This window comes from Pseudomonas sp. BIGb0558 (assembly GCF_024807515.1).
Lineage (GTDB): Bacteria > Pseudomonadota > Gammaproteobacteria > Pseudomonadales > Pseudomonadaceae > Aquipseudomonas > Aquipseudomonas yamanorum_A.
Window position 1 is genome coordinate 57,672 of sequence record NZ_JANUEW010000022.1, and the last position, 46,430, is coordinate 104,101.

At 61.7% G+C, this 46,430-nt stretch carries 37 protein-coding genes (1 of these 37 only partly in view); 20 read left to right on the forward strand and 17 right to left on the reverse strand.

The features are described 5' to 3' along the window. On the forward strand, positions 1–952 hold the 3' portion of the coding sequence (locus M2400_RS22765; RefSeq protein ID WP_259198244.1) for a pyridoxal phosphate-dependent aminotransferase. Its footprint begins 134 nt before the window's first position; 952 of the gene's 1,086 nt are visible here — the last part of the coding sequence; its start codon lies off the left edge, out of view; it ends in the stop codon at positions 950–952. A gap of 137 nt (positions 953–1,089) precedes the next feature. Here the strand turns inward: M2400_RS22765 and M2400_RS22770 are convergent, their stop codons facing one another. The 3 genes from M2400_RS22770 to M2400_RS22780 all read right to left on the reverse strand — a co-directional run bounded on the left by M2400_RS22770 (position 1,090) and on the right by M2400_RS22780 (position 3,669). After that, a complete protein-coding gene (locus M2400_RS22770; protein ID WP_177116197.1) occupies positions 1,090–1,794 on the reverse strand; it encodes a hypothetical protein in 705 nt (234 codons plus the stop codon). A 156-nt stretch (positions 1,795–1,950) separates the two neighbouring features. After that, a complete protein-coding gene (locus M2400_RS22775) occupies positions 1,951–2,436 on the reverse strand; it encodes an N-acetyltransferase (protein WP_177040715.1) in 486 nt (161 codons plus the stop codon). Between the two features lie 39 nt (positions 2,437–2,475). Further along, positions 2,476–3,669, reverse strand: coding sequence for a pyridoxal phosphate-dependent aminotransferase (locus M2400_RS22780; RefSeq protein WP_259198247.1), 1,194 nt, complete (start codon positions 3,667–3,669; stop codon positions 2,476–2,478). 224 nt (positions 3,670–3,893) lie between these two features. On the opposite strand from M2400_RS22780, the gene M2400_RS22785 reads away from it, so the two are divergent. Continuing rightward, positions 3,894–5,918: a c-type cytochrome gene (locus M2400_RS22785; RefSeq protein WP_259198249.1), complete on the forward strand. Its 2,025-nt coding sequence runs from the start codon at positions 3,894–3,896 to the stop codon at positions 5,916–5,918. Positions 5,919–6,067: 149 nt separating this feature from the next. On the opposite strand, the gene M2400_RS22790 is transcribed toward M2400_RS22785, so the two are convergent. Beyond that, positions 6,068–8,086, reverse strand: a complete 2,019-nt coding sequence (locus M2400_RS22790) for a TonB-dependent receptor (protein ID WP_259198251.1) — start codon at positions 8,084–8,086, stop codon at positions 6,068–6,070. A gap of 310 nt (positions 8,087–8,396) precedes the next feature. On the opposite strand from M2400_RS22790, the gene M2400_RS22795 reads away from it, so the two are divergent. Next, positions 8,397–8,633, forward strand: a complete 237-nt coding sequence (locus M2400_RS22795; RefSeq protein WP_177133997.1) for a VF530 family DNA-binding protein — start codon at positions 8,397–8,399, stop codon at positions 8,631–8,633. A gap of 1 nt (position 8,634) precedes the next feature. After that, the gene (locus tag M2400_RS22800) at positions 8,635–9,264 is read left to right on the forward strand and encodes a Pr6Pr family membrane protein (protein WP_177040707.1); all 630 of its coding nucleotides are present in this window, start codon (positions 8,635–8,637) and stop codon (positions 9,262–9,264) included. Between the two features lie 96 nt (positions 9,265–9,360). On the opposite strand, the gene M2400_RS22805 is transcribed toward M2400_RS22800, so the two are convergent. Both M2400_RS22805 and M2400_RS22810 read right to left on the reverse strand, forming a co-directional pair. After that, complete coding sequence (locus M2400_RS22805; protein WP_259198257.1) at positions 9,361–10,131, reverse strand: siderophore-interacting protein; 771 nt, start codon at positions 10,129–10,131, stop codon at positions 9,361–9,363. After that, positions 10,128–10,700 (reverse strand): PadR family transcriptional regulator, encoded by a 573-nt coding sequence (locus tag M2400_RS22810; protein ID WP_259198259.1) that lies wholly within the window; start codon positions 10,698–10,700, stop codon positions 10,128–10,130. The genes M2400_RS22805 and M2400_RS22810 overlap by 4 nt, the downstream gene beginning before the upstream one ends. Before the next feature lie 447 nt (positions 10,701–11,147). Here M2400_RS22810 and M2400_RS22815 point away from each other — a divergent pair, with 447 nt between their 5' ends. The 8 genes from M2400_RS22815 (at position 11,148) to M2400_RS22850 (ending at position 18,896) form a co-directional block, all read left to right on the forward strand. Further along, positions 11,148–11,645 carry a CS1 type fimbrial major subunit gene (locus M2400_RS22815; RefSeq protein ID WP_259198261.1) on the forward strand — a complete coding sequence of 166 codons (498 nt, stop codon included), beginning with the start codon at positions 11,148–11,150 and terminating at the stop codon, positions 11,643–11,645. Positions 11,646–11,754: 109 nt separating this feature from the next. Then, complete coding sequence (locus tag M2400_RS22820) at positions 11,755–14,274, forward strand: TcfC E-set like domain-containing protein (RefSeq protein WP_259198263.1); 2,520 nt, start codon at positions 11,755–11,757, stop codon at positions 14,272–14,274. A 9-nt stretch (positions 14,275–14,283) separates the two neighbouring features. Next, positions 14,284–15,546, forward strand: coding sequence for a hypothetical protein (locus M2400_RS22825; RefSeq protein WP_259198265.1), 1,263 nt, complete (start codon positions 14,284–14,286; stop codon positions 15,544–15,546). 2 nt (positions 15,547–15,548) lie between these two features. Then, entirely contained in the window at positions 15,549–16,814 is a 1,266-nt protein-coding gene (locus tag M2400_RS22830) for a hypothetical protein (RefSeq protein WP_259198266.1), read from the forward strand. A 14-nt stretch (positions 16,815–16,828) separates the two neighbouring features. Continuing rightward, the gene (locus M2400_RS22835) at positions 16,829–17,431 is read left to right on the forward strand and encodes a hypothetical protein (RefSeq protein WP_259198269.1); all 603 of its coding nucleotides are present in this window, start codon (positions 16,829–16,831) and stop codon (positions 17,429–17,431) included. An 18-nt stretch (positions 17,432–17,449) separates the two neighbouring features. Then, positions 17,450–17,623 carry a hypothetical protein gene (locus M2400_RS22840; RefSeq protein WP_259198271.1) on the forward strand — a complete coding sequence of 58 codons (174 nt, stop codon included), beginning with the start codon at positions 17,450–17,452 and terminating at the stop codon, positions 17,621–17,623. 32 nt (positions 17,624–17,655) lie between these two features. Further along, complete coding sequence (locus M2400_RS22845; protein WP_259198273.1) at positions 17,656–18,396, forward strand: molecular chaperone; 741 nt, start codon at positions 17,656–17,658, stop codon at positions 18,394–18,396. Beyond that, positions 18,396–18,896 carry a fimbrial protein gene (locus M2400_RS22850; RefSeq protein ID WP_259198274.1) on the forward strand — a complete coding sequence of 167 codons (501 nt, stop codon included), beginning with the start codon at positions 18,396–18,398 and terminating at the stop codon, positions 18,894–18,896. The genes M2400_RS22845 and M2400_RS22850 overlap by 1 nt, the downstream gene beginning before the upstream one ends. A gap of 178 nt (positions 18,897–19,074) precedes the next feature. Here M2400_RS22850 and M2400_RS22855 read toward each other — a convergent pair whose 3' ends face one another. The 3 genes from M2400_RS22855 to M2400_RS22865 all read right to left on the reverse strand — a co-directional run bounded on the left by M2400_RS22855 (position 19,075) and on the right by M2400_RS22865 (position 28,214). Then, on the reverse strand, positions 19,075–24,174 hold the full coding sequence (locus M2400_RS22855) for an NEL-type E3 ubiquitin ligase domain-containing protein (protein WP_259198276.1): 5,100 nt from the start codon (positions 24,172–24,174) through the stop codon (positions 19,075–19,077). Positions 24,175–24,313: 139 nt separating this feature from the next. Beyond that, positions 24,314–27,424, reverse strand: coding sequence for a transglycosylase domain-containing protein (locus M2400_RS22860; RefSeq protein ID WP_259198278.1), 3,111 nt, complete (start codon positions 27,422–27,424; stop codon positions 24,314–24,316). A 331-nt stretch (positions 27,425–27,755) separates the two neighbouring features. After that, positions 27,756–28,214, reverse strand: coding sequence for an REP-associated tyrosine transposase (locus tag M2400_RS22865; protein WP_177116188.1), 459 nt, complete (start codon positions 28,212–28,214; stop codon positions 27,756–27,758). Between the two features lie 618 nt (positions 28,215–28,832). Between M2400_RS22865 and M2400_RS22870 the strand changes: the two genes are divergently transcribed. Next, the gene (locus tag M2400_RS22870; RefSeq protein WP_259198280.1) at positions 28,833–30,245 is read left to right on the forward strand and encodes an amino acid permease; all 1,413 of its coding nucleotides are present in this window, start codon (positions 28,833–28,835) and stop codon (positions 30,243–30,245) included. Positions 30,246–30,291: 46 nt separating this feature from the next. Here the strand turns inward: M2400_RS22870 and M2400_RS22875 are convergent, their stop codons facing one another. The 3 genes from M2400_RS22875 to M2400_RS22885 form a co-directional block, all read right to left on the reverse strand. Continuing rightward, the gene (locus tag M2400_RS22875; RefSeq protein WP_177079925.1) at positions 30,292–31,416 is read right to left on the reverse strand and encodes an OpgC family protein; all 1,125 of its coding nucleotides are present in this window, start codon (positions 31,414–31,416) and stop codon (positions 30,292–30,294) included. Between the two features lie 145 nt (positions 31,417–31,561). Beyond that, the gene (locus M2400_RS22880) at positions 31,562–31,858 is read right to left on the reverse strand and encodes a cupin domain-containing protein (protein ID WP_177133973.1); all 297 of its coding nucleotides are present in this window, start codon (positions 31,856–31,858) and stop codon (positions 31,562–31,564) included. 68 nt (positions 31,859–31,926) lie between these two features. Next, positions 31,927–33,546, reverse strand: coding sequence for an FMN-binding glutamate synthase family protein (locus M2400_RS22885; protein WP_177040673.1), 1,620 nt, complete (start codon positions 33,544–33,546; stop codon positions 31,927–31,929). Between the two features lie 201 nt (positions 33,547–33,747). Between M2400_RS22885 and M2400_RS22890 the strand changes: the two genes are divergently transcribed. Further along, positions 33,748–34,392: a hypothetical protein gene (locus M2400_RS22890; protein ID WP_259198284.1), complete on the forward strand. Its 645-nt coding sequence runs from the start codon at positions 33,748–33,750 to the stop codon at positions 34,390–34,392. On the opposite strand, the gene M2400_RS22895 is transcribed toward M2400_RS22890, so the two are convergent. Next, positions 34,340–35,104: a LuxR C-terminal-related transcriptional regulator gene (locus M2400_RS22895; RefSeq protein WP_177040669.1), complete on the reverse strand. Its 765-nt coding sequence runs from the start codon at positions 35,102–35,104 to the stop codon at positions 34,340–34,342. The genes M2400_RS22890 and M2400_RS22895 overlap by 53 nt on opposite strands. A 94-nt stretch (positions 35,105–35,198) precedes the next feature. Between M2400_RS22895 and M2400_RS22900 the strand changes: the two genes are divergently transcribed. From M2400_RS22900 to M2400_RS22910, 3 genes are all read left to right on the forward strand, one after another. Beyond that, on the forward strand, positions 35,199–36,020 hold the full coding sequence (locus tag M2400_RS22900; RefSeq protein ID WP_259198286.1) for a carbon-nitrogen hydrolase family protein: 822 nt from the start codon (positions 35,199–35,201) through the stop codon (positions 36,018–36,020). A 273-nt stretch (positions 36,021–36,293) separates the two neighbouring features. Next, positions 36,294–37,619 (forward strand): APC family permease, encoded by a 1,326-nt coding sequence (locus M2400_RS22905; RefSeq protein ID WP_177040665.1) that lies wholly within the window; start codon positions 36,294–36,296, stop codon positions 37,617–37,619. Positions 37,620–37,719: 100 nt separating this feature from the next. Next, positions 37,720–37,992, forward strand: a complete 273-nt coding sequence (locus tag M2400_RS22910; RefSeq protein ID WP_017480090.1) for a type B 50S ribosomal protein L31 — start codon at positions 37,720–37,722, stop codon at positions 37,990–37,992. Between the two features lie 25 nt (positions 37,993–38,017). On the opposite strand, the gene M2400_RS22915 is transcribed toward M2400_RS22910, so the two are convergent. The 4 genes from M2400_RS22915 to M2400_RS22930 all read right to left on the reverse strand — a co-directional run bounded on the left by M2400_RS22915 (position 38,018) and on the right by M2400_RS22930 (position 44,114). Beyond that, positions 38,018–39,424 carry an ATP-binding protein gene (locus M2400_RS22915; protein WP_259198289.1) on the reverse strand — a complete coding sequence of 469 codons (1,407 nt, stop codon included), beginning with the start codon at positions 39,422–39,424 and terminating at the stop codon, positions 38,018–38,020. A gap of 2 nt (positions 39,425–39,426) precedes the next feature. Further along, positions 39,427–41,229 carry a DAHL domain-containing protein gene (locus tag M2400_RS22920; RefSeq protein WP_177040660.1) on the reverse strand — a complete coding sequence of 601 codons (1,803 nt, stop codon included), beginning with the start codon at positions 41,227–41,229 and terminating at the stop codon, positions 39,427–39,429. Then, entirely contained in the window at positions 41,226–42,155 is a 930-nt protein-coding gene (locus M2400_RS22925) for a cytochrome-c peroxidase (protein WP_259198297.1), read from the reverse strand. The genes M2400_RS22920 and M2400_RS22925 overlap by 4 nt, the downstream gene beginning before the upstream one ends. Positions 42,156–42,239: 84 nt before the next feature. After that, on the reverse strand, positions 42,240–44,114 hold the full coding sequence (locus M2400_RS22930; RefSeq protein WP_177040658.1) for a bifunctional diguanylate cyclase/phosphodiesterase: 1,875 nt from the start codon (positions 44,112–44,114) through the stop codon (positions 42,240–42,242). Between the two features lie 258 nt (positions 44,115–44,372). Here M2400_RS22930 and M2400_RS22935 point away from each other — a divergent pair, with 258 nt between their 5' ends. The 3 genes from M2400_RS22935 to M2400_RS22945 all read left to right on the forward strand — a co-directional run. Further along, on the forward strand, positions 44,373–45,719 hold the full coding sequence (locus M2400_RS22935; RefSeq protein WP_177121094.1) for an HD domain-containing phosphohydrolase: 1,347 nt from the start codon (positions 44,373–44,375) through the stop codon (positions 45,717–45,719). A 47-nt stretch (positions 45,720–45,766) separates the two neighbouring features. Then, on the forward strand, positions 45,767–46,177 hold the full coding sequence (locus tag M2400_RS22940; RefSeq protein ID WP_177040654.1) for an NUDIX domain-containing protein: 411 nt from the start codon (positions 45,767–45,769) through the stop codon (positions 46,175–46,177). Positions 46,178–46,219: 42 nt separating this feature from the next. Then, on the forward strand, positions 46,220–46,430 hold a 211-nt coding region (locus M2400_RS22945), incomplete at its 3' end, for a hypothetical protein (protein WP_259227783.1).

Sequence of the window (46,430 nt, forward strand, 5' to 3'; positions counted from 1 at the left end):
CGGCCCATCGCCGGCCGCGCGGCAGGCCATGCAGCGCGGCATTGCCGTTTCGGGGCGCTATCCGTACCCGGACATGTACGCGCTGGCCGAACAATTTGCCCAGCAGCAGGGGATTTCCGACGAACAGGTGGCGGTGTTCGCCGGCTCCATGGCCGCGTTGCGTTACGCGGTGCTGGCGTTTACCAGCGAAACTCGCAGCCTGGTGATGGCCACGCCTTCCTACGAAGTGCCGCGCCAGGCCGCCGAGTCACGCAAGGCCAGGGTGCATGAAGTGGACCTTGCCGCCGACCATGCCCACGACCTTTCCGCGATGCTCGCCGTTGACCGCCAGCCCGGCCTGATCTACCTCTGCAACCCGAACAATCCCACCGGCACCCTCACGCCTGCGAAGGCCATTGAGCAGGCCCTGGCGAACAAACCCAAAGGCAGCATTTTGCTGGTGGACGAGGCCTATATCGACTTCAGCGATGCGCCCAGTTGCGTGGCCTGGGTCAAGGACCATGACGACTTGCTGGTGTTGCGTACGTTCTCGAAAATCTATGGCCTGGCCGGCGCGCGCCTGGGGCTGGCCATTGGTCATCCGGCGTTGCTGGAACAGTTGGCGGTGTTTGGCGGGGACAACGTGCCGGCCGCGGCCAGCTTGCTCGCCGGCCGCGCGAGCCTCGCGGATGCGCAACTGGTGCCTGCGCGCAAGGCGCTGAATACACGGTTGCGGGATGAGACGGTGGCCTGGCTGAAAAACCGGGGATTCACCTGCACGGTGTCTCACAGCAACTGCTTCATGATTGACGTGCGCCGTCCGGCGGAGCAGGTCATCGAGCGGCTGGGTGAACAGGGCGTGAAGATTGGGCGCGTGTGGAAAAACTGGCCGCAGTGGGTGCGGGTCACCGTGGGCAACGCTGAGGAGATGCAGCGGTTTCGCGAGGTGTTTGCGGCTCAGGTCGTAGGCTGAATTTGCGGGGGCGCAGGGTCAATGTGGGAGCTGGGCTTGCCCGCGATGCAGGCACCTCGCAGTGTCAGGTGCAACGAGGTGATGCTATCGCAGGCAAGCCAGCTCCCACACAAGCCCGCTCCCACATTCAGATCGAGTTACTGCTGGGCGATGCTGTACCCATCAAACGCGGTCTGCTGCTGCAGCGCGGTGATGATGCTTTTACGCGTCAGTGGCTGCTCGGCGCCCGAGTTATCCACAAAGGTTTCAACTTCCAGTTCCGCCTCGTCACCTTCACCCACAAAGCTGAAACCGAGGAACTCAAACGCCTCGCGATCGACATTCGGCTTGGAGCGCGGCGAACGCATCGGCAGGGTGACGCTGATGCCGTCCTTGCTGATGGCGAACACTTCCGCTTCCTTCTTCGGGCGGGAAGCCTTGCCTTTGCCGGCGCTCGGGTTGCTGATGGCCTGGTGGGTCTGGTTCAGCACCTTGAGGGCCAGGCCGTAGACCAGCTCCTGGAACTGCGGGTCGTCCTTGAAGCTGGACAGGATGCGGCTGATGGAGAACTTGGTGTTGAGGTCTTCGAGGGCGGCGTTGTCGGCGGCTTCGGCGTCCTTGAGCTGCTTGAGCTCGCCCATCAGGTCGTAGGCCTTGTCGTCGTCGAAAGCGTCATGGGCCTGGCGGATGGCCACGCGCAGTTCGCGGATCTGGTCGCTTTCCTTGGAGGTGTGGAACGCGTCCAGCACCATCTCGCTGATGGTCTTGGCCGCCGGCACGTGCTGTGAAAGATTGATGGCGTTTTCGTATTCAGCTTTGGATTGCAAGGCGACTACGGATTCTTCGGTACGGGAATCAGACATTGAAATTTCACTACTTCAGTAAACGGGGAGACGGGAAAAGCGTCGCGCATTTTCAGCGGGGAGGGGGATCAGGTCAAGGCAGCACAATGCCCTCATCGCGGCTGAATGACGCCAACGCCCGTCGCAGCTTGATCGCCCGCCGGCTTGTCCACCGATTTAACCGAGGCGCTTGCCCATTTCGAAGGCGCGCTTTTCATAGCCCAACTCTTCATACAGCCGCTGGGCCGGTTCGTTGAAGGCCCAGACGGTCAGGCGCAGATCCCCGGCGCCCTGGCGGATCGCCCAGCGTTCGGCGAGTGTCATCAGTTCGCGGCCAATGCCCTGGCCACGTTGTGCCTCCAGCACGCAGATCGAGCCGATCCGGGCGACGCGCAGCGGTTGCAGCAACGGGCTGGCCGTCTCGATGATCTGCGCGGTGATAAACCCGACCCCCGCACCCTGCCGCTCGGCCAGAAACACCGCCTGGACCCGGCTGGTGAGGCAGGGCCGCCAATGGGACTGGTCGCGCTCCACCTGGTCGGTGGCGTCACGGTAGATATCGGGCCGTTCCTGGTGGTGCAGGCGGTTCAGCGGCTGGCCGAGCACGCACAGGGTGTGCAGGTCGTCCAGGTGGGCCTGGCGATAGGTCAATCCTTGAGACATGGCAGTCCTTCGAACGGGGCAAAGGGCGTGTTATGCCTGTTATCGGCGAACACGTAAAGTGGCCCCAAGCCCTTCAACGAACCCGGCAATGCGTCGGCAAGCTTCCTTGAGCGTGTCATCGGCGACGGTAAACGACACCCTTACAAACCCTTCGGCGCTGGGGCCAAAGGCCTGGGCGTCCAGCACCGATACGCCGGTCTGGCGATACAGTTGCCAGGCAAAGTCCCGGCCCGTAAGCCCTGTACGGCGCACGTCCACGAGCATGAACATACCGGCCTGGGGGACTCGGCAGTCCAGCGCACTGATTGCACGCAACTCGTTCACCACCAGGTCACGCCGGCGCCGATACACCGTGCGGGCATTGCCGACCAGGGCTTCATCCAGTTCCAGTGCCTTGATGGCCGCCGCCTGGATAAACCCCGGCAAGCCATAAAGCATGCACAGCAGCAGGTTCTCCAGATGGCTGATCAACGTCGGCGGGCCGACCACCCAGCCTACCCGCCAGCCGGTCATGGCGTGGCTTTTCGACAGGCTGTTGAGCACCACCGTACGTTCGGCCATGCCGGGCAATGAGCTGATGCTCAGGTGTTGCTCGTCATAGACGAGCTGGCCGTACACCTCATCGCAAATCACCCACAGGTCATAGGCGCGTGCCACTTCGGCAACGGCTTCCAGCTCTTCGCGGCTGTAGACATTCCCGGTGGGGTTGCACGGTGTGGCGAGGGCGATGCCCCGGGTCTTGTCGGTAATGGCGGCTTGCAGCGCGGTGCGGGTCAGGCGAAAGCCGTTGGCAGCCGGTTGCTCGACGGTTGTGAGGCGTGCCCCCGAGGCATGGACACAGGCTTCGTAGGTCAGGTACATCGGCGCTGGCACCAGCACTTCATCGCCGTGGCTGAACAGGCACAGGCAGGCCGCAAACAGGCCATTCTGCGCGCCGGCTACCAGGGCAATATTGTCGGCGTGCACCGCAACCCCTTGCAGCAGGCTCTGCCTGGCGGCGATAGCCTCCCGCAGTTTCGGGCGACCGAGCACATGGGTGTAATGGGTGTCGCCAGCGCGCAGGGCATCGACAGCGGTTTCGCATATCGCGTTGTCTGTGGCGAAGTCCGGGTCGCCGACACTGAGCACAATCACGTCTTCGCCGCGATGCTGGGCTTCGGCGGCGGTGTAGTGAATATCCCAGGCACTGACGGACTCGCCGCCAATGCGCGCGACAAAGGGTGAATAACGCATCCTTGCTCTCCTCGCCGACATCGATGCCCGCGTTAATTAGCCAACGTGAGTTCCACTGTAGAACATCGCGCCTGATCCACATCAAGGGCCGCCCGCAAAAAATCCGCTACAACGAAGCTGGGGCTGACCATGCCCCGGTTATCCGCCTGATGACCCAATAAAAACGATTGCAGACCTGCGCCGAGGGGACCACCCCAGGCCCGGGTTATTAAAGGAATAGTGCGATGATTGTTCCCCTGTCACGTCTGGGCCTTGTGGGGGTGATGCTGTGTCTGTCTCTTCCCCTGCACGCCAACCAAGCCGACCCCACGCTGATCGAACAGGGCAAATACGTTGCCCAACTGGGCGACTGCATCGCCTGCCACACCGCCAAGCAAGGCGCGCCCATGGCGGGCGGGCTGGAGCTGAGCACGCCGATGGGCACGATTTATTCGAGCAACATCACCCCGGATCGCGACACCGGCATCGGCCAGTACACCTTCGAACAGTTCGACCGGGTAATGCGTGAAGGCGTGACGCCGGCGGGGCAGAACCTGTACCCGGCGATGCCGTATCCGTCCTACGCGAAGATGAGCGAAGACGACATGCGTGCCTTGTTCGCCTACCTGATGCAGGGCGTGGAGCCGGTGAGCAAACCCAACCTGGACGCCGAGATGGGCTTCCCGTTCAACCAGCGCTGGGGCCTGGCGTTGTGGAATTTTGCGTTCCTCGACACGCAAGCGTTCGTGCCTGACCCCGCAAAGGATGAAGTGCTCAACCGTGGCGCCTATCTGGTCCAGGGCCTTGGCCACTGCGGCTCCTGCCACACCCCGCGTGGCATCGCGTTCCAGGAAAAAGCCTTGAGCGATGCCGGCCGCAGCGGTCGGCATTACCTGGCCGGGGAGACCGTCGAACACTGGCGTGCCCTGAGCCTGCGCAACCTGTGGACGGTGGACGACACCGTGCAATTGCTCAAGACCGGGCAGAACCGCTTTGCCACGGTCTCCGGCAACATGGCCGATGTGATTCACCACAGTACCCAGCACTTCACCGATGCCGACTTGACGGCCATCGCGACCTATTTGAAATCCCTGCCGCCGGGCAAGGACGACCTGCCGATGCCCGCCGTGGCCCACGAACCCGTCGCGCCGCCGCAGGACCTGTTCACCAGCCGTGGCGGCCTGGGTTATATGCAGTTTTGCAGCGACTGCCACCGCAGCGACGGGGGCGGGGTGAAAGGCTTGTTCCCACGGCTGGCGGGCAACCCAGGCGTCGCTTCGAACAACCCGACCTCACTGCTGCACATCACCCTTACCGGCTGGGAAACCGCTGAGACGGCAACCCATCCACGGGTCTACACCATGCCGGGGTTTGCCCGGCTGGCGGATCAGGAGATCGCTGAAATCCTCAGCTTTGTGCGCAGCAGTTGGGGCAACGAAGGCACGCCCATCACGGCTGCCCAAGTGAAAAAAATGCGCGGCCAGCTCAACCCGGTCACCACTGATTCTTCAGCGTTTGAAACCCCGCGCCTGGCTGAATTGTTGGCGGCGCCGAATGCTGATCAGGTGGTACGCGGCATGCGCTTGCACCTGCAAACCAAGGAGCTGCTGCCCAATAACGTGGGCAACTCGCTGAACTGCACCAGTTGCCATCTCAACGCAGGCACCGTGGCAGATGGTTCGCCGTTTGTGGGCGTCTCGGCGTTTTTTCCCAGCTATGCGCCGCGTGCGGGCAAGGTGGTGAGCCTGGAAGAGCGGATCAACGGCTGCTTCCGGCGCTCGATGAACGGCAAGCCATTGCCCCCGGAATCGGCGGATATGCAGGCGATGGTGGCTTATTTCGACTGGATGAAAAACAACACTGAACCGGAAGACAAAGTGGCGGGGCGCGGAGTAGGCAAGGTCGACCCGGCGATCAAGCCGGACATGGAGAATGGCAAGCAGGTGTACGCCAGGCAATGCGCGGTGTGCCATGGCGACAATGGCCAGGGTTTGACGCGGGCGGATGGCGAGCTGGTGTACCCGCCGTTGTGGGGCGAGCAGTCGTTCAATATCGGGGCGGGGATGGCGCGGTTGTATACGGCGGCGGCGTTCGTCAAACGCAATATGCCGATCGGCTTCCACGAGAAATTCCCGTTGGGGCAGGGCGGTTTGTCGGATCAGGAGGCGGTGGATGTGGCGGCGTACTTCTCCCAACAACCTCGCCCGGATTTCCCGGACAAGGTTAAGGATTGGCCTAAGGGAGGTAAGCCGGTGGATGCGCGGTACTAGCTAAGCGTTAGCACCGCGACTGTAGCAACGGTGCTTATTGTGGCGAGGGAGCTTGCTCCCGCTGGGCTGCGCAGCGGCCCCAAAATAGTAGGAGCGCTACGCACTCCAGCGGGAGCAAGCTCCCTCGCCACAGAGGTTTCAATCAGCTTTTAGAAGGTGGTACGCAGACCCACCTGCACACTCCGCCCCGGTGCCGGGGCAATGTCCCGCAGGATCGAACTGGCATACCGCACGGTCTGGTTCGTCAGGTTCTCACCGTTCACAAACGCCAGCCACTGGCTGCCACCCACATTGAAGCGGTAGCCGGCGCTGGCACCCAAGGTGGTGTAGCCGTCGGTGCCGCTTTCGTTATCCGGCACCCGGCCCTGGCCCGCCGCATGCTCCACATCAATCCGCGCCTGCCAGCGATCCAGCTCCCACAACAAGCCGCTGTTCAAACGCAACGGCGCAATCCGTGGCAGCGCTTCACCCGTGTCCAGGTTGGTAGCGCGGGTGTAATCACCCGACAGCTCCAGTGCGAACTTGCCGTAGGCGCCTTCTCCCAGCTTGATGTGGTCCTGGGCTTCAAACCCTGTGAAACGCGCACGCACGCCGGAGTATTTGTACTCAGGGATGCCGCCGGCGTCTTCCTCGCCTTCGTCATTCAAGGTACGACCGCTGCCCAGCAGGCCGATGTAGTTGGAGAAGTGGCTGTAGAACACCCCGAAGCTGCCCTTGTGGGTGCCATTGTCAAAGCGCAGTGCCAGGTCGCTGGACACGGCTTTTTCCTTCGACAGGTTGGCGTCCCCCAGCTCGTAGGTGCCGGTGGCGACGTGGGCGCCGTTGGCATACAGCTCGTAGAACGTCGGGGCGCGTTCGGTGTAGCCGAGGGTGGCGGCCAGGGACCAGATCGGCGTCAGCGTATACACCGCGCCGGACGACAGGCTGCCGGCGGTGAAGTCGGCGGACTTGTTGGCATTGGCGAAGCGCTCGTTGCCTTTGCCGTCCGGGTCGACGTTGGTGTGTTCCAGGCGCCCGCCGAGGCTCAGCTTGAGGCGCTCGGTAGCCTGCATTTCTTCGAGGATAAACAGCGCGCCGGCATTGGTGTCGGTCTGCGGCACGAAGGCTTCTTCACCGAGGGCCGAGAATTCATTGCGGCTGACCTGCGCGCCCACCACGCCGTTGAACGGCCCGATTGGCAAGTGCCGGGCTTCAACCCGGGCTTCGTAGCCCTTGTTCTTGAAGGTGGTGCCGGTCTCGCCGCCTTCGATTTCCATGTGCTTGTAGTCGGTGTAGCCGGCGTCGAGTTTGACCGAGGTGAACGGGCCTTGCAGGTTGCGGATCTCGGACGCAAAGGCGTAGTGATCCTGCTTCATGCGGATGCGCACGTCCTGCTCGGCCGGGGAGCCGTAGTTGCTGTCGTAGTTGCTGTAGGACAGCCCGGCGTAACCGTCGTCCCAGGTGTAGGAACCGCCGACCGCGCCGCCGTCCTGACGCCCGTTGCTGTTGCCCAGGCGGCCGTTCTTGCCTTCGCCGTCTTCACTTTCCGGTGCGTGGCGGCTGCGGGCAAAACCGGGGATTTTCAGGTCGTTGAATTCCCGCGCGCTGGCGTCCAGGTGCAGGGCGAAGGTGCCATTGCCGGCTTCCAGTTTGCCTGCACTGCTGCGGGTGGTGTCGGCGCCGCCGTAGCGCAACTCACCGGCACCGTGGATGCCTTCGATGGCTTCGGTGGGGATGCGGTTGTCGAAGGTGTTGACCACGCCGCCGATGGCGCTGCCGCCATACAGCAGGGCGGCCGGGCCGCGCACGATTTCGATGCGGTCGACGTTGACCGGGTCCAGCGGCACGGCGTGGTCATAGGACAGCGACGAAGCGTCCAGCGCGCCGACGCCGTTGCGCAGGAGGCGAATGCGGTCGCCGTCCTGGCCACGAATGATCGGCCGGCTGGCACCCGGGCCGAAGTACGACGAAGACACGCCGGGCTGCTTGTTCAGGGTTTCACCCAGGCTGCCTTTTTGTTGCAGGGTCAGGTCATCGCCTTCCAGCACAGTGGTGGGCGAGGCGAGGGTTTCGCTGCCCAACGGGTTGCCGGTGATGACTTGGGGTTGCAGCTCCAGGGCGTTGGCCTGGGAGGTGATCAACAGGGCGGCGGCCAGCGGGGTGAGGCGCCAGAGAGAAGAGAGGGACATCGGTCGTTCCTTGGCAAACGGCAAAAAAGAGAAGGCTGAAGACGGTAAGGGATTCGATACCCTTTGATAGTTATCGTTACAATATAACATCACTTTTTTCCCTGCCAAGGGGAACTTTCCCGAAAACCCTGTAGGAGCCGGCTTGCCGGCGATGGCGTTCCCGTGAGCGCTGCAGGGCTCCAGACCGCCATCGCCGGCAAGCCGGCTCCTACAGGTTTATGCGTCTACAGTTAAAGCGGTGCTTCCACCGGCCCGGCCCGTCCGCTAAGGTGCGCGGCTTCGTTTTCTTCTTTTTTGCAAAAGGCCCGGCATGACCGCGACAAACAAAGACCCACTGCACGGCGTCACCCTGGAACAGGTCCTCACCGCACTGGTGGCGCATTACCAATGGGAAGGCCTGGCCGAGCGCATCAACATCCGCTGTTTTTCCAGTGACCCGAGCATCAAGTCGAGCCTGTCGTTCCTGCGCAAGACGCCGTGGGCACGGGAGAAGGTCGAAGGCTTGTACCTGAAGTTGATGCGCACCAAACGGCCGGTTGAGGACTGAGGTGAAACGTCACCTTATCGGCCTGGCAGCCCTCGGCGGTTGGGCTGGCCTGGCGCTGCAGCAGTACATCATTTTCTATTTCCGCTGGATTGATGGCGCCAGCCTGTTGCCAGGCCTGGTGAATTTTTTCAGCTTCTTCACCGTGCTCACCAACACCCTGGTGGCGGTGGTGTTGACCCATGCCTGGGTGCAACGCCAAACCGCGGCGAGCCGGTTTTTTCTCGGGCCCGTGGTGAGCAGTGGGATTGCCGTGAGTATCGTCGTGGTCAGCCTCGCCTACAGCCTGTTGCTGCGGCATATGTGGGCGCCTGCGGGCGTGCAGTTTGTGGCGGACGAGTTGCTGCACGACGTGATGCCGCTGGTGTTCGTGGTGTATTGGTGGTGCTGCGTGCCCAAGGGCAGCCTGCGGCTCAGGCACATCGGGCTGTGGGTGATTTACCCGCTGGTGTACTTCGCCTATGCGTTGTTGCGCGGGTATGTGTGGGGGCTGTATCAGTACCCGTTCATTGATGTGGACACGCTGGGTTATCCACAGGTGTTTATCAATGCCGGGGGGATTCTGGCGGGGTTCGTGCTGGTGGCGTTGGCCGTGGTGGGGCTGGATAAATTTCTAGCCAGACCACGCGGTTAATGTGGCGAGGGAGCTTGCTCCCGTTGGGGCGCGTAGCGGCCCTAAGCTTTTGGGGCTGCTGCGCAGCCCAACGGGAGCAAGCTCCCTCGCCACAGGTTATTCGTCGCTGCCGTCGGCGCGCCAGTAACCCACGGCCTTGAGCGCGTCTTCATTGATCTGGTGCGTGTCCAGCAGCACCCGCCGTACCTGGCGTGACAGCTTGGCTTCGGTGGCGACGAAGCTGTACAGCGAACCGCTCGGCAGGGTCAGGTTACGCACTGTTTCCACCAGGTCATCCTGGCCGCGTATTACCCAGATCACTTCCACATCGGCGGCACTGTTCAGTGTCTGCTGTTCCGCCGCATTCGCGATTTCAACCACGGCCAACACCATGCGCCCGGCCGGCAACTCGTCCAGACGACGGCCGATGGCGGGCAGTGCGGTTTCATCGCCGATCAGCAGGTAGCTGTCGAAGATATCCGGCACGATCAACGAGCCCCGTGGCCCGCCGATGTACAGGCGCTGGCCGACTTGAACCTGATCGGCCCAGGTGGACGCAGGGCCGTCGCCGTGCAGCACGAAGTCGATGTCCAGCTCGTTGTTCGCCAGGTCGATGCGACGCGGGGTGTAGTCGCGCATGGCGAGGTACTCGGCATCCTTGATACTGAACGTCGGGCTCTCCAGTGCCGCCACTTCGGCGGCGTTCTGCGGGAACAGCAGCTTGATGTGATCGTCGCTGCCCAGGCTCACAAACCCCGTCAACTCAGGGCCGCCCACAGTGATGCGGCGCATGCGCGGGGTGATATCGACCACCCTCAGCACCTCCAGGCGGCGGCGTTTGATCTCGTGCATGACGCGGTGGATTTCGAGTTTGTTGGGTTCAGTCATTGGGCTTGCTCCGGTACGGGTTGAACAGCCGGGCCGTCGACGATGGCCTGGGCCGTGGTGTTGAGCAGGGCGGCCACCCGGACGATTTCTTCCGGGCTCCAGCGTCCGTGGTGCAGTTGCAAGGCATGGCGCAGGTTGTGCACCGCCTCGTGAATTTCGGCGGGGCGGTCGTGGCCGCGCAGGGAGCGCTTGCTCACGTCGATACGCATGCGTACGCCTTCCAGGGCAATGGCTTGCTCACTTAAGGAAAGACGTCCGGCGTCGGTGATTGTGTAGCGTTTTTTTCCGCCCTCGGCGTCGCCGGTGATCAGTTCGCTTTCTTCAAGGAACGTCAGGGTCGGGTAGATCACGCCGGGGCTGGGGCTGTAGGCGCCGTCGAACAGGCCTTCGATCTGGCGGATCAGGTCGTAGCCGTGGCACGGCTGTTCGGCGATCAACGCCAGCAGCAGCAGTTTCAGGTCGCCGGGGGCGAAGACCCGTGGGCCGCGGCCGCCGCGTTCGCGGCCCGGGCGTTTTTCGAAGCCGTCGCGGCCGTCACCGTGCGGGCGGTGGGAATGAGGGTCTCTCATGGTCAATGCTCTCTCGTTTGGTTAGACATAACTTAAGATATATCTTTTGTGGCGGGCAAGCTCACCTGACGAGCGGTCGAAGGCAGGATGGCAAAAAATGGAACTAAGGCCGTCAAAGAATCACCAACTGATCTATACAGGGAGCAAGTAAGTAGAACCAAAGTGCTCATGTATTTATGTATTGTGCAAACTAGAGAGGCTTGTAGTATTTTGCTTACAGGTGATTCCATGACTAACAAAACTGTCATGTAGTCTAGTTCTTACGGTCAATGACGGGCTTTGTTCGTATTCCGGTTTTTTTCAACTGGCCAATTGTATTATTTGGCTACGTGTTTATCGGAGTTGCCCGACTTAATCTTTCCAAGTTCTTGTAGATACTGTTGTGGCGTTCAACCAGCCCCTCGGCTGTTCACGCACTCTCAAACTGAAATCTACAGGTACTTAGACATGTTCAAAACTTCGGTAATCGCCGCTTCCCTGGCCGTCTCGCTGCTGGGTGCCGGCAGTGTCTTTGCTGCGGGCGAAGCCACCAGCACCATCAACATCTCTGCAAACATCCCCACCAAGCAGTTCCATGCCCAGCCTCGCGATCCGAACTTCGGTGTGGCGGAAACCATGAACTACAACACCATCACGGGCAATTTGAACACCTTGCGCGCTGTCTACGATGTGAAAAACACCGATGGCCACATCGCGGCGTACATCGAAGGCGGCCCGGCATCGCTGTCCAATGGCAGCAGTGCAATCGCGCTGACCACCACCTTCAACGGCGTTACGCTGGACGGTACGTCGAAGCAAGTGGTCGATGATGCATCGTCGACTCCTGGCACCCAGGCCGACATGGTGATCACGCCTGCCAAACCCGCAGACACCCAAAACGGCCTGTTCACCACCAGCATGGTCGTGGTGTTCGACAGTGTTCCGCGGGTACCACCGGCGCCATAACGGGTAACTAAGAAAGCGCGTTGCTTCTTAGCCTTTTCCGATCGGCAGGGCACTTGCCGGTCGATCGGTCTTTATTGATCTGGTCGTTAGAAAGTTGAGTATTTCTTTCATGTTCCCGATGACTCCCATCGCGGCAGCGCTTGCCTTATTGATGTGCGCAAGTGCATGGGCCGCTCCCGGCGGTACAACACCCAGAAGTTTGTTGGCTCAAGCCAAAGGCTTGCCGGCAGACTTTGAAGAACACTTCTTTGACGTGCCCCTGGCAGTACGGGTGGAACTGGACCAACATTTTATTGGTGAGGCGATGGTTGTCCTGTCTCGAGACGATCGCCTGACCTTGCTGAATTTTACCGACCATCAGGAAAGTTCATTAAAACCCCACCAGCACGATACCTGGGACGCTTACCTCAAGCAGGGTGTGGCACTGGGTGCCTGTGAGCGCAACTGCCCGGAGGGCTTGCTGGCGGTGCACTACAACCTGGAAAACTCGCTGGTTTCTTTGCTCACTGAAAGCGCCGAGCGTGAAATTGAAGCTCGCCGCTACTACGACTTGCCCGCCGATGGCAGCCATGGCCTGATCGTGCGTAATCAGTTGAACCTCAACGGTGGCCAGGGCGAGGCGCTGGGCGGGCGTTATGGCCTGGAGGCCAGCAGCAGCCTGGGCAACTGGAGCCAGGCGCTGAACATGCAGTTCTCGCGCCTCGGCGGCCCCGACGAAAACAAGCTGTACCACTCTGTGTACGAGCTCTACACCCAGCGTGAGCTGGAGGGTAATTTTTTCCGCCTGGGCTACTTTACCCCCAGTTCCGAAGGCCTTACCCGCCAGATCCGTACGTTCGGTTCTGCTCCCGACACCACCATCGGCGTGATGTATGGCAGCTCCGACAGCCTGGCGGTCAACAACCCAAAGCCCAGTGTCTACCCTGTCTATGTCACCGCCAACCGCCAGGGTTCGGTGGAGATTTACCGCAACGGCCTGTTGATCAATACCCAGCAGGTGGCGGCGGGTTTGCAGAGCCTCGACACCCGCTCGTTGCCCGGCGGCATCTACGAGGTGGAAGTGCGTCTGCTGGAGGATGGCATCGTCACCAGCACCACCTCGGAGCTGGTGTACAAGCCCAACAATTGGCGCAACAACGATGAGCGTTGGCGCTACAACCTGTTTGCCGGGCGTGAAAGCGGTTTGCTCAGTAACTGGGAACGCCAGTCCGGCGACCAGCTGACCGCCGGTGCGTCGATCAATTACCTGGCCCATCCCCGGGTGATTCTCGGCTTGTCGGGGCGCCAGGTGCAGGACACGCTGCAACTGGGCACCTCCATCGACTGGAGCCTGGCCGAAACCGCCAGCCTGTACGCCAACATCTACCAGACCGAAACCTACGGCACCGGTGTCGACCTCAACGGACTCTACGCTTACCGTTCCGGCAGCATCGTGTTCAACCACACCCGCAGTTGGCTGGACACCCGCGACAGCTATGACACCCTGCCCGACGGCACCCGCATTCGTCATGCCCGAACCTTTACCGGGCAGACCAGCAACTCCTCGCTGTCCCTCAACCATCGCCTTGACGCCAAGAATTCCCTGAGTACCCGGGTGTCCCACAGCACGGGTAACACCGAGGGCGTCGGCGTGGACCTGGGGTGGAACCAGCGCACCTTTTTGTTTGGCAGCGATGCCAACTGGCGCCTGTCGCTGTTTGACCGCCCCGGCAGTTTCAGCAGTGGCAGCCAGCGCAATCGCGGTATCGACTTCAGCATGAGCCTGGCCCTCGGGGGGCCGGGGGAGCACTGGTCGGGCAGTATCGGCACCCGCACCGCCCGCGAGGGGGGGCGCGACAACAACGGTTCGCTGACCTACCGTCGCGACCTGCAAGGCCACTTCCTGCAAAGCGTATCCGCCACGGCCCTGGCCGATGTGTATGGCGCAGGGCTGTCGGGCATGGCCAGCTTCCAGACTGACGGCCTGTACGGCGATGGGTTTTTCCAGCGCTCCTCGTTCAACGGCAACCTCACCGGTGGCCTCAATCTGGACAACACCTTCGCCGTGGGCGGGCAAAAGATGGTCCTTACCAGCCAGCACCACGGGCGCGGCGCGGGGATGATCATTGATGTCGAGTCCGACGTCGACGATATCGTCCTCCACGCCGACGACCTCACCGGTGGCGACACCGTGCTCAAGCCGGGCCGCAACTTCATCCCGCTCACGGCCTACAAGAACAGCTCGGTAAGCTTCGATTTTCACGGCAACCACGGGCCGGCCGCGACCATCCAGCCGCCCCGCATTGCGTATCACATGAACAAGGGCGGGGTGGACTACCGCAAGGTCAACGTGATGCGCACCGTGACGGTGCTCGGTCGGCTGATCGACCCCCAGGGCCAGCCGCTCAAGGGCCACCACATCATCAACCACGCCAGCCGCGGGGTGAGCGAGGTGGACGGGTTTTTCTCCATGGAAATGAACGCCGGCTCGCCGACCCTGGAAGTGCGCCATGGCAACCAGTTGCTGTGCCAGTTCCGCCTGGACACGGCCAACGCCCGCAGTGAAAACAATGTGTTGATGATCGGGGACTTGCGTTGCACGCCGGACACGTTGGCCGAGACCTCCCCGAACACAGCGAGGGCGGGTTAAGTGATTGCCATGAACAAACCATGTGGTGAGGTGAACCTGGTATTTCTCTGTCTTATGGGCAGTGTACTGGGCGGCCTTGCACTGCCGGTCGCGGCGGCGGTAATGGAGATCCGCGCTGAGTTCAAGCCAGACCCTGCCAAGCCTCATCTGAATATTTTTGAAAACAAAACGCCCTCAACGGGTTATTGCTCCGTAAACATTCTTGCGTGCGAGTTGGCGGGAATGTTCAGTTTGGCGCCGTCGCTGGTATTCACGTCTTCTGCTGCCATTGCTGCTTTTCACCCGTCACCCCGGCAGGGAGCAATGTTGAATGTTCCGGCCCAGTGGCGTGATTTGACCGTCGTGCGCAGCGAAACCGGTGCGACTGAAACCGTTCGCGTGCGTATTTCCGGGTTTGGTTCAACGGTTCGTTTGCCGGACGACGTTGTCAATCTTGTTGGCGGTGGCGTGTCGGACTTTCAGGCTCACGACATGTTGTGGACCGGGTCAAACTGGACGACAAGTGCGGCGCCCCCCTGCAGGCTGCTCTCAAATGGTTCGAGGGGGAATTTCAGCTTCACCTATTTCTGGCTGACGCCGGTGGAGGCGGTGTGTGCCCGGCAGGCGCGGTTCAATCTTGCCTCGTTGAGTTATGAGAGGGTGAGCTTTGCCTATGAGCTGGTCACGCCCAACCCATTAGGGATGTCCACCGGAGAGTACACAGGCAGCCTGACGTACACCGTCGGCCCGGGAAAAGACTTCGACCTGGGCGACATCATGCTACCCAGCGACAGCGAGCTGACCCTGAACTTCACCCTGGATGTGCAGCATCTGCTCAAGATCGAATTGCCGCCCGGCGGCAACAAGGTCGAGCTGGTGCCCCAGGGCGGCTGGCAAGCGTGGCTGAGCCAGGGGCGCCGGCCCACGCGTCTGTTCCGTGACCAGACCTTCAATATCTGGTCGTCCGGGCGCTTCAAGATGGAGCTGCAATGTCAGTTCCCCGTGGGCAATACCTGCGGCCTGCAAGCGCCTTCGGGTGAGACCGTGCCGTTGAATGTCGCCGTCAGCCTGCCCTTCGGGCTGGGCGATGAAACCGGCCAGAAGGTCGACCGTCGGCCCTTGCTGCTCGATGGCAGCGGTACCCGTGTGTTCAGCCCCACGTATTACCTGGAGCGCCGACCGGGAACCCTGCATTTCGAAATCCCGGCCAGCGCGATGGAACCGATGTTTTTGCCGGAGGCACCTGATCGTTACTCGGGTACCGCTACTGTGATTTGGGATTCGGAAGTCTAATCATGCCAAACAAAAAAACCGGGCTGTTCGCTGATGCCTTAAGCCAACTGCTCAAGTACAAGGTTGCGAGCCTGGTGCTCGCTGGCTTGTTGGGTGGGGCAACGCTGCCAGCCCAGGCGGCGGAAGTGGCGATTCGTGCCGAGTTCAAGCCGGACCCCGCGAGGCCCAATTTCAATACCTTTGAAAACAAAACGCCGAACAGTGGTTTCTGCGCGTCCTATCCCGTGCAGTGTGCGGCCATCAAAAGTTTCAGTTTGCGTGTGCCGCTGCGGTTTGATTCCAGCGGGCCGATTGAGCCCTTGCACACATCACCCCGGCAGGGTGCCATGTTCAGTGTCCCGGCCCAGTGGCGTGAATTGATGGTGACCCACACTGCGACCGGGGAGACAGAGACGCTCCAGGTGCGAATTTCCGGGATTGACCCGGTTGTTGACCTTGTCGGCGGTGGTGTAACGGCATTGCAAGCTCACCAGCTGTTGTGGGGGTCAAGGTGGGTGGGCGCTCCAGCGCCCTGCCGCTCTTCCCCGCTCGGAGCCTATTCGGGCAACTACTATCAGTTTTTCTGGTTAACGCCGGTTGTCGGAGACTGCGCCAAGCAGGCCCGTTTCAATATTCCGTGGATGACCTACGACTACCTGGACTTTGCCTACGAGCTGATCACACCCAACCCACTGGGCATGTCGATAGGTGAATACAAGGGGGCCGTCACGTATTCGGTCGGGCCGGGAAAAGACTTCGACCTGGGCGACGTCATGCTGCCCAACGACAGCGAACTCCTCCTCAATTTCACCCTGGACGTGCAACACCATCTCAAGGTCGAGATTCCACCCGGCGCCAACCGTATCGAACTGGTCCCCCAGGGCGGCTGGCAATCCTGGGTACAACAGGGCCGTCGACCTACGCGTTTGTTCCGCGACCAGACGTTCAATATGTGGTCGTCCGGGCGTTTCAAGATGGAGCTGCAATGTCAGTTCCCCGTGGGCAATACCTGCGGCCTGCAAGCGCCTTCGGGTGAGACCGTGCCGTTGAATATCGCCGTCAGCCTGCCCTTCGGGGTGGGCGATGAAACCGGCCAGAAGGTCGACCGGCGCCCCTTGCTGCTCGATGGCAGCGGTACCCGTGTGTTCAGCCCCACGTATTACCTGGAGCGCCGACCGGGAACCCTGCATTTTGAAATCCCGGCCAGCACGATGGAACCGATGTTTTTGCCGGGGGCACCTGATCGTTACTCGGGTACCGCCACTGTGATTTGGGATTCGGAAGTCTAGAAATGAAAAAAAACATGTATCGCGGATTGCGCCAGGCACTGGCGGGCGCCGTGTTGCCCTCCGGGGGGCTGAACGGCACCAGTTGGTTCGTTGTGTTTTTTTGGCTGGTGCCCGAAAACGCTGGAGCGTGCGCGACCCAGGCGCTGGTTGACTTGCCCAACTTTGAGTATCGCTATCTCCAGTTCGGCTATGAGTTGCGAACGCCCAAGCCACTTGGCATGCCCACGGGCGTTTACCGCGGCACCATGGTGTACACCGCCGGGCCTGGCATGGATTTCGACCCTGGTGATCGGGTAGTGCCCCGCGAGAGTGACGTCACCCTCAACTTTGTCCTGAGTGTCGAACATATCCTGAAAGTCGAGGTGCCTCCGGGCGGCGATCGTATCGAGTTGATTCCCCAGGGCGGCTGGCAGGCGTGGGTGCAACAGGGCCGCCGGCCAACACGGCTGTTTCGCGACCAGACGTTCATCATCGGCTCGTCCTCGCCCTTCAAGATACAGCTGGAATGCCAGTTCCCCATGGGCAACACCTGCGGCCTGCAAGCGGCGTCGGGAGAAACCGTGCCGCTGAACATTGCCGTGAGCCTGCCGGGCGGGATTGGTGATGAAAGCGGCTAGCCGGTCAAACGCAAACCCTTGCTGCTGGATGGCAGCGGCACCCACCTGTTCACCTCGAACTATTACGTGGACCGCGGGCCGGGAACCCTGCATTTCGAGATACCGGCCAGTGAAGTGGAGCCGATGTTTGCGCCAGGGGCGCCTGATCGCTACGCCGGAACGGTCACGGTGATCTGGGATTCGGAAGTCTAGGCCAAGCATTCAATTGAATAAGGTAAATGGTTATGAAAACTCTATTGGCAGCGATTGGTTTGGGTGTGTTCATGCCCCTGGCGGTTGCCGGGCCGAACATCAACGTGGGCGTGGTCTACGACTACCTGGACGGTGATAAAAGCACCTATTTGAAACGGGTGTTCAACGGTGGCGACAGCACCGCCTTCGTCAAGATCAACATCATGGAAATCCTCTACAACGCCGATGGCAGCGCCGAAGAAGTGCCCCTCAAAAGCCAGGCCGACGGCAATGCCCGCGACGGCCTGATGGCCAGCCCGGCCCGTCTGATCGTGCCGTCCAACGGCATGCAGGGCAGCCGCTTGTTGTTTATGGGCGAGCGTGACCAGGAGCGTTACTTCCGGGTGCGGTTCGTGCCGGTGGTGCCGGAGAAAGAAGACGAGTTTGCCGTGTCTGCCGAAGATCGCGACGCCTACCGGGCGTCCCTGTCGGCCGGGGTCAACGTGCTGGCGGGCTATGGCACGGTCTTTTTCGTGCGCCCCAAAAACACCCGTTATGAATCGCGTATCGAAGACAACGCCAATCGGTATGTGTTGAGTAACCGTGGCAACAGCGTGGTGGTGGTCGATGAGTTCAAGGACTGTTCGGCCGCCAGCCCCCAGGACTGCCGGCCGGTGACCAAGAACCATGTACTGCCGGGGCGGGCGTTTACCTTCGACAAGGAGCCGGGCCGGGTGTACCGCTTCAACCTGGTGGAAGGCAGCGGGCAAAAAATTCATGAGGTCGAAGGCTGATGAGCAGTAATCCGAGGATGTTCAAGTGGCTCATGGCGGGGATGCTGTTGGCGATGCTGGGATTGGTGTGCTCCGAGGCCTTTGCGGTGCGTGAAGAGCACACGTTTGACGTGTCGATCCAGATTCCCGGCAATGATTTTTATGTACTGCCGGTCAATCCGGGGTTCCTTGAACGCGACCAGCGCATGCACTGGAACACGGTCACCCGGACCCTGGCACCGTTACGGGAAAACTTCGATGTGAAGAACATCTCCGGTGGGGTCACGGCGCGTTTGGGGGCGTTGCCTTCGTTGTTCAACGGGTTCGATTCAATTGCGCTGAATGTGAGCTTCAACGGGCAGGAGCTTGGCCTGACGGAGGCCACGGTAGTGGCAGAAGAGCAGGCACGGGTGGGGTTGCGGGTGCCGCTGGTGATCACTGCCGTAGAGCCGGAGGGCGGGTACCTGGCGGGGGAGTATTACGGCAGTGTGCAACTGGTGTTTGATGCGTTGCGGCCCTGATAACGGATTACGGTGATCAGCCCTTGTGGTGAGGGCGCTAAGTGGAGAGGGAGCTTTTGTGGTGAGGGGGCTTGTCCCCCGTTGGAGTGCGCAGCACTCCCGTTTTTGGGGCCGCTTCGCAGCCCAACGGGGGACAAGCCCCCTCGCCACATGGAGCAGGTTTGGCACATGGAGCAGGTCAGAGCCGGGTGGACGCCACTGCCTCGCGGTTGCTCAGCCCCGTGGCCCTGGCCAGCGCTTCGCGCGTCAGGCGCCTCATCCATTCCTTCTCTTTGTAGCCCAGGTCGTTGAGCAGTCTGTTGTAGAGATCGTCAGACATTGGCTGGCGGGAAAATACCACACGTTCAGGCACCCCCAGTGCTTCGGCGAGGGGCTTGAGCGATTGGCTCAGCAACTCTTTTTGCGCCGGGTCCTGAGCGCGCGTCCACTGGTGTTGTGTGTCCTGCAGGTCATCCAGCTTTAAAAACTGCTCGGTGCAGCGTTGTTCGTTGTCCCGATACTCGGCGTCGTAGCGGTCACGCAGGTATTGTTCCCAGTAGGGCTCAAGCAGCATCTGGTTCACCAACCCATCACCTTCGGCCATTTCCAGCACGGTCTGGTACGCCTCGTCGATGCGTGCCTGGGGCACGTCGGCGGTCAGGCGATAAAGCATGTGGTCCGACAGCCAGGGCAAATCCAGCTTCTGCGCCAGGGAGGTCTGGTAGGCCAGGTAGATTTCCACTTCATCGACTTCGCCCGGCTCGCCATCCCGCATATCGGAACGCAGGCGCTGGCCCAGGCCGCCCTCGGTCACCGGCCTCAGGCGCCAGGCGATGTCCTCTTGAATGACCTCGCCCAGATGCCTCATGTGCGCCCGGCCCTTGGCCAGGGTCACCAACTTGCCGGTTCGTTCTTCGTCGGTCAGTGAGTAGCGCCGGGCCTCGGTGGCGAGGACTTCGATGCCCATGTCATTGAAAATCTGTGCACCGCCATCCGCGCACAGTCCGGGGAAACTCGACATCTTGAACAACGTGTCGCGCAGGTCGCTGTCGACACTGGCGGCGAGGATCAGTTGCCACACCCGCTGGGTGAGCTCCGGGCGGTTGATCGCTATGCGTTCCCGGTCTTCTTCGGTCTGTACCGACTCCTCCCGCTCCAGGGACTTGAGCACTTCAAACAGCCCTTGTGAGCCGTGCTCCTGTTCCAGGGCATTCCATAAGGTCTTGCGGTGTTCGTGCAGTTGCGGGTCCATCGCTTCCAGCCAGTAGGTGCTGTCGCCCTTTGGTTCGTAGGTGCGGTTGGGGTCCAGCCCCGCCGCCACGCGGTAGCTTTCATAGCGCTGGCGGTGTTCGAGGTCGAGGGTGTTGCGGTCCAGGCGGGTGCGGGCGACGGTTTCTGCCTGGGGCGTGCCGCGCGCAAACTCGGGCACTTGTTCGATGGCGTTGCCTCGCAGGTCGAGCAGGAAGCTGCGGTTTCGCGGGTGGGAAAACAGGCCCGTAGGCCACAGGGTGATCTGTGTGCGACTCAGCAGCAGATCGCGCAGGTTGGGCATGCGCGAGATGTCCGGCGGGATGCCCAAGGGGTTGTTTTGCAGTTGCAGGTGCTCCAGGCGACGCAGGCGGGACAGGAACTGACGTTGCGCGGGGGGCAACATGATGCGGTTGTCCCGCAGGTTGAGGTAGCGCAAAAAGCGCATTTCGCCAATGGCCTCGGGCATCCTCGACAGGTCGTTGTAGCCCAGGTCCAGCGCGCGCAGGGATGGGAAGCCCTTGAGGAAATGTTCGTGGAGCACGCCGAAGCGGTTATCGGCAATGGTCAGGCTGGTGACGTGCTCAAAGCCGGTGGTGAGTTCCGGCAGCATATCCGGCAGCAGCAGGCCCCGCAGGTCCAGTTCCGCGCCGCCCTGGACGTTGCCCCAAGGGTCGGTGTGCACGGCCATGCGGTCTTCCCAGCAGCGATACAGCTTGTCTGCGAGCAAGTGCCGCGCGGCCCGTTCCTGGCGAAACGCGCGACTGTCTTTCGGGTGGGCGGTGGCCGTGCGTTTCCACACTTCCAGGCGGTGGTACAACTGTTGTTTCTCGGTGGTCAACAGGTTGAGCACGCTGCGCATCTGCCGGGCGTCGACGTTGTCGATGAACTGTTCGACGCGTTGTTCGCTCAACGAGGGAAACAGCAGTTGCAGGACTTCCCGGGTGTGCGGTGTTGACGCCGGTTGCGGCGTGCCCGCCTGCCGGCTGGCGACAGGCCCTCGCAGTAAACGGCTGGTCTGTGTGTCGGCCGTGGTGCGTATTGGCGGTTGCGCGAGTACTCGGCGGCGCTCGTCCAGGGTGTGCAACTTGTCCATCAGCCAGCGTTTCAGTTCTGCGCCCTGGCCGGGTTTTTGGCCCGGTACGGTGACGGCGTGCAGCAGCGATTCGTAGAGGGTGTCCAGGGTGTGCAGGCGTTGGTGGGCCTGGTCGAACAGCTCGTAGCCGTGGTTGTTTTTGCGCACCAGGATTCGTTGCTGCGATGCATCGGCCGGGCCGGCTTCACAGCGCAACGGGCCGTCCGGGGTTTGCTCGCGCACTTCCAGGTGCAGGTCGGCGAAGGCATCGCTGTGCAGTTTCAGGGTGTTGAGCACCATGCGTTCGGTGTCTGGTGTCAGCGGCCAGGACGGATATAGCCCGGCGTAGGCCTGGTTGGCGTGCTGGACGAAGTGCAATTCCTCAGCCTGGTTGAGCAGCCGCAAAGGCACGTGCTGTTCACTCAGGGTCTGGCGCTCGGTGCGGGTGGCGGTGTCGAGCACGGTGCGCGCCAGCGTCGGGTCGAGGCCGGGCAACTGGCGTTGCAGCAGGCGCACCTGCGGGTCAGCGGATTGCTGGTTGATCTGGTGCACGTACTTCCCGATGTCGTCGGTCTGGGTCTGCACGTAGTCGGCCAGTTGATCGCGCAGGGCTTGTACCCGTTCGGCGCGGGGCACGTCGCGACCCAGCAGTGTGCGGATGGCCTCTTCGTCGAGAAACCCCAGCACCCGTTCCGGCAGTTGGCCGGACATCACCTGCCCCAGGCTGACTTTCAGGGTGGCGGAAGGTGTGGCGCCGGGCTTGGTGTAGGTACGAGAACCCCCGGCAAGATCGGCGCGGGCGAACACCTGCAACGCGGTATTTTCGGGCCAACCCGGCAGCTCGGTGACGGTCTGTTCAAACCATGCCGAGGTCGGGTCATCGGGCATCGGCGTGCCGGTGCGCAAGGTGCCGGCGGCGGTTTTGGCGGTGTGATAGGCCTCGTGGCGTTTGAGGGTTGCCTCCAGCAATGGCGGGGGCGGACGGTTGTACACATACAGGCCACGTAACTGGTCTTCATCGGTGGCGCTGATGCGCCGTACCTGTTGCAACTCAAGGTCACTGAAGGCTTGGGTGCGAGGCCCGAGGCGGCGCATGAGGAGGTTGCTGTCCCAACGACGGGGCTGTTCCGCTTCGTGCACGAAGGCGCCATGACCGTTGAATGACACCTTGGGGTGGTAGGCGTCCGGGCGTTCAGGGTGCCGGATGCGGTGTTGGCCGTTGTCGTCGGTCTGGCGAACCTCAACGTGCTGGTTGTTCAGTGGCAGGATCAGTTGGTCTTGATGGGAGTACAGGCCCCGGGCATCAGGCTTTGTGTCCGCTGCCAGCGCGATGTTTTTCAAGGCGTAGGGCGTCAGGTCGGGGTGCCACAGGCGGGTGCGACCGTCGGCGGTGGTCACCGGCTTGAGCCCTTCGACAAAGGGCGACAGCTTCAGGCGCGCCGCCTGGCCCAGGGTGCTCGCCGCGCCGAATGCGGCAAATTGCAGGACGCTGTCGACCACATCCATCAAGTGTTCGAACGCCTCTAGCCGTTGACCTTCGGCCCAGTCGACGATGCCCGTAAACACCTCGTCGGCGATCTGATAAGCGCTGTAGACCAGCATCAGTTCTCCCAGCAACGGCACAAACGGCGTGGCCACCAGCAAGGCGGCGTTGAGGATGTCCGAGAGGATTTTTTCCAGGTTGTCCCACCATGCCCAGCGTGCGTGCCGGTCGGCCACGGCCGTGGACACGGCGATTTCCCGGGCGTCGTTCAGGAGCTTGTTCAGGGTGATGCGGAACCGGTAGTGCCACAGGTCATTTTCGCCGGGGTTACCGGAGCGGTTCTGGTAATCGTCGGCGATGTGCTGCAGACGAAATTGCAGGTTGGGGTTGTTTACCGGGGTGTCTTTCCAGGTAGGGCCTGGGTCGGTCGGGGCTTTCTGGTGCCAGCGGACTTTGCTCAGGCGCGCGTTGAGGTTGGCAAAGAAGTGACCGCGCTCGCCCTGGGCGACAAACTGGCTGAAAAACCGCTGGTAGCGGGTACTGTCCCGTAGTTGCCGGGTGAGTTCCTGGACGAAGGCAATCGGCGAGGGGTATTCCTTGAGCGGGTGCTCGGGGTCTTCGGGGACGTAGACGATCACCCGGCCCACGGGCGTTTCGGTGCCGGGGGTGGCGCAGAACAGCACGATGCCGCTCAGGGCGCTGTTCATCAAATGTACGGTGTAGGCCCCCAGAGGACGGCCATCCAGGTGTGCGTTCGACTGGCCGGCGACCAGTTTGAGTGTCGCCAGGTGGGCATCAGGCCTCACGTGGCCAAGGATCAGCGCCAGATGGGCGGCAACCGTCAGGGCGCTTTTCTGACTGCAGATGGTTGCCTCGCGCACGGTGCGCGCCAGCGCGGCATTGTTGAACCCCAGGGCCTCCTGCAGTCGCGCCTGATAACGCGCGCCGATGTTCAGTTGGCGGCAGAGGGTTTTGAAGGTGTCGGCCGTGAGTGAGGCGCCGCTGGTACGGTGGCGCAGGTTCAACACGTCGCGCTGGCCGCGGGCGTCTTCAGCGGACAGAAAGGCGTAGTCGACAAAGCTGTCGCTGGCGGCAAAGTTATGCAGCGCGGCATCCAGCAGCGAGACGGTGCGGCTGACCACCGCGTTGCTGCTGTCGTGCACCCACCAGGCCAGTTCGGCCTTGCTATACAGGCGCAGGAAGGTGTTGCGCACGTCGATCTCGCCGTAGTGGGCCAGGGCGCTTTTCAGCAGGGGCTCGGCGAACGCCTGGACGTCGTTGAGGTCACGAAATTTCTGGTCCACGGCGCTTTGGTTTTGCCAGTGTTCGGCGATGGCGGTTTTGAGCGCGGGTGTGGGCGCAACGTTGAGCGGGCGGGCGGTTTTCAACGCACGCGCTCGGTCAGGGGCTGCGCCTTTGATCCACGGTGGCAGGGTGTTTTTGATCAGTAAATAGTGGGTGCCTTGGAAATCGGCGCCGGGTAAATCGGACATGGGGTAGACCTGAATTAGAGCAAGAGTAACGGCTCAGTCTATTCAGGCCCGGGGCCGCCGATAAGTTCGAATACCGGCTGGAACAGGCGGCTTATTCAGCGGAAAAATGCGTGGATAAAGCGCATACCTGTCACCTGTTTCAGCGTGCGGCGGTGGTGGGCGGAATCTGGCACAAGGTGCTGTCCCCGGGCTGCAAATACGGGGTAAGAATCGGCGCCATGCCCTTGAGCACCTGCACCGGCAACGCCGAGGTGAACTTGAACCCCTGGGCCGACGCGCCGGGCACGAACGCGGTGAGCGCACCGAAGTGATGGTCGCCGATATAGAACACGAATGTTGCGGTGCGGTTGATCGCCTTGGAGCTGAGAACCCGCCCGCCGGCGCCGATGGCTTCGATGCGGTTGTCGCCGGTGCCGGTCTTGCCGCCCATGGCCAGCGGTGTGCCGTCGGCCAGGTTGAAACTGCCGGACACGCGGCGTGCGGTACCGGCGTCCACCACTTGCGAAAGGGCTCCCCGCAGGGCCGTGGCCACTTCGGACGGCATCACCCGCTTGCCGCGATTGGGGTCGTTGATCAGGCGGGTTTCATAGGGCGTGTCGGCGGCAAAGCGCAGGCTGTCGATGCGCAGCGTGGGTTCGCGTACGCCGTCGTTGAGGATGATGCCCACCAGCTCCGCCAGCGCTGCGGGACGGTCGCCGGAACTGCCGATGGCGGTGGCCAGCGATGGCACCAAGTGGTCGAACGGGTAGCCGACTTTTTGCCAGCGCTGGTGAATATCGAGGAACGCTTCGATCTCCAGCATGGTGCGGATGCGGCTGTCCCGGGCGCTCTTGTGGCGGCTCTTGAACAGCCAGCTGTAAACCTCCTGGCGCTCATGTTCGCTGGCGGCGGTGGCCTGGGTGAAGGTGGCGTCGGGGTTGTTCAGCAGGTAGCCCATCAGCCACAAATCCAATGGGTGGACCTTGGCGATATAGCCCTGGTCGGGCAGGTCGTAGGCGCCGGGGCCGTAGTTCTGGTAGAGCTTGTCGAGGCGTTCGTCGGTGAGTTTTTCAGTGCTTTTCACGTTGCTCAGGTGCGAGCGGATAAAGCTGTTGAAACTCGCCTGGCTGGCGTTGGGCAGCAGGTAGCGGTGCACGGCGGCCAGGCGTATGGCGGTGGGATGCATGCTGTCGAGAAAGGTGTCGAGGCGGGCCTGGGTGTTCTTGTTGCGGTATTTCTTCCAGAACTTGAGCAGGAAGGTGGTGCCTTCGCGGTCGGCGAACTGCGCCAGGTATTCCTGGCGGCGCGGGTCGTTGTCGTCCTTGAGCAACTCGGCGCTGTTGTTCGGGCCCTGGTAGGTGCTGTAGCGCACCAGGTCGCGCATCAGACGGATGAACGGCAGGTTGATCGACTCGCGCAGCGCTTCGATCAACGTGGGTGTACGGCCGTTGTCCTGAATGCGGAAGTTGTGGAAGTGGTGCATGCCGCCACCGGTGAAAAAGCCTTCGCTGGTGTTGGCCGAGTACTGCCGATTGAGGGCTGCGTCGAGCATGGCCGGCAGGTTGCGGTCGCTGTTCTGGATCAGGTAATCGAGGGCCCAGCGGGTGATGCGGTCCTGGTCGTCCACCGGGACTTTGCGCAGCTCGGCCGCCGGCATTGCACCGTATTTATCGTGCAGCTCGCTGACGATTTGCAGGTAGGTGGTCATCACCCGCAGCTTGGCGGTGGAGCCCAGTTCCAGCTTGCTGCCTTCGTTGATGTCGAAGGGTTGGTCGGTGCTGTCGGTCTGTACCCGTACCCGCGCGCCGTCGGGTGTCATCTCGTAAAGGTTGAAGCTGTAGCGAACCTGGGCGGTGCTGGCGGGTGTCAGCAGCGTGGGGCCGATCAGGCCGATCTGCGTGGCGAAGGCCGGGTCGGCGAGGTGCTTGAGGTAAGCGCTGGCCTGGCTTTGCAGGTCGGCTTGCAACGTGCTGGTGGCGGCGAGGTCAAGGCGGTCAAGGTCGTACAACGGCTGGTTGAGCAGGGCGGCCAGGCGAGTACGGGCGACGGTGATGCCCTTGTTGCTTTCGATCGGCTGGATCGTTGGCTGCTGCTGCCAGTCACGGTAGGTAACGTGGCTGGCGAGGGCGGCCTTGGCCAGCGCCGGGTCGATCACGTTGTTCTGGGCGAGCAGGCGGATGTGGCTGTCGGTGAGGTCGGCCAGTTCCTTGTGGCCCTTGGACAAATAGTGAGAGGGCCGGCGCTGGGCGATCATCAGCGACAGCACCTCCCGCAGGGCCAGGCCTTTTTGCGGCAGCTGTTTGGGGTCGTTGCTGTTGAGCAGGGCATTGGTCTGGTTGAAGTCGGCGCCGTACCACACGCGCAAACCTTCGGCCATGCCGTGCACTTCGCCATGGCCGGGCACGGCTGAAAGGGGCACGCTGTTGAGGTAATCGCGCACGATGTCCTGGCGGGCCCCGAGGGTTTGCGGGCCGTCCTGATATGCCCGCACGCTGGCGGAAATCATCTGGCGGATTTTCTCGCCGCCGGACAGGGTCAGGCCGTCGGGGGAGTGACGGTACTTCTCCAGTTGAGTCGCCAGGGTGCTGCCACCGGCGGTCTGGCCGGGCAGGTGCAGGAGCTTCGCCACCTGGGACCAGGCGGCCTTGGCGAAACGCGGCCAATCCACCGCCGGGTTGAGTTGTGGTTGCTTGGGGTCGAGCAGGTCGCGGTCTTCGATAAACAGCAGGCTGTTGACCACCACCGGCGGGATCGCCGTGAAGCTTGGGTAGAACTGCTGGGGATAAGTGAACTGATACAGCGGTGCGGCGCGGCAATCGGTGATGGTCAGGCCGGCCTGGATTTTTTCCGGGTAGGGCACGAACAGGCCACGTTGGGCGTAGCTCATCAGGTCGGGGGAGAAGCGCGCCTGTGCCTGGATCAGGTAATCGCGCTTGATCAGGCGCGGCAGGAATTCACCCAGGGCGCTGTAGCCGAGGCGCTTGTCGAAGGGCCCGGCGCCGGGATAAACCCGCGCATCGCTGGGGCCGGGATGCATTTGATAGGTGAGGGTTGAGGCGAGGTCGGAGAAGGTTTTGGCCTGCAGGCGCGAGGTGTGCATTTCCCGCATCGCGGCAAAGCCCAGGGCGATCAGCGCAATCAGCAGCACCAGCCAGAACAGGCGCCACCACAGTCGCCTGCGGGGAGGAGGGCTTTGTGGCAATGGCTGTTCATCCGGGCTATCGGTGGATACCGCAGCCTTGGTCGAAGCGTTCTGCCATAAAGCGCCCATAGTCGATTGATCCATTTACGTAGATTGATCGGACTTGGTTGAAGCTTAGACGGTGGTGGGCGAGTGGGGGGGATTTGTGAGGGTGGGGTTGTTTGGGGTGAGAGAGCTTGTTGTGGGGACGGGGCTTGCTGTGGAGAGGGAGCTTGCTGTGGCGAGGGAGCTTGCTCCCGCTGGAGTGCGAAGCACTCCCAAAGAACCCACCTCGGTTTGACTGCAAAACCGCATGCCCAGGTCTTGGGGCTGCTGCGCAGCCCAGCGGGAGCAAGCTCCCTCGCCACAACAAGCTCCCTCGCCACAACAAGCTCCTTCACCAGCGAGGTGCTGTTCCTGCCTATAGCCAGCAGGCGTCCCACAGCGGGTAGTCGCCGGCGCGTTCTACCAGTCCCGCCCTGATGGGATTGGCGATGATGTACCTGGCCAAATGACGCAAATCTTCACCGTCCCGAATCCCCCGGTCGTGATAGCCGTTCTGCCAAAAGGCTCCTGTGCTGTTCCTTGCGCGGTTGATTGTGTGCGTGCTGCGGGACTTAACCGCTTGCATCAGCTGGGGCAGGCTGCGTTGCTCAAGCTGGACCAGCCAATGAAAGTGGTCCGGCATGATGACCCAGGCTATGGAACTCCCCCATTTTTGCTCATGGGCACGCCTGAATTCGGTTACCAGCAGGCGACCCAGATGAAAGTTGGTAAAGAGTGGTTGGCGATTGTGGACGACGGCTGTGACCAGATAAGCCCTGCCGGGCTCGCTGAATCTACCGGTTCTCAGGCGATGGGATTGAGGGCGTGTAGGCATTCCATTGCATTCCTTGTTGCTCCAGATGAATTGACGCTAGCAGCCTGACAGGGGCCCTGATCCCGGAATTGTTGAGTACGTATTTCCATGCATGGTCCCTCACTGTGGGGAGGAGCTTGCTGTGTGGAGGGGGCTTGCTGTGGTGGGGAGCTTGCTGTGGAGAGGGAGCTTGCTGTGGTGGGGGAGCTTGCTGTGGGGAGGGAGCTTGCTGTGGTGGGGGAGCTCCCTCGCCACAGCAAGCTCCCTCGCCACAATGGATTGAGTCAGGCAGAAAACACCGCCCTAGAGCCTCCCCCACCGGTAAATCCGCCAAAGGTAGGGGCATGACGCTGCACCATTACCGTGCAATACTCGCCGCCGTTTGTTGGCGATGATTCCTACGCGGAGCAGGTAATGCTCCTCCGTCAAAGGGGCTTTTACCGCGAGTTCCCGCTGAATCTTGTCGTTTATAGAGTGAAAACCCCTGGGTTTTGCTTTTTATACTGCACCCCCGCTGATCTGGCCCGGCCAGACGGTCTTGCCCAAAAGGCAGGCCCGCTATCAGGACGCCCCGGCCACCCGCCGCGACGCCCCGGACTCGGTGGCTCATATCCAATAACAAGACGAGGTTGTATCCCTATGCCAGCTGGCAATCACCTGCCCCATGGCGAGGCCGCTCAGGGCGGTCCGCTGAAACGCGAACTCGGCGAACGGCATATTCGCTTGATGGCCCTCGGCGCCTGTATCGGTGTCGGTCTGTTCCTGGGCTCGGCCAAGGCCATTGAAATGGCCGGCCCGGCAATCATGCTGTCCTACATCATCGGCGGCCTGGCGATCCTGGTGATCATGCGCGCCCTCGGCGAGATGGCCGTGCACAACCCGGTCGCCGGTTCCTTCAGTCGTTACGCACAAGACTATCTCGGCCCGCTGGCGGGCTTCCTCACCGGCTGGAACTACTGGTTCCTGTGGCTGGTGACCTGCGTCGCGGAAATCACCGCGGTCGCGGTGTACATGGGCGTGTGGTTCCCCGATGTGCCCCGCTGGATCTGGGCCCTCGCGGCGCTGGTCAGCATGGGCACCATCAACCTGATCGCGGTCAAGGCGTTCGGTGAGTTCGAGTTCTGGTTCGCGCTGATCAAGATCGTCACCATCATCGCGATGGTGATCGGCGGCGTCGGCATCATCGCGTTCGGTTTCGGCAACGACGGTGTGGCGCTGGGGATTTCCAACCTGTGGGCCCACGGCGGCTTCCTGCCCAACGGCGTGACGGGCGTGTTGATGTCCCTGCAAATGGTGATGTTCGCCTACTTGGGCGTGGAGATGATCGGCCTGACCGCCGGTGAAGCGAAGAACCCGCAGAAGACCATCCCGAGCGCCATCGGCTCGGTATTCTGGCGCATCCTGCTGTTCTACGTCGGCGCGTTGTTCGTGATCCTGTCGATCTACCCGTGGAACGAAATCGGCACTCAGGGCAGCCCGTTCGTGATGACCTTCGAGCGCCTCGGCATCAAGACCGCCGCCGGCATCATCAACTTCGTGGTGATCACCGCGGCATTGTCGTCGTGCAACGGCGGCATCTTCAGCACCGGGCGCATGCTCTACAGCCTGGCGCAGAACGGCCAGGCCCCGGCCACGTTCGGCACCACGTCGAGCAACGGCGTGCCGCGCAAGGCGCTGTTGCTGTCGATCTTCGTGTTGTTGCTGGGCGTGCTGCTCAACTACATGGTCCCGGAAAAAGTCTTTGTGTGGGTGACATCCATCGCCACTTTCGGTGCGATCTGGACCTGGTTGATGATCCTGCTGGCCCAGCTCAAGTTCCGTAAGAGCCTGAGCCCGGCCGAGCAAAAAGCCCTCAAATACCGCATGTGGCTGTACCCGGTCAGTTCCTACCTGGCGCTGGCGTTCCTGCTGCTGGTGGTAGGCCTGATGGCGTACTTCCCGGACACCCGCGTGGCGCTGTATGTCGGCCCGGCGTTCCTGGTGCTGCTGACGGTGTTGTTCTATGTGTTCAAGTTGCAGCCGACCCAGGCTGCGGTGCGCACCGCGAGCTGATGTTTTCTGTGCTCAACAAAAAGCCCCTTTCGGGGCTTTTTGTTTTTCAGGCGGTGGCGACGCGCGTCGGTTGGGTGAGCCGCTTGTTCAAGTCCAGCCAGGCCCCCAGCAGCGCCATCAACCCGGCACCCACCATGGCGGTGAAGATTTGCATGGCGAAGGCATCGCCGGTGATCGCATTGACCATGTCCGCCAACGGCGCCAGCAGCACCCCCAGGCAGAACACTTCCAGGGAGTAGCGGCCCATGCGACAGGTTTGTTGCGCCAGCCAGTTTTGCGTCCAGCCATGGCCGGGCAACAGCTTGGCGGTGACGTAGGCCAGGGCCAGGAAGTGCAGCAAACGCACTGGCGACAGGTCGGTCTTGCTGATGGGGTAGAGCAGGTCACTGAGGGCCGACGGCATCACCGCGTCGTGGATTTCGGGCCAGCGCCACGAGATCGTGATGACGCCCGCCACCAGCGCATACACCGCCGCCGCGACGAACAACGGCTGGCGCAGCAGCCCACGGGTTTGCGCCGGTCGTGGCTGCTGCGCATGAATCGCCGCCGCACCGCCCAGCACAAACAGCAACTGCCAGGTCACCGGGTTGAAGTACCACACACCGTCGGCAATCGCCGCCAGGTTCCAGCCCAGGTGCGGGGCCAGCAGGTACACCGCCAGCGAAACCGCCACCACCGCCCAGGTCTTGCGCAGCAGCAACGGCAGCACCAGCGGCAGGCAGCCCAGCAACACGATGTACAGCGGCAACGGGTCCATCAGGTTGGGTTTGAAGCGCAACAGCAGTTCATCCACCAAGGCTTGCTGGGGGTGGGTGACGAAATGCGTCAGGCCCATCTCTTCGACCAGGTCGCGGGTTTCCACATGGCTGTTGGCGAAGAACACGATGCCCATCAGCATCGCCAGTAAAAAGATGTGCACCACGTACAGCACCCAGGTGCGCCGCCAGATCTTTACACAGGCAATCAGGTAGCCGTCGCGCTGCAGGATCTTGCCGTAGGCCAGCACCGCCGCATAACCGGCCAGGAACACGAAGACTTCCGCCGCGTCACTGAAACCGAAGTTGCGCAGGGTGATCTGGCCGAGAGGGTTGTGGGGCACGTGATCCCAGAAAATGAAGATCAACGCCAGGCCCCGAAAAAAATCGATGCGCGGGTCGCGTCCGTTCAGCATGGCAGCGGGCTCTTGAACAAAGGGTTTAGTAATGACAAGTGGACGACGGCTTTTGTCGAGCCGTACGTCGGGCGGGGCGCAGATTGGCGGTATTTGTAAGCAATTGCAAAGGCGGGGTATTTACAGAATGTCTCGCTGGCCCAGATTAAACATCGATGATTACCAGCGTGCCGTGGCTGCCAGCCAGCACCCCGTGGGCGATGCCGGCTTCCACCAGGTACATCTGGCCGGCGCCCACGTCGATGGCCTCCTCACCGATGGACAGGCGCAAGTGACCGTCGATCACCAGCAGGCCTTCGTTGTAGTCGTGGGTTTCTTCTTCATAGGCGTGCGCGTCCATGCGCAACACCTTGATCCGCGCCGGGCCGACCTGGCCCAGGCGGGTAGATTTCCAGGTGTCCGGCAGTTGTGCAGCGAGGGCGGTGAAGTCCAGTAACGGCATGGTGAAGCTCCTTGTTTCAACGATGCCGTTCGGTGGTCCGGTTCAGCGGGATTTTCAGTGTAGGCGACTCAGGCCGCCGCAATTTCATTGGGCTCAAAACTGTCCGCCCGCGCCATCTGCCACATGCGCGAATAGAACTCGCCGTTCACCTCGCCGGTCAGCAGTTCCCCAGGCTTGAGGAACACATGCAGCTGCGAGAACAGCTTGATCTCGGTGGCCGACATGCGCCGCACCAGGTGCTTGGCCGACAGCTGCGAGGGGTGATCGAGGCCGGCAGCGGCGAGCATTTCGGCCAGGGCCTTCAGGGTGTTGCGGTGGAAGTTGAACACCCGCTGGGCCTTGTCCGGCACCACCAGTGCGCGTTGGCGCAACGGGTCCTGGGTGGCCACGCCGGTGGGGCATTTGTTGGTGTGGCAGCTTTGCGACTGGATGCAGCCGATGGCGAACATGAAGCCCCGCGCCGAGTTGGCCCAGTCGGCGCCGATGGCCAGGACGCTGGCGATGTCGAATGCGCTGACGATCTTGCCGCTGGCGCCCAGCTTGATCTTGTCCCGCAGGTTCAGGCCCACCAGGGTGTTGTGCACGAACAACAGGCCTTCACGCAGGGGCACGCCGATGTGGTCGGTGAACTCCACGGGCGCCGCGCCGGTGCCGCCTTCCTTGCCGTCCACCACGATAAAGTCCGGGAGGATGCCGGTTTCGAGCATGGCCTTGGCGATGCCCATGAATTCCCACGGGTGGCCCAGGCAGAACTTGAAGCCCACCGGCTTGCCGCCCGACAGTTCACGCAATTGGGCGATGAACTGCATCATTTCGATCGGGGTGGAAAACGCGCTGTGGCGCGACGGCGAGATGCAGTCTTCGCCCATCATGATGCCGCGGGTATCCGCGATTTCCTGGGTGACTTTGTGCTTGGGCAGGATCCCGCCATGGCCCGGCTTGGCGCCCTGGCTCATCTTGATTTCGATCATCCGCACTTGCGGGTTCTGCGCCTGTGCGGCGAAGCGTTCCGGGTCGAACAGGCCGGTGCTGGTGCGGCAACCGAAGTAGCCGCTGCCCAGTTCCCAGGTCAGGTCGCCGCCGTTTTCCCGGTGGTAGGGGCTGATGCTGCCTTCGCCGGTGTCGTGGGCGAAGTTGCCCAGCTTGGCACCCTGGTTGAGGGCGCGAATCGCGTTGGCGCTCAACGAGCCGAAGCTCATGGCCGAGATGTTGAACACCGAGGCCGAGTACGGTTGCTTGCACTGCGGGCCGCCGACGATCACGCGAAAGGCGCTGGGGTCGCTCAACGGCGCGGGGCGCATGGAGTGGCCGATAAATTCGAAGCCCGACTGGTACACGTCGATCAGGGTGCCGAAGGGTTTGTCGGCGCTTTCATTCTTGGCGCGCGAATAGACCAGCGAGCGCTGGGCGCGGGAGAAGGGCAGGGCGTCGCTGTCGGACTCCAGCAGGTACTGGCGGACTTCCGGGCGGATGGCCTCCACCAGGTAACGGATATTGCCCAGGATCGGGTAGTTGCGGCGCACCGCGTGAGGGCTTTGCAGCAGGTCGAAAATGCCGATCAGGCTAAGGATGCCGGTCACCACGGCAATCGGCCACACCCACTCGTGTTCGATAAACGGCATGCTGGCGAGGGTGAAAATGACGCAGACGGCAAAGAACGCGTAACGGCTTAGTAACGACAGGCTCATACGGTTTTTCCTCAGGTTCAACTCTACAGGTCGATCCGCCATTCTGCGCCTGTCCTCAAAGCCCGGACAAGGATTGACCGCTCCGGTGCGCATTTATTGGCCACTGTGCTGCCTGTTTGTGGGAACTCTTCTGCGGGCGATTGCCACTATGGACGCAGGACGCGAATCCCGTATGTCAACTTCTGCCATGAGTGAATTGTTATGACTGTCAGTGCCTCAATTGCCCCTGATCGCTATTTGTCACCGTCTCTGCCTCAACAAACGGCGCTTTCAAAAAACGATCGAGTGAGCGCGAACGATCTGACACCGCAGCACGAAGTAACACCCCAAGCGGATGACCCGACGCAGGAGCGGCGTGAGCGTCATGCAGAGGCGGTGTACGACAACCCTGTCGTCAGGTTTCTGCTGAGCCAGAAGGGCGCCGAACGTCAGGAGGCCGATGCGCCGCCCTCGGGCGCCGAGGTGAGACCTGAGAATGCTCCGAAGAACATGACGCAGAACATCGCCGGTGCCGTCGGCAACAAAACATGGATGTTCCCCGGCCTCAGCAACATGGCCCTGGGTGTAGAAAAGTCGGATGGCAGCGCCGTCGGCATGATGGCCGGTGCAAAAACCGGGCTGGAGAAAACCCTGAACGACGGCCTGGAAACGTCGATCCGTGGCGCCGCCCAGGGGAGCCTGATGTCAATCTTCAAAGGCTATGCCGAGGCCGTCGCCAAAAATGAAGCCACACCGGCGTTCGTCAAGGAAGTCGTAATCAAACTCCTGGACTGGTTGAGCTCCTGGGGCCGATTCAGCTCGTCTGAGCCTGCAGGAAAATCGAGAACAGCTCCGACTGGGATTTGATTCCCAGCTTGCTGTACATGTGCTTTTTGTGAACCTTCACGGTCTCCACCGAGATTTCCAGCTTGCGTGCAATTTCCTTGCTGGAACAGCCACTGAGCATCAAGCGCCCCACATCCAGCTCGCGTGCGGTCAACTGTGCGCCCCAGTCATCGTTCTGAATCGGTGCCTGCGGGGCGCTCACCTGGTTGAGTTCATGGGGCAGGCGCTGGCGCAGCAAGCTCAATACCCACGGCTGGATCAGCGACAGCAGGGCAATCTGCTGCGGCTCAAAACGCTGCCTGGAGCCCAGGGACAGGCATAAGGTTCGCCCGTCGGGCTGCTGGCAATTGAACTGGATTTCATCGGCCACCACGTTCAGCCGGAAGTAGCGCTGGTAATACTCGGTCAGCTCGAAATGCTCCGGCGCCACTTCGGCCAGGCGGAACAGCCCGGTGCGCGAGTGTTCGCGGCTGGCGATGTAGAAGGGGTCGAGCAGGTACAGGCCGTTGAGGTAATCCTGGAACAGATGGTCCGGCTCGCCGTCCTGGCCCGGGCATTCGGCGAACACCAAAGGCTTGTGTTCGCTGCTGAACAGCAACACCACCCAACTGTCGAACGGCACGTACTGGTCCAGCAACCGCACCAGTTGCGTCCAGAAATTGGGCTGGTCCAGGGCGTCTATCATTTGCCCCACCGAACGGTGCCAGGCGATGTCTTCCAGCGACAATGTCATGCATCTACCCCCATAGGGTTAACCCGGCTGCGTGATTTCCCGAGTGGTTGCGGCCTGCGCATACTGCGCCACAGATAAAACAACAGGACACACCATGAAGGTCGAATTTGCCCAGCTGGCCGGCCGCGATAACGGCACAGCTTACAACCTTGAGCGCGCTTTGGCGGCGATTGCTGCGTGTGCGGCGGATACCCAACTGGTCGTCTTCCCGGAAACCCACCTGATGGGCTTCCCCTCCGCGGGTACCGTGGCGGACGTCGCCGAGCCGGTGGACGGCCCGACCGTCCAGGCGATTATCCAGGCTGCGCGGGCGCGCAACATCGCCGTGGTGATCGGCATGGCCGAGAACGACGCGGGCCGATTTTATAACACCACCTTGCTGATCACCCCGGACGGCATCGCCCTGCGTTATCGCAAGACCCACCTCTGGGCCTCGGACCGCGGCGTGTTCGCCCCGGGCGACCGCTACGCCACCTGCGTGTGGAACGGCGTGCGCGTGGGCCTGCTGATCTGCTACGACATCGAATTCCCGGAAACCGCCCGCGCCCTGGCGCAGTTGGGCGCTGAAGTGTTGATCGTCACCAACGGCAACATGGACCCGTACGGCCCCACCCACCGCACCGCGATCATGGCCCGCGCCCAGGAAAACCAGGCGTTTGCGCTGATGGTCAACCGGGTAGAAGAGGGCGACGACGGCCTGATGTTCGCCGGTGGCAGTGCGCTGGTGGACCCGTTGGGCACCTTGTTGTTTGAAGCCGGGCGCGAGGAAGGGCAGTTCAGCGTTGAACTGGATCTTGGGCAACTGGCGGCGGCGCGACAGGACTATCGCTACCTGGATGACCAGCGCTTGAAATTGCCGGGGGAGGTGATTGAGCGCGCAGACGGTGTGCGGGAGTTGTTGATCCCGAAAGCCTGATCTCACTGGCAAATGGAATTCCTGTGGTGAGCGAGCTTGCTGTGGCGAGGGAGCTTGCTCCCGCTGGGCTGCGCAGCGGCCCCAAAATCTTAGGGCCGCTTCGCGCCCCAGCGGGAGCAAGCTCCCTCGCCACAGCAGCTCCCTCGCCACAACAGCTGTAATCAACACAACAGTGCGTCCATCAAGAAAAACGCTTCAACCATAAAAATTATTGCTCGTGCTGCACCGACTTCAGTTCTGCCATAACTCTAATAATTGCGCGGAGAATCGCTCATGGCTCGTTTGCAACGCACCCTGTCGTTAGGGTCGGTGGTGCTGTTTGGCATCGCCTATATGACACCGATCATTGTCCTGGGTACCTTCGGTATCTTGGCGCAATCCACCGCCGGCATGGTTCCGGCCGCTTACCTGGCCGCCCTGGTGGCGATGTTCTTTACCGCCATGAGCTACGGCCGCATGGCCTCGGCCTTCCCGGTGGCCGGTTCCGCCTACAGCTATGTGCGCAAGGCCATCAGCCCCAAGCTGGGGTTTATCGCCGGTTGGGCGGTGTTGCTCGACTACCTGTTCCTGCCCATGGCCATCTGGCTGATCGGCGCGGCCTACCTGCATTCGGCCTTCCCGTCGGTGCCGCAATGGGTCTGGGTCCTGGCGTTTATCGGGGTCACCAGCGTGATCAATATCATCGGCTTGAAACTCGCCAACGGCATCAACGCCTTGCTGATGCTGGTGCAGTTCCTGGTGCTGGTGGCGTTTGTCGCGCTGTGCATCCACTACATCGGCGGTGACGCCAGCAAGCCGCTGTGGACCATCACCCCGTTCTTCAACGGCCAGATGCAAATGCCGCTGATCATGAGCGGCGCGGCGATCGCCTGTTACTCGTTCCTGGGCTTTGACGCAGTCAGCACCCTGACCGAGGAAACCCGCGACCCACGCCGCACCATTCCCCGGGCGATCATGTTGATCACGCTGATCGGCGGGTTGATCTTCGTCGGTGTGTCGTACTTCGTGCAGATCGCCCATCCATCGTTCGAGTTCACCGACGTGGACTCCGCCGCCTATGAGATTGCCCGCAACATTGGCGGCGACCTGTTTGTGTCGATCTTCCTGATCGGCCTGATCGTCGGCCAGTTCGCCTCGGGGCTGTCGGCCCAGGCCAGCGGTTCGCGGTTGCTGTTTGCGATGGGGCGCGACGGGGTGTTGCCCAAGTCGTTCTTCGGCACCTTGCATGCGCGCTTCGGCACGCCGGTCAACAGTATCCTGCTGTGCGCGGTAGTCGCTTTGCTGGCACTGAAGCTGGACGTCACCACCTCCACTTCGTTCATCAACTTCGGCGCGTTCCTGGCTTTCAGCCTGGTGAACCTGTCGGTGATCTTTCACTACTGGATCGGCGCCAAACAGCGTGGGCTGCGGGAGCTGGTGCTGTTCCTGGTGTTCCCGACCATCGGCCTGCTGGCGGATGTGTGGTTGATGGTCAGCCTCGATCACCTGGCGATTTACCTGGGCCTGAGCTGGTTGGCGATTGGCCTGGTGTACCTGGGTTTCCTGACCCGGGGCTTTTCGCAGCAGCCACCGGAAATGGACTTCCAGGAAGCTGCATAGAAGGTCGGGGTCTATTCTTATTGCAATCGGTTCTCGTTTGGGCGCATGATTCGTGTTACTGTATAACACTAATTGATCACCCAGACGCCCCGGAGGCCTTATGAAACCTGGTATCCACCCCGACTACCGCACCGTGTTGTTCCACGACACCGCCGCCGATGTGTTCTTCCTGATAGGTTCCACCGTGGAAACCGACCGCACGCAAAAGCACAGCGACGGCAACACCTACCCTTACGTGCTGCTCGACGTGTCCAGCGCCTCGCACCCGGTGTATACCGGCCAGCAGCGCAAGACCCAGTCCGAAGGCCGCATCGCCGGCTTCAACAAGCGGTTTGCGTCATTCGGTTCGAGCCCGAAGAACGCCGAAGCCTGAGCCTGTCCCCTGTAGAGGCCTGCCTCTACAGGGGATCTGCCGTCTGGCGGATCGGCAACACCACTCGAAACGTGGTGCCCTTGCCCACTTCGCTGCTCACGGAAATCGTCCCGTGATGCTTCTTCACAATCCCGTACGACAGTGACAGGCCCAGGCCCGTGCCTTCGCCCACCGGCTTGGTGGTGAAGAACGGATCAAAGATTTTCTGCACACTCTGCGGCGCGATCCCGCAGCCGGTGTCCGCCACTTCCAGCCACACCTTGTCGCCCTCCACGCCGTTGCTGAGGGTGATGGTGCCGCGCTCCGGGCCCATGGCCTGGGCGGCGTTGATCACCAGGTTCATCACCACCTGATTGAGCTGCGAGGCCAGGCATTCAATGTCCGGCAGCACCTGGAAGTGCTTGACCACGTCGGCCTTGTACTTGAGTTCGCTGGCGACGATGTTCAGGGTCGAGTCGATGCCCTGTTGCAGGTTTGCCCACTGCCATTGCTCGTCGTTGTCGACCCGCGAGAAATCCTTCAGGTCCTTGACGATGCGGGCCACGCGACCAATGCCGTCCTTGGATTCGTGGATCAGGATCGGGATGTCTTCCTTGAGAAACGCCAGGTCCATGGCCTTGCGCAGGCTTTGCAATTGCGTCAGGCATTCGCCGGGCGCGAGGGCTTCTTCGGCCTGCCGATAGGCGTCGAGCATCTGCTGCAACTGTTTGAAGTAGCCGTCCAGGGTGCTCAGGTTGGAGGAGATGAATCCCACCGGGTTGTTGATTTCATGGGCCACGCCCGCCGCGAGCTGGCCCAGGGACGCGAGTTTTTCCGACTGCACCAATTGGCTTTCCAGTTGCTTGCGCTCATCGATCTCCAGTTGCAGCGCCTGGCTGGTCAAGGTCAATGCCTCGGTGCGCTGTTCCACCAGGAGCTCCAGATGACTGGTTTGCAGGGACGCGCGCCGGGCCATGTCCCATTTGGCGGCCAGGGTGTTGGCCATCTGTTGGACTTCGATGTTGTCGAAGGGCTTTTTCAGGATCAGCAGCCGGTCGTGGGCCTGCAGGCGAAACAGCAGTTCTTCCCAGGAGTAATCGGAGTAGGCGGTGCACACCACCACTTGCAAGTGCGGGTCGACTTTCCAGAGTTCTTCGATGGTTTGTGCGCCATCCCAACCCTGGGGCATGCGCATGTCAACAAAGGCCAGGGCGTAGGGGCGCTGTTGCTGCATGGCCTGGCACAGCAGCTCCAGCCCTTCCTGGCCACCGTAGGCCGAATCCAGCTCGAAGGCCTGGGCCTGGGGTTTAACGCTGTCGCCGAACAGCGCGGTTTCCATCTCATCCAGTTCCAGGTTCGCGTCCACGGGCGGCATCAGGATTTTGCGAAAGTCCTGGTGAATCGACGGGGTGTCATCGATCAATAAAATTCGCCGGTTCGGTGGTTTGTTCATGCTCAGTTCCGTGCGGGATCAAGGGGGATGTGCAGGGTGAACAACGCGCCTTTGCCCGGGCCATCGCTGTGGGCGCTCAGGCGGCCCTTCATTTCCAGGGCGGCCAGGGCGCAGCTGTGAAGGCCAAAGCCGTGGCCTTCCTTGCGGGTGGTAAAACCGTGGGTGAAGATTCTTGTCATGTTTTCTGCCGGTATGCCTTCGCCCTCGTCCTTGACGCTGATCTGCAAGGTGCCGTCATCCAGCGGCAGTACCGTCAGGGTCATTTGCCGGGTACGGTCGGTGAGGTTGGACATGGCGTACTTGGCGTTGCTGATCAGGTTGACCAGGATCAGCAGCAATCGATGCTTGTCGGCCATGATCTCGGGTACCTCGTGGTAGTCCTTGACCACCGTCACATGGTGGCGGCTCAGGGCCCCGGAGTTCATGCGCAGGGCATCTTCCATCAAGGCGCTTATATGCACCGGCTCCAGCAGGGTGGATGCGCCGGCGTAGGACTGTTGGGTGGACACAATATCCTTGATGTGGTCGACGCTTTTGCTCAGTTGCGCGAGTTCCTCGGTGAGGCCCTGCTGTTCAGTGGCGATGGCCTCGACCAGTTGGTTCAGGTAACCAGGCAGCAACTTGCCCTTTTCATCCTCGGTGAGGAAGGTGCCCAGGTCATGGCGATGTTCATTGAATAACTGCATGGCCTTGCCCAGCCCCAGTGCCTTGCTGGTGCGCAGCTTGCGCGCCACCAGCTCGGCGGAAATGTTCACGCTGTTGAGCACGTTGCCGACGTTGTGCAGCACGTTGGTCGCGATCTCCGCCATGCCGGCCTGGCGGGCGCTGTCCATGAGTTCGCCCTGGGCATCCTTGAGTTCCCGGGTGCGTTCTTCAACGCGCTGCTCAAGGCTTTCGTTGACCACATGCAAGGCCCGGTTGACCCGGTTGATCTCGGCGAAACTGCGCAACAGGCGGATCGCCAGGTACAGCAGCAGGGCCACCAGCAAGGTCGAAAACACCAGCAGGTAGCGATGGTATTTCTGGTCGAGCAGGTCGGCCGCCGACTGGTCCTGGTTGAGCTGGTTGGTCAGGTCGTCCAGGCGTTCGGCCAGCGGCACGGCGGCGATGCGTTCGAGCAGGTCGTTGACCACCGGCTGTTCCCGCAGGATCAGCGAGATGTGATTGCTGAGAATCTCCACCGGCACCTGGAACGACTCGGGCAGGCTCAGCTTGTTGATCGCCAGTTTATTCAGGCCCACCAGAATGTCAGCGGCCTTGTCGTCGCTGGTCACCTGGGCGAATTCGAGGCTGCTGAGCAGCAGGTCGTAGGTGTCGGTGGCGATGCTTTGCTGCAGCAGTTTGTCGGCGTCGGTGAGCGCCAGGAACTGCGCCTGTATGTCATCTTCGGCGTTGGGCAGGAAGGCCAGGGAGTTGCGCAGTACCGCATTGTGGGACTTGAACCGGTCCACCAGCCGGGCCTTTTCCTGAATCGCCTGGCGATAGGCTTCCTGGCTGGCTTGCCAGAGGGCCGGCTCTTCGTGAGGGTTTTGCGACTCGCGGCGTTCAAGACGGGACCACAGGCTGTTCATCTCGCTGAGGGGCGCGACCAGCGGGTCGTAGTTGTGGGTCAGGGCAATCCTGGCCTTGAGCACTTCACTGTCCCACTGTGCGTTCAATTGCTTGATCTGGCGGATCAGGTCGCGGGACTCGGTGTAGGTGGTCTGGTCACTCGACGATTTGAGGTACAGGAATACCAGGATCGAGGCGAGTATCAGGGTCATGGCGCTGAGCATGAACTGGGTGGCGCGGCGTGAGAGCTTCATAGGGGCTTGCCTGCCCATTCGCCGGTCAGGGTCTTCAGGAACAGCACGATCAGGGTCTTGTCTTCAGTCGAGGGAACGCGCCCCAGCTGGTACTTGAACATCACGTCGACGGCGTCTTCGAGGGTCTTGGCCGAGGCGTCGTGAAAGTACGGCGCGGTGACTGCCACATTGCGCAGGCTGGGCACCTTGAACACGTTGCGGTCTTCCTCGTCCCCGGTCACCAGGTAGCGCCCCAGGTCGGCTTCGGTGGGGTTGCCGCGGGCCTTGAAGTAATCGCCCATCACGCCGAACTTCTGGTACATGTTGCCGCCGATATTGGTGCCCTGATGGCAGGCAATGCAGCCGTATTCCTTGAAGCGTTGATAGCCGTATTTTTCCTGGAGGGTGAGGATGTCGGTGTCGCCTTGCAGGTATTGGTCGAAGCGTGAGTTGGGGGTGAGCAGGGTGCGCTCATAGGTGGCCAGGGCATTTTGCACGTTGGCGGGCGTGATGCCGTCGGGGTAGATCTGCCGGAACGTGGCCTGGTAGTGGGGCAGTGCCGACAGGGTCCGGATCACGGTTTTCCAGTCGTTGCCCATCTCCATGGGGCTGGTGACCACCTGTTCGACCTGTGCCTGCAGTGTGTCGACCCGGGCGTTCCAGAACTGTTTGAAGTTCAGGCTGGCGTTGAACACGGTGGGGGTATTGAGCGTCACCGGCTTGCCGTCGAAACCCAGGGAGAAGGCCCGGTTGTCGGCACCGCCGTTTTGCAGGTCATGGCAACCGGCGCAGGACTTGGTGTTATTGACCGACAGTTGTGTCTCATTGAACAACTGGCGCCCCAACTCCACTGTTGCCGGATCCAGTTGCGGTATCGGCGGCAGAGGTTTGAGCGGTTCATCCAGCGGCGCAGCCATCACCGGCAGGCAGGTCGCCAGCCACAGCATGATGACAAGCCCGGGCGCCCGTGAAGAGCGGTGAACGTAGCGTGGCATGGCGTCGCTCAAGCGATTATTCCTTGGGGCAGAAGGTTATTGGCCAGGCATCAGGGGGCGCCGCCCGGCTTGCATCAACAGGGCAAATTCATCGGCGGCCACGGCCTTGCTGAACAGGTAGCCCTGGCCTTCTTCACACTGGTGGGCCTTGAGGAAATCCAGCTGCTCAACTGTTTCCACGCCTTCGGCAATGATGTTCAGGTCCAGGCTCTTACCCAGGCTGATGATTGCGCTGATCAGTTGCGCGTCCTGAGGGTTTTTACTCAAGCCGCGAATGAACGACTGGTCGATTTTCAGCACATCAATGGGAAACCGCCGCAGGTAGCTGAGGCTGGAGTAGCCGGTGCCGAAATCATCCACTGCCAGGCGCACACCCATGGTCTTGATGGCCCGCAGGGTGGTCAGGGTGTCCTCGACGTTTTGCATCAGCACGCTTTCGGTAATCTCAAGCTCCAGCAAGCCTGGGGCCAGGCTGGTGCGTTCGAGGATGGCCGCCAGGTTGGGGACAAAATCCCGCTGGCGAAAGTCGATGGCCGAGATGTTCACTGAAATGCAGATCGGGTCCAGGCCGGCCGCCTGCCAGGCTTGCGCTTGTTCGCAGGCCTGGCCCAGCACCCATTGGCTCAGGGGCACGATCAGGCCGCTGTCTTCGGCCACCGGGATAAAAGCCGAGGGGTAGACCCAGCCATGATCGGGCTGGTGCCAGCGAATCAGGGCTTCCGCGCCGACGATCTGCCCGGTGTTCAAATCCAGTTTGGGCTGGTAGTGCAAGACAAACTCATTGCGCTGCAGGGCCAGCCGAATCGCGGTCTCCAGGCTTTGTTGTTCCTGGGCGCGCAGGTTCATGTCATCGATGAAAAAGCTGAAGTCATTCGGGCCATGGTCCTTGGCGGCGTGCATGGCGGTTTCGGCTTTCTTGATCAATTCCACGGCGCTTTGGCTGTCGTCGGGGTAGATGCTGATACCCAGGCTGGCGGTAACGCTCAGGTCGTGGCCGGCGACGTAGCGGGTGTGGCTGACGGCCTTGAGGACTTTTTCGGCAATGTGCTGGGTTTGCTGGGGATGATGAACGTCGTTGAGGATCAGTACGAACTCGTCGGAGCCGTAGCGAAACACCGAGTCCGACTCGCGCACCGTCGCCACCAGGCTTTGGCTGACTTGTTTGAGCACTTCATCGCCCACCGGATGGCCCAGGGCATTGTTGATGCGCTTGAAGCGGTCGAGGCCGATAAACATCACGGCCAACTGGGTGTCATGACGCCGGCACACGGCGATGGCCTGGGTCAGGCGGTCTCCCAGCAGGGTGCTGTTGGGCAGCTCGGTGAGGGCGTCGTATTGCAGCAGGTGCGAGACCTTGAGCAGTTCCTGCACCCGTTCCTCCACCGTGCGCTCCAGGCCCATCAGCTTGAGCGCGGCATCTTGTGCCAGCTGCCATTTCCAGGTCAGGGCGCTGGCCATCTGGCGGATTTCCAGGTTGTCGAAGGGCTTTTTCAGGATCAGCAGTTGGTCGTCGTATTTCAGGCGCGCTTCGATGGCTTCGAAGGAATAGTCGGAGTAGGCCGTGCACAAGGCGATTTGCAGGTGGGGGTCGATGGCCCATAGCTGCTCGATGGTCTCCAGGCCGTCCCAGCCCGGGGGCATGCGCATGTCGATAAATACCAGGGCGTAGGGCGTGTTGGCGGCCAGGGCCTTGGTCACCAGCGCCAGCGCTTCCTGGCCCTGGTAGGCCGAGTCCAGCAGGAATGTCTGGCGCAGGGCCGGGGCGGTGCCGAACAGGGTCTCTTCGATGCTGTCCAGGGACTGGCCGCCGTTGGGGTCGGCTTCGAGGATCTTGCGGAAATCTTCGTGGATCGACGCGGTGTCGTCGACGATCAGGATCCGCCGATTGGCCCTTGCGGAGCGCGGGTTCACGAGCGGTTCCGGGTCGCGCTCAACTGCATATTCTGGCGCATGTGGCTTCCTTACCTTAAGTACATCGGTAAACAGGGGCGGTCATGGGCTTCTTGCCACAAGCATAGTTGGCTCCCTTGAATAAGTCGGCCGGTTGGCGTCAAATCAACGCCAGTTACCCCCGCATTCATCTAGCGCTCAATGCACCTGCAAGTACAGCGATTGATCACGACGGGGGCGCAATGGTGCAATTTTGTGTCATTGAGAGGAGGTGTCGCCATGGATGAGCAACTTGCTACGACTGCCCCCTACACCCCCACGATTTTGCTGGTCGATGACGAAGAGTCGATCCTCAACAGCCTGCGCCGTTTGCTGCGGGGCCAACCCTATGAGGTGTTGCTGGCCGGCAGCGGCGCCCAGGCCCTGGAGATCATGGCCGCCCGGCCCATCGACCTGGTCATGACCGACGCCCGCATGCCGGCCATGGACGGCGCGATGCTCCTGGCCGAAACCCACCGGCTGTACCCGGCCACCACGCGCATCCTGCTGACCGGCTACGCCGACATGAGCATGATGATCAAGGCGATCAACGAAGGGCAGATCCACCGCTACATCAGCAAACCCTGGAACGATGAGGAAATGCTCCTGACCTTGCGTCAGTCCCTGGAGCACCAGCATTCCGAGCGCGAACGGCTGCGCCTTGAGCAACTGACCCGCGAGCAGAACGACCAGCTGAAAGCCCTCAATGCGACCCTGGAAAAACGCGTAGTGGCGCGCACCTCCGAGTTGCAGCAGACCGCCGACATGCTCGACCTGGCCTACGACGAGCTCAAGCGCAGCTACGTGACCGGCACCGAGGTGTTTTCGCTGCTGGCCAACCTGCGGTTGCCCAAGGAAAAACAGACCAACCGCCAATTGATCGAACTGATCCGCGTGTACTGCAAGTTCCAGCCCATGGATGAAGCCAGCGCCCGGGACCTGACCATGGCCGCCGCCCTCTACAACATCGGCAAGCTGAGCTGGAGCGACAGCATGATGGTGTCGCCCGCTGACCTGCTGCACAGCACCGACCGTGAACGCTACCGGGCGTACCCAACCCAGAGCGAATCGTTGCTGATGACCCTGGAGCCGATGAAAGATGCCGCGCGCCTGATCCGCCATCACCAGGAACGCTGGGACGGCACCGGCTTTCCCGACCATCTCAAGGGCGAGGCGATTCCGTTCGGCGCGCGCCTGTTGAAGCTGGCGGTGGACTTCATCGAACTGCAGCGCGGCCTGATCCTGGAGCGGCAGATGAACAGCGACGAAGCGCTGCTCTATATCCGCAAATACGCCGGGCGCCTTTACGACCCGGACATGGTGGAAGATTTCGTCCACGCCTGCGCGGCGTTCCTCAGCGACGTGACCCTGGGCGACCCGACGGTGAAAGTCCTGACCACCCGCGAACTGGCCGAAGGCATGGTATTGGCGCGCAACCTCAATGCCGACAATGGCATGTTGCTGCTCAACGCCGGCAAGGTGTTGAACCTGCCGCTGGTGGACAAGCTGATCGCGTTCGAGACGATGGAAGGGGCCAGGTACAGCGTGTTCATCAAGGCGCCGGAAGAGACGGTACTTTTGGGTTGAGGCCGGTTCATGGGATCCTTGCGCCTTTGCATTCAAGGCGACCCTTTATGACCTCTACCATTCGCATCGCCGCCGCCCTGCTGATCGGCAGCGACGGCCAGACCCTGCTGGTGCGCAAGCGCGGCACCCAGGCCTTCATGCAGCCAGGCGGCAAGATCGATGCCGGCGAGCAACCTGCCGAGGCCCTGGCCCGTGAGCTGCACGAAGAGCTGGGCCTGCGCATTGACCCGGCAGCGGCGGTGTACCTGGGCCAATTCTCGGCCCCGGCGGCGAATGAGCCAGGGTTCGTGGTGCAGGCCGAGTTGTTCCAGGTACACATTGACGTGCCGGTGACACCGGCCGCCGAGATTGAAGAAGTGCGCTGGATCGACCCGGCCGGTGACGGCGACTTGCACCTGGCGCCCCTGACCCGGGACTTGATCCTGCCGTTCTATCGCGCCTCGCTGATCACTGCCTGACTTGTGGTGAGGGGGCTTGCTGTGGTGAGGGGGCTTGCTGTGATGAGGGAGCTTGCTGTGGTGAGGGGGCTTGCTGTGATGAGGGAGCTTGCTGTGGTGAGGGGGCTTGCTGTGATGAGGGAGCTTGCTGTGGTGAGGGGGCTTGCTGTGATGAGGGAGCTTGCTGTGGTGAGGGGGCTTGCTGTGATGAGGGAGCTTGCTGTGGTGAGGGGGCTTGCTGTGATGAGGGAGCTTGCTGTGGTGAGGGGGCTTG

Bases quoted from the DNA above. Each gene is read 5' to 3' on its own strand.
- M2400_RS22830 (WP_259198266.1), top strand. From the start codon at position 15,549: ATGCCAAACAAAAAAACCGGGCTGTTCGCTGATGCCTTAAGCCAACTG.
- M2400_RS22880 (WP_177133973.1), bottom strand. From the start codon at position 31,858: ATGCCGTTACTGGACTTCACCGCCCTCGCTGCACAACTGCCGGACACC.
- M2400_RS22910 (WP_017480090.1), top strand. From the start codon at position 37,720: ATGAAACCTGGTATCCACCCCGACTACCGCACCGTGTTGTTCCACGAC.
- M2400_RS22915 (WP_259198289.1), bottom strand. From the start codon at position 39,424: ATGAACAAACCACCGAACCGGCGAATTTTATTGATCGATGACACCCCG.
- M2400_RS22900 (WP_259198286.1), top strand. From the start codon at position 35,199: ATGAAGGTCGAATTTGCCCAGCTGGCCGGCCGCGATAACGGCACAGCT.
- M2400_RS22905 (WP_177040665.1), top strand. From the start codon at position 36,294: ATGGCTCGTTTGCAACGCACCCTGTCGTTAGGGTCGGTGGTGCTGTTT.
- M2400_RS22770 (WP_177116197.1), bottom strand. From the start codon at position 1,794: ATGTCTGATTCCCGTACCGAAGAATCCGTAGTCGCCTTGCAATCCAAA.
- M2400_RS22780 (WP_259198247.1), bottom strand. From the start codon at position 3,669: ATGCGTTATTCACCCTTTGTCGCGCGCATTGGCGGCGAGTCCGTCAGT.
- M2400_RS22935 (WP_177121094.1), top strand. From the start codon at position 44,373: ATGGATGAGCAACTTGCTACGACTGCCCCCTACACCCCCACGATTTTG.
- M2400_RS22825 (WP_259198265.1), top strand. From the start codon at position 14,284: ATGAACAAACCATGTGGTGAGGTGAACCTGGTATTTCTCTGTCTTATG.
- M2400_RS22875 (WP_177079925.1), bottom strand. From the start codon at position 31,416: ATGCTGAACGGACGCGACCCGCGCATCGATTTTTTTCGGGGCCTGGCG.
- M2400_RS22810 (WP_259198259.1), bottom strand. From the start codon at position 10,700: ATGAGAGACCCTCATTCCCACCGCCCGCACGGTGACGGCCGCGACGGC.
- M2400_RS22785 (WP_259198249.1), top strand. From the start codon at position 3,894: ATGATTGTTCCCCTGTCACGTCTGGGCCTTGTGGGGGTGATGCTGTGT.
- M2400_RS22895 (WP_177040669.1), bottom strand. From the start codon at position 35,104: ATGACATTGTCGCTGGAAGACATCGCCTGGCACCGTTCGGTGGGGCAA.
- M2400_RS22865 (WP_177116188.1), bottom strand. From the start codon at position 28,214: ATGCCTACACGCCCTCAATCCCATCGCCTGAGAACCGGTAGATTCAGC.
- M2400_RS22890 (WP_259198284.1), top strand. From the start codon at position 33,748: ATGACTGTCAGTGCCTCAATTGCCCCTGATCGCTATTTGTCACCGTCT.
- M2400_RS22835 (WP_259198269.1), top strand. From the start codon at position 16,829: ATGTATCGCGGATTGCGCCAGGCACTGGCGGGCGCCGTGTTGCCCTCC.
- M2400_RS22795 (WP_177133997.1), top strand. From the start codon at position 8,397: ATGACCGCGACAAACAAAGACCCACTGCACGGCGTCACCCTGGAACAG.
- M2400_RS22870 (WP_259198280.1), top strand. From the start codon at position 28,833: ATGCCAGCTGGCAATCACCTGCCCCATGGCGAGGCCGCTCAGGGCGGT.
- M2400_RS22940 (WP_177040654.1), top strand. From the start codon at position 45,767: ATGACCTCTACCATTCGCATCGCCGCCGCCCTGCTGATCGGCAGCGAC.
- M2400_RS22820 (WP_259198263.1), top strand. From the start codon at position 11,755: ATGTTCCCGATGACTCCCATCGCGGCAGCGCTTGCCTTATTGATGTGC.
- M2400_RS22850 (WP_259198274.1), top strand. From the start codon at position 18,396: ATGAGCAGTAATCCGAGGATGTTCAAGTGGCTCATGGCGGGGATGCTG.
- M2400_RS22815 (WP_259198261.1), top strand. From the start codon at position 11,148: ATGTTCAAAACTTCGGTAATCGCCGCTTCCCTGGCCGTCTCGCTGCTG.
- M2400_RS22790 (WP_259198251.1), bottom strand. From the start codon at position 8,086: ATGTCCCTCTCTTCTCTCTGGCGCCTCACCCCGCTGGCCGCCGCCCTG.
- M2400_RS22855 (WP_259198276.1), bottom strand. From the start codon at position 24,174: ATGTCCGATTTACCCGGCGCCGATTTCCAAGGCACCCACTATTTACTG.
- M2400_RS22920 (WP_177040660.1), bottom strand. From the start codon at position 41,229: ATGAAGCTCTCACGCCGCGCCACCCAGTTCATGCTCAGCGCCATGACC.
- M2400_RS22845 (WP_259198273.1), top strand. From the start codon at position 17,656: ATGAAAACTCTATTGGCAGCGATTGGTTTGGGTGTGTTCATGCCCCTG.
- M2400_RS22885 (WP_177040673.1), bottom strand. From the start codon at position 33,546: ATGAGCCTGTCGTTACTAAGCCGTTACGCGTTCTTTGCCGTCTGCGTC.
- M2400_RS22925 (WP_259198297.1), bottom strand. From the start codon at position 42,155: ATGCTGTGGCTGGCGACCTGCCTGCCGGTGATGGCTGCGCCGCTGGAT.
- M2400_RS22860 (WP_259198278.1), bottom strand. From the start codon at position 27,424: ATGGGCGCTTTATGGCAGAACGCTTCGACCAAGGCTGCGGTATCCACC.
- M2400_RS22805 (WP_259198257.1), bottom strand. From the start codon at position 10,131: ATGACTGAACCCAACAAACTCGAAATCCACCGCGTCATGCACGAGATC.
- M2400_RS22775 (WP_177040715.1), bottom strand. From the start codon at position 2,436: ATGTCTCAAGGATTGACCTATCGCCAGGCCCACCTGGACGACCTGCAC.